The organism is Acinetobacter sp. S4397-1 (genome assembly GCF_024129285.1).
In the GTDB taxonomy this organism is placed as follows: domain Bacteria; phylum Pseudomonadota; class Gammaproteobacteria; order Pseudomonadales; family Moraxellaceae; genus Acinetobacter; species Acinetobacter lwoffii_C.
In genome coordinates, this window is record NZ_JAMXXZ010000004.1 from 115,344 (window position 1) to 171,045 (window position 55,702).

The following is a 55,702-nucleotide window of genomic DNA, read 5'->3' on the forward strand; positions in this document are numbered from 1 at the left end:
GTCTATTAAAATCCAGCTTATGAAGTGTCTTGTTTACCTTTAGTCACGTTTGGGACAAAAGTTTTTTAAAAAAAAGATGGCTTTTGAGTTATGAGAGAAATTTAATCTACAGTCCTTTTTTATTTTTTTAAATATTTTTAGAATAAAAGCTTTAATACACACCAGCCAATAAAAGCCACCTGCGTATTTATACAGATGGCTTTTGATATGCTCTGGCCCTACATGGCTTCTTGCTGTTTAGGGTCTTCTAAATAACTTTCCAATGAGTCATCAAGCGCATATAACCAAGGGGTATGGTGCGGTTGAGCCATTTTTCCTGTCATCACCGAGCGATATACTTTATCTCTGAAGCCCATAATATTTTCTTTTTTATGCTTTTTCCACTGCATGAAAATATTATGTACTGCATCAATATCAAAAGATGGATAATCGGTTTGTGCAATTAACTGTTTGATATAGTCGCCTTGAAACTTCGCAGACTGTTCCTCGGTTATTAATTGCTTCTCTTTCTGATGCAGGGCTTGGGTATGCTGTTGCATTTCTGCAACCTCAGGTAAGGCGATCTTGCCTAAAATAATATCGCGTACATACCAGGCTTGGGCATCAAACATATTAAAGGTATACCACTGATCCTGCATGCCTAGATAAAATAAGCGCGGATTTTTCTCCCATACCACCCCTTGATATAAGCCCAGAGGGTACAAGCAGTTATGGGTTCTTAAGCGCAACTTGTCTTCAATGAAGGGGAAATGGTGCAGATAGCCAGTACATAAAATAATGGCATCAACCTTTGCTGAGCTGTTATCTCCGAAATAGGCTGTATCTTCATCTACGCGAACAAGCTGCTTTTTTTCTGACCAGTTTCTAGGCCATTTAAAGCCCATAGGCTTGGTGCGATAACACGTGTAAATCTGTTTAGCACCATACTTATAACATTGAGAACCAATATCTTCAGCTGAATAACTGCTGCCCACAAGTAAAACAGATTTTCCTTTAAATTCACGAGCATCACGGAAATCGTGAGCATGTAAAACTCGCCCATGGAAGCGGTCGAATCCTTCATATACAGGAACATGTGGGGTAGAGAAATGTCCAGAGGCAACGATGACATAATCAAACTGCTCTGAGTAATGACATTGGTTCTGATAGTCTTCTACAGAAACTGTAAATTGCTGGCTATGTTCATCATAGCTAATCTGTTGTACTGCGGTATTAAACCTCACCTGATCTTTAATATTGGCTTTTTCTGCACGCCCTTTAATGTAATCCCAGAGAACTTCACGGGGGGGATAAGACGCGATTGGCTTTTTGAAATGTTCATCAAAAGTATAATCGGCGAATTCTAAAGCTTCTTTAGGGCCATTCGACCATAAATAACGGTACATACTGCTGTGGACAGGTTCGCCATGCTCATCTATACCTGTACGCCAGGTATAATTCCATTGCCCACCCCAATCACTTTGTTTTTCAAAACATACAATTTCTGGAATTTCTAGACCTTTGGCCTTTGCTGATTGAAATGCTCTTAATTGGGCCATACCACTGGGACCAGCACCTATAATTGCAATTCGGTTCATCGCTATCTCCATTAGTTTTAACTTATGCATTCACCTCCAATTTTGAGTTTGGTCATTCAGGATCATAGATAAAAATAGATACAATCCTAACTGTATAGATGAATAAAAAATCTACTCAAAATAGGACATGAATTAAAAGATGAAGATATGTGCTAAATCACATTGAAAAGTTGAATTTAAGTTGGATTTATAAGAAACACACATCAAAGAAACTGCATATTATCATAATTCCTTATGAACTTTAAGGGTCTCATTAGAATTGTGATTAGGCCTTAGCAGTTAAAATGATTAATAAATGAGGTAAGATATTGGAGAGAGTATTAAAATACATGCTTTAAATTAAAATATTTTAATTGTTTTTCAATGGATTATATTTTTTTTATTACTAGAATAGGAAGGTATTAATATTTGACACTAATGCAGAAATAAACCCCGATTTTTCTGCCAGATTTACTGCTCATTTAGTCCCATCATCATATTAAATTATGCAGATAAATCAAAAAATATAAAAAATCTGATTAAATATATTAAGAGCCTGTTGTCAGGATAAAGAAGTATTAACAGATGATTATCATGAAGCAAGTATTTTAAATTATATGCAAACACTGGCTGAAATAAGAAGGTATCAAATAGTTTATAAACACGAGAAATTATAGCCGAGGTTTAATACTTAAATGATTCCATTGAGCTCAGTTAAAAACCCACTGCAATAGAGTGGGTTTTTTAGAGGTGGATGAGTGATGTTCTCAATAAAAGGTCATCTCAAGATGTCGGAATTTATTGAATAGTCACTTTTACAGGTGCTGCATATAGTGTATAGCTATAATTCGGTGCCATGGTGTAATTGTAGCGAGGCATTACATAGGCGGTACCTTTTTCACTAAATGTCACGGCTTGGCCTGATTGAGTGTATTTAGCGGATTGAGGTAAAACCAGCATTTCTTTAAATATATAGGTGGTTTTTTCTCCCACTTGAGTCGTGGTTTGACCAGAGATCTCTACAGGTTTGCCCACTGTGGCAGTAACTTCTGCAGGGGTCTTTAGCTTGACAATTAAATTAGAGGAATCATGTGCATAGTCAGTGGTTAGGCCATGAGTGCCTTGAACATACATACGATTGAAATCTTCTTTATTCAACCGGAATGTCCATGGCCAGAAGGTCACGCCACGTTGACTGGCAAGCGTCATGAGCTCTTTACTTAATCCCCCGAAAGATGGGTTAAATGTCGAGGAGTACTGTTGGGTGGCATCCAGAATACGACGGGTATTCACAATGTCGCTCTGGGCGGTTGGAGTATTGGTTAAGAAACCGGTGGATACGCCGGGTAACACATTCTTCATATGGAGGATTTGGGCACCACTGAAGCTAATGACGATAGATTGGTCATAGGCATCATGTTGATCTAGTAGTGCTTTAATGGCGGGTACAATTTCAGGTTTTGGACTCTTAATTTCAATAAAATTCACCACATGTGGATATTTCTTCACCTCTGTAAGTACTTCATCCATTGTTGGAATTTGACGCTGTTTGCCTAAAGTGCGTAATTCCCGAACTTCTGCCAAAGTCATTTCTTCAATCTTGCGCGCAACACCGGTGGTACGTGTAGTAGTGTCGTCATGCATTAAGACTACATGACCATCTTTGGTGATATAGACATCGTATTCAACGGCATCTGCACCGACCTCAATTGCTTTTAACATACTTTCTAGCGTGTTTTCGTCATCCAGTGCAGGGATACCACGATGCCCGGTAATTAGCGGCTTACGCAATAAGGTATTAGGTGCCATGCTCTTCATAAGATTCTGGAAAGTATCGGGCTGAGTGGTCAAAATCCCATTCACACCAGTCGTTAAAATTTGTGCGGCTGAAACTGGAGTGGTCGTGTTTGTGCTTGCCCAAGGGGTAATCAGTAAACGCTGTAAATGACTTACGACCTCTTGTTTCACTAAATGCGACGGTAAAATCACAATTTTAGAAAGTGAAGAGTTGGTATTGTGTGCAATTTGTACAATATCTTTACGGCTATGGGTTAATCCAGTGTGACGTGAATAATCCAATGCAGTACGAGAGCTTGGAAGAGCAAGACGAACTTTACGTAATAAATCTGCTTGATCAGACACAAAAGTGAAATCTGTCAAATCATAGTTTGTAGACAGTGCTTTTAATTGCGTGATGGTATTTTCATTTTTGATGGTTAAAAGAGGTAAGGTACGGCGGTTGCTATCATTCAAATAATCACGTAAATGCATAACTTTTTGATTATTTGCATTCAATAAATTGAGTTGCTCATCTAGCTGATATGCAATATGGGTGGCATTGACCGAGGCATTTCCGGTGAGAGGAGCCGGTTGAGCCAGCGTAGGAGCCATTGAAACAGGGAGGCGATGATCGATGATATCGGTCACTTTATTTGATTCAGGTAGCGCATCAAGCTGCTCGGTAATTTTTAGACGCTCTACTCGCATCAGCAGACCTGCTGTAGATAATCCAATGCCGCCTTGATCGAGACTATACGGTAGCGAAGTATCCAGTACCAGCTCATCATTGATATAGTGGCGTACACGTTTACCATGCACAATCACCGTGGCTTTATAAGTCTTGGTCGGGTCTATATTTTCTTTATACGCGGATTTGTGTAGGACATTCCAGGCATTGGTCGGTTGACGTAAAGCAAGTTCTAGACCGCTTGCACCTGTGGCATCGCCACGAATCGCAAATTGGTAATAGGGTGAAAATGCAGGTTCAGCATAGTGATCTGCAGCACGGTAAATAATACTTCCCCAGCGTCCGCCATTATTACGTTCCACATAGGCAAACTCCATATCGATACGATAATTACGCAACTTTTGATATTCTTGTGGCAGCATCACCAAGGTCATTTGCGTGTCGTTGGCACGACCATCTAAAAATAAGCTACCTTCGCTTAAATAGACTGTTCCAGCATTTGATCTTGGCATTGACCAGGTTGCAGGAATCTCCGTCATTTGGTCAAAGTTTTCATCCAGGTAAACTTCAGGAACTGGCACAGGTTGTTCTGGTGTTTCAGGCTCAGGATCTGGAACGGTAGGCTCTTCTGGGTTGACTGGCGGTTGCGTTGATGTATTTTCATCGTCACTTGAACAAGCGCTTAAAGTTAAAGCTAATAAAATAGCTGTTGTTAAGTGTGTAATTTTCATAAAGTACTTTTCTATAGAGAGGCTTCAAAAACGTTTCTCACCTTAAAACAGCTTGGTTACATTTCTGTTGATTTGTCATAAACTAAAAATTTAATTACATATTAAATATTTATGAAATTTATATGATGGTCATAGCGACATGATGAAATGAAAGATTTTATTTTTATACATTTTTGAATGGCGAGATAATTCGACTTGAATTGATCAGGCTCTTTTGGACACGTCACTCTTGAAAGAGCCGTTATGTATAGTTTGGAAGGGTCAGGAGATGAGTATTTTGGCTTGCTCTAAATAGCTCTGCATTTGCGTCATGCTCTTAACCCCGGCAATACGCTGGATAATGTTGCCTTGATAAAAAATTAAAGTCGAAGGTAAGCCATATACTTGATAGCGCAAAGTCAGAATAGGCGATTGATCAATATTGACCTTACCAAACTTGATGTTTGGCTCGGCGTGCATTTGAGTCTTCGCCCATTGTTCAAAGACAGGAGCGTTTTGCACACAGGGCGCACACCAGTCTGCATAAAACCGGATAATTGCAAGGCCGTCATACCACTCAAAGTCAGTATAGTTGTTTTCAGTGTATTCAATAATGTCTGCCATAGTAGGTCTATTATCCTGCGCCTAAATATGGACATGATTATACATAAGTCCATTGCTGTTCAATCTGCTGCATTTATATGTTCAAATAGTTTTAGAGGCTTGAATAGTCAATCATTGAAAAAGGAAGAACATATGACACCCACCACCATGCAGCAGGTCATTATTACCGAGCCGGGCGGTATCGATAAATTGGCTTATGAAACGGTTGCGATCCCCGAAGCCAAAGCAGATGAAGTTCTGGTGAAAGTTCATGCTTTTGGTATTAACCGTCCAGATATCTTGCAGCGTCAAGGTTTGTATCCAATGCCGAAAGGCGTAACACCCGTCCCGGGCCTTGAAGTCGCGGGTGAAGTGATTGCAGTCGGTAGTGAGGTAAGCCAGTTTAAAGTTGGTGATAAAGTCTGTGGCCTGACCAATGGTGGTGGTTATGCGGAGTATTGTGTCGTACCAGAAAGCCAGACCTTGACCATCCCGGAAGGTGTAAGCTTTACACAGGCAGCAGCCATTCCAGAAACCTTTTTCACCGTGTGGGCCAATGTCTTTCAAATGGCACATGCCAAAGCAGGCGAGATGGTACTGGTGCATGGGGGTGCCAGCGGTATAGGTACCACGGCATTGATGCTGTGCAAATCATTAGGTTTGGAATCGTTTGCCACAGTCGGTTCGGATGAAAAAGTTCAGGCAATTTCCCATCTCACTACAGCCATTAACTACAAAACTCAGGACTTTGAACAAGTCATTAATGAGGTGACCGACAATGGTGGTGTAGATGTGGTGCTGGATATGGTGGGTGCGCCGTATCTAGAAAAAAATCTGAACTTGCTGCGCCGTGATGGCCGTTTGGTCTATATCGCATTTCTGGGGGGGGGCAAAGCCAAAGAAGTGAAGCTGGGCCAAATTATGATGAAACGCCTGACCATTACTGGTTCAACCATGCGTGCCCGTAATACTGCAGAAAAAGCTGAAATTGCCAAAGGCTTACGGGATTATGTGGCGCCACTCTGGGCAAAAGGCGAATGTCTGCCGATGATCTACAAAACCTTTAAATTTGACCAGATTCAGGATGCGCATGCAGCTATGGATACGGGAGAGCATGTCGGGAAAGTTGTGGTGAAAATCATTTAAATTTTCTCCCTTTTTAAAGGGAGGAGTTCATCTGTTGTACAGGACTGTTATTGAGGTAGATATATCATTTATCAACACCCTCACATAGGAAGCCGGAATGTATCCGGCTTTTTTTTGAAATAAAATAAGATAAATCACTCAAATTAATTGAAAAAATATAAATAAATTTGCCAAAAAGTAAAAAAACGTTAACTGTCCGACACAACCTGTCAGAAGTGAGGGTTACATTAACTTTAAATTTAACTTGACTAAATTTGTCTAGTTTATGTGAAACATCCTGTAATAAAGGAGATATATAATGAAGATTGTATCGGTGCCATTCACGCATGTGCATAGTTTTCGCGCTTTAAGGCGTCTTCATAAAGCGATTATCCGTAATCAGATATTATATTCGGATGTGCCTAAAATTTATCCTGCATTGCTTCATTTAGAACGTTATGTTGAGCGTCTTAATCATAAAGGTAAAAAAGCTGTGTTGTAGTTTCTGTTAAGTCAGCATATTGAGTGGGTATTAGCCTTAAGTTGAAACAAGTATTTGAAAATAAGTTTATATTTAGCTGTATAATTTAATAATTTTACGCATTTTATGCGCTATATTGCTGATTGCAAAGAGGGTATTTATGAAGGGCAATCCTTCGACACATGAGCGTCTTGCAGAGCGTTTAGCTAGAATTTTAACTAAATTAAATCTTGGTCACCAACTAAATGTACAAGAGCTGGCGCACGAGTTTCAGGTGAGTACACGAACAATTGAACGTGATTTTGACCGGCTCAATTCCTATTTACCCTTAATTCAGGATACACAAAGCAAGCGTTACTATCTTGAACCCTCTTATTTAGGGCGTTTTAAATTACAGGATATTCAAAACTTTGCTCAGTTATCTGGAATCAGTGAATTATATCCTTCTCTGGACATTTCATTTTTAAAAGAACTATTTGATAATCGTGCCAGCCTGGTTTTTTCAGCTAAAGGTTATCATTTTGAAGATGTAAGCCAATATGCTGAACACTTTAAGTTAATAACAGCCCACATTCAAAAATGTATACAAGTGGCTTTTATTTATAAAAGTAAAGTGAGGGTGGTAAAGCCTTACCGGCTGATTCATCATCACGGTAATTGGTATGTAGCAGCGGTACGCAAGCAAAAGTTGCGAGTTTATCGTTTAAGCCGGATTGAACGTATAATTACCAGCCATCAACTGGCTCAGTTTGAACTTGAACCTGATATTTTACAGCAATTGGATAATGAAGACAGTATTTGGTTTGGGTGCGATAAGCAGGAAGTTACCCTATCTGTACATCCAGATGTTGCGCTGTATTTTAAGCAACGTAAGCTTTTTCCCGAGCAAGTTATTTTAACAGAGTCTGCAGCGGGAGAGTTGTTAATCTCTTGCCAGATTCGGCATCAAAAACAACTGCATCCTTTGGTTCGTTACTGGATACCCTATCTAAAAATTATTGAACCTGTTCATTTACAGCAAGAGCTGGATGCTGGTTTGCAAGGATATTTAACATCTTCTCAGTGCAAATGACGGAGAATAAATTAAAATAACAGCCTATTTGAAATTTCAGGCATAAAAAAACCAGCTTAATGCTGGATTCTTTATGTACACCATCTTAAAAGACTTAAGAATGGTGCCCGAGGCCAGACTCGAACTGGCACGCTTTGTGGGCGGGGGATTTTAAATCCCCTGTGTCTACCGATTTCACCACTCGGGCTTTAACAAGATGGAGGCGGAGGTCGGAATCGAACCGGCGTCCACGGAGTTGCAGTCCGCTGCATGACCACTCTGCCACCCCGCCGCGTCTTGTTGATGCGTATATTATCAAGCTCTGAAAAAAAAACAATAGTGCATTCATTTGTATGCGCAGAAAAACAGCATATAGCGGAGAATATTTAAAATATTCATGTAGAATGTGCGAAATTGATTCATATCAACATTTGGGAGAAGTGCCGTGGCATTAGTTCTAGACGGTCGTGCATTGGCAAAGCAAATTGAAGCTGACTTGTTAACTCGCGTGGAAGCGCTGAAAGCAAAAACAGGTCGTACTCCAATTCTTGCAACTATTTTGGTGGGTGACGATGGTGCATCTGCAACTTATGTACGTATGAAAGGCAACGCTTGCCGTCGTGTCGGTATGGATTCACTCAAAGTTGAGCTGCCTAAAGAAACTACAACTGAAGAGTTACTGGCTGAAATTGAAAAACTCAATGCAAATCCAGATGTTCACGGTATTTTGTTACAGCATCCAGTACCGGCGCAAATTGATGAGCGTGCTTGTTTTGATGCAATTTCACTTGCCAAAGATGTAGATGGTGTAACTTGCCTGGGCTTTGGCCGTATGGCAATGGGTGAAGCCGCTTATGGTTCAGCAACACCTGCTGGCATTATGACAATTTTGCAAGAAAACAAGATTGAGATCGCAGGCAAACATGCGGTGGTCGTGGGACGTTCTGCAATTCTGGGTAAACCAATGGCGATGATGTTGCTTCAAGCCAATGCAACCGTCACTATCTGTCATTCACGCACTCAAAACCTGACTGACTTTGTGAAGCAAGCCGATATTGTCGTGGGTGCAGTCGGTAAAGCGGAGTTGATTCAAAAAGACTGGATCAAACCGGGTGCTGTGGTGGTAGATGCCGGTTTCCATCCGCGTGAGGGTGGCGGTGTTGGTGACATTCAATTGGTAGGTATTGAAGAAGTGGCATCTGCTTATACACCAGTTCCAGGTGGTGTAGGTCCAATGACGATTACCACTTTAATTCGTCAAACTGTGGAAGCTGCTGAGAAGGCGCTAGGTTAATAAACAGACCTCTCCCTGACCCTCTCCTGAAAGGAGAGGGAGAAGTTCATTGTGAAAATAATGCATGCTCCTTCTCCCTGTGGGAGAGGGCCGGGATGAGGGTAGTACCTAAAATATAAGAGTTCTTCGACACATATAAAGAATAAAAAACCAATGAGCTGTACTTTTCAACTGCCTAAAGCCCCTGAGCATCTTCTTCATGCTTTGCATGACATCATTCCGCACTGTGAATTGCAAGCACAACAATTGCCCGGTACACCCATTTCTTTATGGCTGATTCCACCCGTATTTCCAACCGATAAACTGGATGATGAAGTGATTCGTCGGATTTGGAATGAGACACCATATTGGATCTTTTGCTGGGCATCAGGCTTGGCAATGGCGCAATGGCTTTTAGTCGAACCGCATCATGTTAAAGACAAGGTCGTGCTGGATTTTGGTGCAGGTTCAGGTGTGGTGGCAATCGCGGCGAAAATGGCAGGGGCAAAACGGGTAATCTGTTGTGATATTGATCAGGTGAGTTTAGATGCCTGTCGTGCCAATGCTGAGCTCAATAATGTAGAGCTGGAATATCTGGATGATCTGTATAAAGCTGAGCAGGTGGATATTCTATTGGCTGCTGATGTGCTCTATGATCAGTGCAACCGCTTTTTTCTAGATGAGTTTTTAAAATTTGCTCCAGAAGTCTGGGTGGCAGACAGTCGGGTGAAAAACTTCAGCCATCCACAATATGTAAAACTTGATGAACGAAGTGCAACGACCTGGCCGGATCTGGATGAGTCACCAGAATTTCGTAATGTCAGTTTTTATCGAACCAGATAAATAACTGGTCAGTTATTCAATAAAAAGGGCCTGTAGCCCTTTTTATGTAAAGATTTTTTTAGGAGCAGCTAAAGCGTATCACTCTCACGGTGGTCGGATGAGCTTCAAGGGCCTGGCGGGTGCCATAATCTTCACTGTTATATAAGCCAGGAGTATTACTTAAACTGATTTGGGCACGGCTGCTGCCAATTTGACGGCCAAAGTCAACTTGTTTGTTTGCTGGATTAACAACTTCATTGGTGCTTAAAACTTGAATATTATAATTTTTACTGGCGCCTAAAACTTGTTTGCAAGCCGCTTGTAATCTATTTTCATCCTGACTAGGTCGTCCCGAAAGGATATAGCTCAAAGTTGCTGTATTGTCCGAACGCTCCAGAACCTTATAACCATTTTGTCCATTGAACTCATGCGGTGTGGTCTGACAGGCGCTCATTATTAAAGCACTTGCAGCCAAAGCTAAAATTGCTGTTGTTCTTCTCATGTTTATATTTCCTGAAGTCTTGGGCTAAGTATGCCATAGATTACTCAAACTGTTGCCTTGAGTAATTATCATCAATTGTTTGGATATCTAATAAGAAGCTGTTTATAAACTGCATCCAGAAATTAGATATTTTTAGTTTAATATAGTTTGCAATGGAGTAGGTACTGCCTTCAACAGGGTGAGATTATGATTATCCTGCCTGATAAAGAAAATAAATCTATACAGCAACAGGATGTTCCCATGGGGGGAACTCAAACAGTAGCTTAAGTTGATTGCATTATGATAACCATGAAGCATGGGTAAGAAATGAAGTCAAAAAAGATGGCTGGACTCATAGATAAGTTACGACGCAAACTTAAAACCGACTATCTTGTGTTCAGGTTTACACAACAACTCTGCAGCATTAATGGTGTTTTTAAGGTGAAATGCTTTATTGACAATATCTAAAATAAAAAGCTTGAATGAAAGCCGGTGATCAAGTGGCCTATGTCGGTCTGAAATTGCATTTATTGCAGTGTGCTATAAAAAATCACAACTCCATAACTTTAAGTTTTTTCATACAGGATCGGGCACTTCTATTGTGCACCAATTAAAGCTTTTCCATCCTATCTATGTATGATTGACTGGGTTAATCAACATCAATTGCTTTTACAAGTATTACATTTTGGTTTGAGCTGGCCGACTAAAAATCATGGCGCTTGGGTCGACTCTACATATTACCCGTATACAAAGCAGCGTGTTCAGCCTCATAAATTTTTAAAACAAGTCACCACACGCAACAAAAGTCATATTGGTATTTATCAAGCATAAAAAAACCACCCGAAAGGGTGGTTTCTTGTCGTTTAACGCTGTCCGAATTAACGGTTAATGTCGCGTTGAACTTCGCCAGTGTAAAGCTGACGAGGACGACCGATTTTGTAAGGTCCGCTGTGCATTTCTAACCAGTGGCTGATCCAGCCTACAGTACGTGCAAGCGCGAAGATTACAGTAAACATTTCAGTCGGGATACCGATCGCTTTAAGGATGATACCTGAGTAGAAGTCTACGTTAGGGTATAAGTTACGCTTGATGAAGTATTCGTCAGAAAGTGCGATACGTTCAAGTTCCATCGCAAGAGCTAGCTGTGGATCGTTGATACCAAGCGCACCAAGAACTTCGTCACAAGTTTCTTTCATAACTTTGGCACGAGGGTCGAAGTTTTTGTACACACGGTGACCGAAGCCCATGAGTTTAACTTCTTTAGTCTTCACTTTTTCCATGAAGCTAGCAACGTTCTCTACCGTGCCGATTTCGTCAAGCATCTTAAGAACGGCTTCGTTTGCACCACCGTGAGCAGGACCCCAAAGTGCAGAGATACCAGCAGCGATACATGCATACGGATTAGCGCCAGTAGAACCCGCTAAACGTACAGTAGACGTAGAAGCATTTTGTTCATGGTCAGCATGAAGCGTGAAGATACGGTCCATTGCTTTTGCAAGAATCGGATTAACCTTGTAGTCACGGTCTGCTGGTGTAGCAAACATCATGTACAGGAAGTTTTCAGCGTAGTTCAAGTCATTACGTGGATAAACGAATGGTTGACCAACGGTGTATTTGTAGCTCCACGCTGCTAAAGTAGGAACTTTGGCAATTAAGCGGATCGCTGTAATTTCACGATGGTTAACATCTTCGATGTCCAGATTGTTGTGATAGAACGCAGAAAGCGCACCCACCACACCTACCATGATCGCCATTGGGTGAGCATCGCGACGGAAACCGTTAAAGAAACGGCTAACTTGGTCGTGAACCATAGTATGGTTACGAACTTTAGCGTCAAACTCTTCTTTTTGCTCAGCTGTTGGAAGCTCACCATTTAAAAGCAGGTAGCACGTTTCAAGGTAATCAGCTTTAGTTGCTAACTGGTCGATTGGATAGCCACGGTGTAAAAGTACACCTTTGTTACCATCAATAAATGTAATCTTAGATTCGCAAGAAGCAGTCGCCATGAAACCAGGATCAAAAGTAAAGTGACCTGCAGCCAACACATCTTTAACGTCGATTACATCTGGGCCCAATGTGCCGCTGTAAATTGGTAATTCAATTTCTTTGCCATCAAGCTGTAAAACGGCTTTCTTGCCAGTTGCTTCAGACATTCAATAGATCTCCTGTCCTGGTGAATGTATATCCGATTTGCTATCAATCTTTTAATGTACAAAACGGACGGGTCAAAAATTTGCTATAAGATTAGTGGCTACTGAAATTTTGTCAATTATACTTATGGATGAAAAAATGACGCTTGCACAGCGGTTTAGTTAATTCACCAAGAGATAAAAAGTCCAATAGAATCACAGTACCAAGGCGCTATAATAAGTCAAATTCAAGAGAAGGTGCAGAAAAAAATCACCTGTAGCAGTTATTTATCAGCATTTTTTTAAAACTTAAAAAGAGCAATTAAAATTACTTGAATTTGCCAGCTTCTCCTGAAACCTATCTAAATCTCATAACTTAGATAATTTTTCAAAATTATTTAAAGGATCAAGAGATTATAAATAAAAGTTCCAGATTGAGACCTGATTCTCAGTTTAATTGGTTAAAAAGTAGCTGATATTTATTTGGCAGAGGTTGGAAACCTTATTTATAGAGATTGAGTAAGTGATTTTTTGAATCTAAAATGCTTAAAAGGGTTGAAAAAACTATCAATAAACCAAGTTGGCTAGGTCTTTCTTTTAATGAGGAGTTTTTGTATATCATTCATTTTGGTCATAATTGTTATTTGTTTTATAAATGCAGATATTTGATTTAACTCAAAAAAGAAGCCCGTACTTTACAATTTAAGACAAGATTCTTCATCTTTAGTCTAAATTCAAACGGTATAAGAATAAATCAGGCAACAGAGCGAATTTATCTACTTAATTATTTAAAAACAATTATATAAGCATAAAACACTAAGCTATATTTTGGTGGGGTCATTGATGAGTTTTTGTTAATGATTCTTATTTAAAGGTTTTTTACCTAAAAAGCCTGAGTGAGCTGTTTGTGTTTTAATAGTTGACGTTTTATAATTCAGTGTCGTTTTACGTTCGGCATGTATTTGCCTGACAATGCCAGCTTTCCTTCGAATTAATTCCAACAAACTCCGGATGGAGTTTTTAACTACAGGATGCCCGCTGTGAAAAGCAACAGACCTGTCAATTTGTCCATGGGTCAAGTTTTAGAAGTAAACTTAAAATCACCCGTGGCTATTGCATCAATTCTACACCGTCTTTCAGGTGTCATCGTATTTTTACTCGTACCGGTCCTTTTGTGGATTTTAGACAAATCATTGTCTTCACCAGAGGGTTTTGCACAAGTACAGGAAATCTTTAACGGTTTTATTGTGCGCTTCATCGTATGGGTATTTGTAGCCGGTTTAATTTTCCACTTTATCGCTGGTGTTAAGCATTTACTTGCTGACGTTGGTGTTGCAGAAGAACTGCAAAGTGGTCGCACAGCAGCTACTATCGCATTAATCTTGTCTGCAATCGGTATCGTTGCGTCATTTGTATGGATCGTACTCTAATGAAAAGTGCTACTGGTTTAACGGGTTCAGGTTCACGCGACTGGTTTATCCAGCGTATAAGTGCCGTTGTTCTTGCTGTTTATACTGTTGTTATTCTAGGTTGGATCCTGTGCAACAGCGGTTTTACTTTTGAACAGTGGTACGGCTTTATGATGACAACTCCAATGAAGGTTTTATCTTTATTGTCTGTCTTATCTCTTGTTGCGCATGCGTGGATTGGTATGTGGCAAGTATTTACTGACTATGTAACTACTCGTCAGATGGGTCCATCAGCTTCAGGTTTACGCCTTGTACTGACTTCAGCAATGATTATTGCTGTATTTGCATATGCGATCTGGGCGATCCAGATTTTTTGGGCGAATTGATAGGAAACAATCATGGGCGCTATAACCCCTAAAGACGATTACACAAATATTCCACATGAAACTTTCGATGCAGTTATCGTTGGTGGTGGTGGTTCTGGTATGCGTGCTTCTTACCAGCTTGCTCAAGCGGGTCTGAAAGTAGCAGTACTGACTAAAGTATTCCCGACACGTTCACATACTGTGGCAGCACAGGGTGGTATTGGTGCATCTCTTGGTAATATGCAAGAAGATAACTGGCACTATCACTTCTATGACACGGTGAAAGGTTCTGACTGGTTGGGTGACCAGGACGCGATCGAGTTCATGACGCGTGAAGCACCTCAAGTGGTATACGAATTAGAACATTTAGGTATGCCATTTGACCGTAACGCGGACGGTACAATTTACCAACGTCCATTCGGTGGTCACTCTGCCAACTACGGTGAAAAAGCAGTTCCACGTGCATGTGCTGCAGCTGACCGTACGGGTCACGCGCTTCTTCACACGCTTTATCAAAGCAACGTGAAAATGGGCACTCAATTCTTCGTAGAGTGGATCGCGCTTGACCTGATCCGTAATGAAGAAGGTGATGTGCTGGGTGTAACAGCAATTGACCAGGAAACTGGTAAAATTGCAGTATTCCAAGCCAAAGCAACCTTGTTTGCAACTGGCGGTGCGGGTCGTGTTTACCGTGCATCTACTAACGCGTATATCAACACTGGTGACGGTCTTGGTATGGCGGCGCGTGCAGGTATTCCATTACAAGATATGGAATTCTGGCAGTTCCACCCAACAGGTGTTGCGGGTGCGGGCGTATTGTTAACAGAAGGTTGTCGTGGTGAAGGTGCAATCCTTCGTAACAAAGACGGCGAACCATTCATGGAACGTTATGCTCCAACTTTGAAGGACTTGGCGCCGCGTGACTTCGTATCACGCTCTATGGACCAGGAAATCAAGGAAGGCCGTGGTTGTGGTCCTAAAGGGGATTATATCCTTCTTGATATGACTCACTTGGGTGCTGATACGATCATGAAGCGTCTGCCATCTGTATTCGAGATTGGTAAGAAATTCGCGAACGTTGACATCACTAAAGAGCCAATTCCTGTAGTGCCAACAATCCATTACCAAATGGGTGGTATTCCAACGAATATTCATGGTCAGGTAGTTATTCCTGAAAGCCGTGAGACTCAAGAGCTGCAAGCGAACTACAACAAAGACACAGATGTTTACTCGACCAATGCGGGTGAGCGTAACTTTGTTAAACCGGTAAAAGGTTTCTATGCCATCGGTGAGTGTTCATGTGTGTCTGTACATGGTGCCAACCGCCTAGGTACTAACTCACTGCTTGACTTGGTTGTATTTGGTAAAGCTGCGGGCGAACATATCATTGATTATGTGACTAAACATCACGGTGATGAATATCAGCCACTTCCACCAAATGTGCTTGAAGAAACAGTTGCGCGTATTCGTAAACTGGATGAATCAACCAGTGGTGAAAATGCTCAAGAAGTTGCCGATGCAATTCGTGACATCGTTCAAGACCACGCGGGTGTGTTCCGTACCACTGCGCTTCTTGAAGAAGGTGTGAAACAGATTCTTGCGATCGAGCCACGTGTTCGCAACATTCACTTGAAAGACAAATCTAAAGTTTTCAACACTGCACGTATTGAAGCGCTAGAAGTTGAAAACTTGTATGAAGTTGCAAAAGCGACATTAATTTCAGCTGCTGCACGTAAAGAATGTCGTGGTGCCCACACCGTAGTGGACTTTGAAGAGTCGCCGGATCACCCAGAGTATCCATATGGCCGTCGTGACGATGAGTGGATGAAACACACTTTGTGGTTCTCTGCGGATAACCGTCTTGAGTATAAGCCAGTACGTTATAAGCCACTTTCGGTAGAGGCTATTCCACCGAAACCACGTACATTCTAATCAGGAGATTTAAGATGAGTAGAGGTACTCGTACATTTCATATCTACCGCTACGATCCTGATAAGGATAAAGCACCGTACATGCAAACTTTTAAGCTTGAATTGACTGATAAGCACCGTATGTTGCTTGATGCGCTTCTTGCATTGAAAGTTCAGGACGAATCTTTGACATTCCGTCGCTCATGCCGTGAAGGGATCTGTGGTTCTGATGGTGTGAATATTAATGGTAAAAACGGTTTGGCGTGTCTTTGGAACCTCAATGATCTGCCAAATGAAATTACTATTCGTCCACTTCCAGGTCTTCCTGTCGTAAAAGACCTGGTGGTAGACATGAATCAGTTCTACGATCAGTACAACAAGATTCACCCGTTCTTGATCAACAACCAGCCTGCGCCACCAAAAGAGCGTTTGCAGTCTCCGGAAGAGCGTGAGCATCTAGATGGTCTGTATGAATGTATTCTTTGTGCATGTTGTTCAACTTCATGCCCATCATTCTGGTGGAACCCGGACAAGTTCCTGGGTCCTTCAGCATTGTTGAATGCATACCGTTTCATTATTGATTCGCGTGATACAGGTACTCAGGAGCGTTTGGCTCGTCTTGACGACCCATTCTCATTGTTCCGTTGTAAAGGTATCATGAACTGTGTATCGGTATGTCCGAAAGGTCTGAACCCAACTAAAGCAATCGGTCACATCCGTAATATGCTTTTAGATATGGCAGGCTAATAGGCTAAGCAATCAGTTCCCAAAAAAAGCACACCTACTGGTGTGCTTTTTTTATATATTTGAGCTAGATGTAAAAATGATAAATAGAAAAACAGGGATGTAATGCTTAAAATACATCATGTGGGTTAGAGAAAAAAGGCGCAAAATATCAGGTGCTGACCTCAACTATGAACATGCATCTGATTATTTTATTCATTTATGGTTTTTAGATGTAAAAGTGACCTGAAAAATAAACAGAAGGATGTTATTATATAACTGCTGGTGTAAAGGGAGTGGATTGAAAGATTTGCTCTCTTTTTATTTATCTTGATTCGTTAGGAAAGTCTTGGACTTAAGTCTACGTTGAATCTGATTTTTAAATACAGCACCATATAGTAGAGTAAAACTTCTACACTGTATTTAGCCAATTTATAGGAGGTATGTGTCAAAAAAATCAATTGAAAACTGATAACATGTTAGCATTTAGCCTAAGTTTAAATCGAAAAAGTGTGCCACTTGGGTACATTTTTTAAACACTGCAACTGAAAGAGAGTGTTATATAAGGTTATATAAAAGTCGCTTTAGCAAAAATATGCGTTAAAACCTTGTTTTTCCTAAGTCGATTTGCAAAAAAATTGCTCGGTCACGATCGGGTATTCAATGAGTGATGATGCCGCTGAGGGGCGTTATTATTCATTAAACATATCAAGGTTTACTTGGTGTGGTGATAACGCCTCATGGCTTATGCCTTATGGGGGACTAATGTCATATTACAAATTTGACATTAAAAATCCTGGGTTTTGCTTAAAAAGCATCCTGAAAATGTTTTTGCAATAGGAAATGGGTCCACAAATGCAAGAAGTTGCTGACGCTCTGCGTCTTGACACTGAACTTTCCGCTGATAGTGCAGCGTATATTGAAGAACTTTATGAGCAGTACCTCACTGCTCCAGACTCAGTAGGTGCTGACTGGAGAGCGTACTTCGATAAATTCCCAAAAGGTGATCAACCACACAGTAATGTACGTGAGCAATTCCTACTTTTAGGTCGCAATTCAAGCCGTATTCAGCCTGTTATCCAATCAGCAGTAAGCTCAGAGCATGAACGTCGTCAAATTGGCGTATTACAGCTGATTGCTGCTTACCGTAATCGTGGTCATCAGAAAGCAAAACTCGATCCATTAGGTTTGGCAAAGCGTGAAATTGTTCCAGATCTGGATCTTGCTGCGCATGGTTTAACCCAGTCTGATCTGGACACTGTGTTCAATACCGGCAATCTCGCTATCGGTAAAGAAGAAGCGACTCTGGGTGAAATGGTTCAGGCGATGGAAGCAATTTATTGCTCTTCAATCGGTGCTGAATACATGCACATCGTGGACACTAAAGAAAAACGCTGGATCCAGCAGCGTCTGGAAAGTGCGCGCGGTCAGTATGGTTTAAATGCAGAACAGAAAAAGCATGTTCTGGAGCGCTTGACTGCTGCTGAAGGCCTGGAAAAATATCTGGGTAATAAATTTGTTGGTGCGAAACGTTTCGGTGTTGAAGGTGGTGAATCTTTCATTCCAATGGTGAATGAGATTATTCAGCGTGCCGGCTCAGTAGGCTGTAAAGAAGTGGTTATTGGTATGCCACACCGTGGCCGTCTGAACCTTCTTGTCAATATCATGGGTAAAAACCCGGCTGACCTGTTTGGTGAGTTTGAAGGTAAATCAATCCACAAGAAAGGTTCTGGTGACGTTAAATATCACCAAGGTTTCTCTTCTAACGTCATGACTCCGGGTGGCGAAGTTCACTTGGCACTGGCATTTAACCCGTCGCATCTTGAGATTGTTGGACCAGTGGTTGAAGGTTCGGTGCGTGCACGCCAAGTCCGTCGTAAAGACATTGGTGGTGATGATGTATTACCGCTTATCGTTCACGGTGATGCGGCATTTGCAGGTCAGGGCGTTAACCAGGAAACCTTCCAGATGTCACAAACGCGTGGCTATACAGTAGGTGGTACGGTTCATATCGTCATCAATAACCAGGTTGGTTTTACAACCTCTGACCCACGTGATGCGCGCTCTACAGAATACTGTACTGACATTGCAAAAATGATTCAGGCACCGATCTTCCATGTCAATGGTGATGATCCTGAAGCGGTGATTTTCGTTTCTCAACTGGCACATGATTTCCGTCATACTTTCCGTAAAGATGTCGTGATTGACATGTTCTGTTACCGTCGTCGTGGTCATAACGAAGCGGATGAGCCGGCTGCAACCCAGCCAATGATGTATCAAGTGATCAACAAGAAGCCGACAACTCGTACGCTTTATGCAGATCAGCTGGTACAACAAGGCGTGCTTGACCGTGCAGAAGCAGACCAGTTAATTGAAAGCTATCGCGCTGATTTGGAAGCGGGCAATCATGTTGCTAACGCTTTGGTTCTTGAGCCGAACAAAAAAATGTTTGTGGACTGGACACCTTATCTGGGTCATGACTACACAGACGAGTGGGACACGACCTGTTCACTTGAGCGCCTAAAAGAACTTGGCAAAAAAATGCGTGAGCTTCCAGAAGGTTTTGTCATGCAACGCCAAGTGTCTAAAGTCATTGATGACCGTCTGAAAATGCAGACTGGTGAAATACCGTTGAACTGGGGTGCTGCTGAAACTTTAGCTTATGCCTCTCTTCTGGATGATGGTTATCTGGTGCGCTTAACTGGTGAAGATGTAGGTCGTGGTACTTTCTCACATCGTCATGCAAAACTGCATAATCAGGTGGATGGTTCAACTTATATTCCATTGTGCCATATCAAAGAGAACCAGCCGCGTGTTGCAATTTATGACTCATTATTGTCTGAAATGGCAGTACTGGCATTTGAATACGGCTATGCAACAACTCTTCCAAAGAGCTTGATTATCTGGGAAGCGCAGTTCGGTGACTTTGCAAACTGTGCACAAGTGGTGATTGACCAGTTTATCTCGTCTGGTGAAACCAAGTGGGAGCGTGTGTGTGGCTTAACTATGCTACTTCCACACGGTTATGAAGGTCAGGGTCCTGAGCATTCCTCTGCACGTCTGGAACGTTTCTTGCAGTTATGTGCTGAAGAAAACATGCAAGTGATGACACCGACTACCCCTGCACAGATTTTCCATGCTTTACGTCGTCAGGCGATCCGCCCGATCCGTAAACCAATGATCATCATGTCACCGAAGTCATTGCTGCGTCATAAGCTGGCGGTTTCTACCCTGGATGAGCTGGCAACTGGCACATTCCAGACAGTGATTGACGAAATCGACAACATCAACAAGGCAGATGTAACTCGTCTCGTGTTATGTGGTGGTAAGGTTTACTACGACTTACTGGAAAAACGTCGTGAAAAAGAATTGAACAATACTGCGATTGTACGTATTGAACAATTGTATCCATATCCTGAAGCACGTCTGGCGGAAGTCCTTGCTGCTTATCCGAACATCAAAGAAATTGTTTGGGCGCAAGAAGAGCCGAAAAACCAGGGCGCTTGGCTGTTCATCGCACCTCGTTTATACGATGATGTAATGAAATCAGGTAAACAAGTACGTATTAGCTACGCAGGCCGTGAAGCTTCTGCTGCACCGGCATGTGGTTCACCATATTTGCATGCAAAACAACAAGCTCAGCTCATCAACGACGCGCTTGCGATCGATGCTGAATAATCAGGAGATTCTAAAGAATGGCAACCGAAATTAAAGCACCGGTATTCCCAGAGTCAGTTGCGGACGGTACGATCGCAACTTGGCACAAACAACCAGGTGAAGCAGTATCACGTGATGAAGTGATTTGCGATATTGAAACAGATAAAGTTGTTTTAGAAGTTGTTGCTCCTGCAGACGGTACTATTGCATCAATCGTGAAAAACGAAGGTGATACAGTACTTTCAGCTGAAGTGATTGCACAGTTTGAAGAAGGCGCTGTTTCTGGCGCTGCTCAAACTCAGGCAGTTCAGTCTGAAGAGAAAGTTGAACAAGCTGCGGCGAATACTGAAGCAGGTAATTCACCAATTGTTGAGCGTCAGCAAGTACAAGACCAAGCGCCTGCAGTACGTAAAGCCTTGACTGAAACTGGTATTGCTGCAAGCGATGTAGAAGGTACAGGCCGTGGTGGTCGTATCACTAAAGAAGACGTGGCAAATCACCAGGCGAAGCCAGCTGCTCCTGCTGCTGCACCATTAAGTGTAGCTGTTGGTGAACGTATTGAAAAACGTGTTCCAATGACGCGTCTACGTAAGCGTGTTGCTGAACGTCTACTTGCTGCAACTCAAGAAACAGCAATGTTGACGACGTTCAACGAAGTAAACATGAAACCAATAATGGACATGCGTGCTCAATATAAAGATGCATTCGAAAAACGCCACGGTGCGCGTCTGGGCTTCATGTCATTCTTTGTTAAGGCAGCAACTGAAGCACTTAAACGTTACCCGGCAGTAAACGCGTCTATTGATGGTGAAGACATCGTTTACCATGGTTACTACGACATCGGTGTAGCAGTATCTTCTGACCGTGGTCTAGTGGTTCCTGTACTTCGTGATACCGATCGCATGAACTATGCTGAAGTTGAAAGTGGTATCCGTGCATATGCTGCTAAGGCACGTGACGGTAAGCTGGGTATCGAAGATATGACTGGCGGTACATTCACCATTACTAATGGTGGTACTTTTGGTTCATTACTTTCTACGCCAATTTTGAACACACCACAAACAGCAATTCTGGGTATGCACAAAATCCAGGAGCGACCAATGGCGGTGAATGGTCAGGTTGAAATTCTACCAATGATGTACTTGGCACTTTCTTATGACCACCGTCTGATTGATGGTAAGGAAGCAGTAGGCTTCTTGGTAACAATCAAAGAATTGTTAGAAGAGCCAGCTAAACTGATCCTTGACCTTTAATTCTAAAAAATAAAGCATGGGCTTAGGGCGATCCTCTAAGCCCATTTTTGGAGATAAAAATGTCTCAACAATTTGATCTTGTTGTTATTGGCGGCGGCCCTGGTGGTTATGAAGCTGCAATCCGTGCAGCGCAACTTGGCTATAAAGTTGCCTGTATCGAAAAACGTATTCATAAAGGCAAGCCATCTCTAGGTGGTACCTGCTTAAACGTGGGTTGTATCCCATCTAAAGCGTTACTTGATTCTTCTCACCGTTATGAAGATACAGTGCATCACTTAGATGATCACGGTATTACGACTGGTGAAGTGAAATTTGACCTTGCAAAACTTCTTGCTCGTAAAGACAAAATTGTTAACCAATTAACCATGGGTATCGACGGTCTTTTGAAAGGCAACGGTATCGAATGGTTAAAAGGTACGGGTAAATTGCTGGCAGGCAAAAAAGTTGAATTTGTGTCGCACGAAGGTGAAACTCAAATTTTAGAACCGAAGTATGTCATTTTGGCAACCGGTTCTGTGCCGGTCAATATTCCGGTAGCGCCTGTTGATCAAGACCTTATTGTTGACTCGACTGGTGCACTTGAGTTCCAGGAAGTACCTCAGCGTTTGGGCGTGATTGGTGCAGGTGTTATCGGTCTGGAGCTTGGCTCTGTCTGGCGTCGTCTGGGTGCTGAAGTTGTTGTATTTGAAGCAATGGATGCCTTTTTACCAATGGCGGATAAAGCCTTGGCAAAAGACTATCAAAAACTGTTAACTAAACAGGGTCTGGATATCCGTGTTGGCGCGAAAGTGTCTGGCACCGAAGTGAATGGCCGTGAAGTTACAGTTAAATACACACAAGGTGGCGAAGAAAAAACTCAAACTTTCGATAAGTTGATCGTGTGTGTAGGGCGTCGTGCTTATGCTGAAGGCCTGTTGGCTGATGACTGTGGGATCAAACTGACTGAACGTGGTTTGGTTGAAGTAAACGATTGGTGTGCAACTTCTATTGAAGGCGTATACGCAATTGGTGACTTGGTACGTGGTCCAATGCTTGCACATAAAGCCATGGAAGAAGGTGTTATGGCAGTTGAACGTATCCACGGTCATGCTGCACAAGTCAACTACGACACTATCATTTCAGTTATCTATACACACCCTGAAGCGGCGTGGGTAGGTTTAACCGAAGAGCAAGCGAAAGAACAAGGCCACGAAGTGAAGACAGGCCAATTTGGCTTCGCTGCGAATGGTCGTGCCATGGCGGCAGGTGAAAATGCTGGTTTCGTCAAATTTGTTGCGGATGCCAAAACCGACCGTTTACTGGGTATGCATGTGATTGGGCCGGCTGCGTCTGATATTGTTCACCAAGGTATGATCGCACTTGAGTTTGTATCGAGTGTTGAAGATCTGCAATTGATGACTTTTGGTCACCCAACCTTCTCTGAAGTTGTACATGAAGCAGCTTTAGCAGTGGATGGACGAGCGATTCACGCGATTCAGCGTAAACGTAAGTAATACCAAAAAGAGCGGCTTAAGCCGCTCTTTTTGCATTTGGTGGTTGTTTTTATATGAATAATCATCTAAGAATAAAGATAAGAAACAACATTGAGTTCTAAAACACCAATCTTGATTGTGAATCAAGAAATATGGGTCGATGTATAACAAGTCAAATAAGTAGTAAAAGGTTAATCAATGAATTTACATGAATATCAAGCCAAAGCGTTATTAAAAAAATATGGTATGCCAGTACAGGAAGGCATACTTGCCACTAATGCTGATGAAACCGTACAGGCATTTGAGCAATTAGGTGGAAAGTTTGCAGTCCTCAAGGCCCAGGTTCATGCGGGTGGTCGTGGTAAGGCAGGTGGTGTTAAAGTGGTAAAGTCGGCAGAAGAAGCAGCCGAATATGCTAATCAGATTATTGGCTCAAGTCTGGTGACTTATCAGACGGATGCTAATGGACAGCCGGTAAACAGTATTCTGGTATCAGAAGATGTATATCCCGTTGAGCGTGAGTTGTACTTAGGGGCTGTGGTGGACCGTTCAAGCCGCCGAGTCACTTTTATGGTATCCACCGAAGGTGGTGTTGATATTGAAAAAGTCGCAGAAGAAACCCCGGAAAAAATTATTAAAGTTGAGGTAGATCCGCTGGTTGGTCTATTGCCATTTCAGGCACGTCAAGCCGCTTTTGCACTAAAACTTAAAGATGGGCAAATCAATCAGTTTGTCAAAATTATGAGTGCAGCTTATGACGCATTCATAGAAAATGATTTTGCCCTGTTTGAAATTAACCCGCTATCTGTGCGTGAAAATGGCGATATTCTTTGTGTGGATGCTAAGATTGGTATTGATTCAAATGCTTTATACCGTCTGCCTGAGATTGCAGCACTACGTGATACCTCACAGGAAAATGAGCGTGAATTAAAAGCTTCTGAATTTGATTTGAACTATGTGGCACTAGAGGGCAATATTGGTTGTATGGTCAATGGGGCCGGTCTTGCGATGGCAACCATGGATATTATCAAGCTCTATGGTGGACAGCCGGCTAATTTCCTTGATGTCGGTGGCGGCGCAACCAAAGATCGCGTGATTGAAGCCTTTAAGATTATTTTGGCAGATAGCTCTGTACAAGGAGTATTGATCAATATTTTTGGTGGAATTGTACGTTGTGACATGATTGCTGAAGCAATTATTGCAGCAGTTCAGGAAGTGAGTGTGACAGTGCCTGTGGTTGTTCGCCTGCAAGGGAACAATGCAGAATTAGGAGCACAATTACTGGATAAATCTGGTTTGAAATTAATTTCTGCAACAGGCCTTGCTGATGCTGCAGAAAAAATCGTTGCTGCTGTGAAAGCTTAAGGGGTATCTAACATGAGCGTATTAGTTAATAAAGACACGAAAGTATTGGTACAGGGCTTCACTGGCAAAAACGGCACATTCCATTCAGAACAAGCGATTGCTTATGGTACCCAAGTGGTGGGCGGGGTAACCCCAGGCAAGGGTGGTCAGACCCATCTGGATCTACCAGTATTTAATACCATGCGTGAGGCGGTTCGTGAAACCAATGCGGATGCTTCTGTCATTTATGTTCCTGCGCCTTTCGTACTGGATTCAATTGTAGAGGCGGTGGATTCTGGTATTGGTTTGATTGTGGTGATCACTGAAGGCGTACCAACACTCGATATGTTAAAGGCTAAGCGTTATCTTGAAACCAATGGCAATGGTACACGCCTGATTGGTCCAAACTGTCCAGGGATTATTACACCTGAAGAATGCAAGATCGGAATTATGCCAGGCCATATTCACCAGAAAGGTAAAATCGGAATTATCTCGCGTTCAGGTACCTTGACCTATGAGGCCGTTGCGCAAACCACGAAGCTAGGCTTGGGGCAGTCAACCTGTATCGGTATTGGAGGTGATCCAATTCCGGGCATGAACCAGATTGATTGCTTAAAACTGTTCCAGGAAGATCCTGAAACTGAAGCCATTATTATGATTGGTGAAATTGGCGGGACTGCTGAGGAAGAAGCAGCAGAATATATCCAGTCGAATGTCACTAAGCCGGTAGTCGGTTATATCGCGGGTGTAACAGCACCAAAAGGCAAGCGTATGGGGCATGCCGGTGCGATCATTTCAGGCGGAAAGGGCACTGCAGAAGAAAAATTTGCAGCTTTTGAACGTGCAGGAATGGCGTATACACGTAGTCCGGCTGAGCTCGGTTCTACTATGTTGGAAGTATTGAAAGAGAAAGGTTTAGCTTAAGTTAAAACTTCTTTAAAAAAATCCCCTAACTGGGGATTTTTTTATCTTCATATAGAAGTATTGTGGTTCTAGGTGAAAAAAATCTTAAATCCGAACCATAATCACTGTAAATATTGTATATTTTGTTTACTTTATGAAATATAGTGTGACATAGTTAACATAATTTTGTTGTGTATTGATACTTACTAAAATAGTGTGAAAGGATATGAATTATAAAAAGTCAATCTGGGTGACTTGTATTATAGCAAGTACTTCTTCGATTACATGTGTAAAGGCAGCAGATAGTATTGATCAACTGAGGGAAGCAAGTGTCATTTTGATTCGGGGAGGTCAGGTTGAAAAGGGACTAAGTCAATTAAGTGCTTTATTGGTTGAACAGCCAAAAAATCAAAACCTTCTCGCAGACTATATAGTAAGTGCACATGCACATCAAAAATTAACATTGGCTGATCTGCATCATTTATCGAACATCCATGTTCAAAGTTTTCCTGAATATGCATGGCTGAGTGTTATTAAAGGGCAACGCGATTTAAAACAATTCCAGTCGGCTGAAAAGTGGGCAGACACCTTTTATCAAAGAAGCCAACAGCAACAATGGTTAGTATGGCAGGGTGTGTTAAATGCAGAATCGGGTCAAACTGTTCAGGCAAAGCAACTGCTGGCGCAAGTCAAACAGGATCAACTGAGTCCTGACTATTTAGCGCAAATGTCATATGCATACCGGCTGCTCGACATGCCGATCGAGGCACTTGCAACGGCGAAGGCTGCGCTAAACAAGCAGGTCGATGGCGATATACAAGAGCAATATATTTTGGCCTTGATGGCGAATAGCGATTATGCAGAAGCTGAACAATATATTCAAAATCATCACTTAAGTGCATTACGTCCAAACCTGCAGCATAGTTTGAAGCTTCATGAGTTTTCTCAGCGCATTCAAAATGCAATTCAGTCGCAGCGTATGCTGACTTATCGTGATCAGGGCATGTTGGCTTACAGCAAGTTAGATCACGTCATTGCAGACATGCAGCATTATGAAGCTGCGCTTCCGGAAGATCAGGCGATTAGGCGCAAGTTTTATTATGACTATAGCTATGCCTTAAATGCTCGACAGGCATCAAAACAAGTTTTGGCTGAATTGCAAAAAGTGAATCTGCCGATTTTGGATATGCCAGCCTATGTGCGCCATGCTGCGGCAGACAGTTATTTGAAATTACGTCAGCCCAAACAGGCTGAAGTCTACTATGGCAGTCTGTTATCAGAAAAAAACTATCCTGATTATGATGTGTATGCGGGCTTGTATTACTCCCTTATTGAACAAGAAAAATTTAAACAAGCAGATCAGCTGATTGTTCAAATGGATCATTTATTGCCAACCTTTAATTATAGTGCGGCAAAAGGTGTAAATCGAACCACACATGATGATCGTTTAGAGTACCTGGGCTTAAAAGGGTTGAACTACGCTTATCGTAATGAACATGCCATGGCTGAACGATATTTTGAACAGTTGGTCGCGCAGGCGCCGAATAATGTGAGCTATCGAAATAACCTGGCGTTAATTCAGCGTTGGCGAGAAAAACCGGAGCTGTCCGAGAGTAATTTAGCTCAATTGCGAGGAGTAGAGCCGGTTGATCAGGCCACACGTATTAACCATATGCAAAATAGCCAGGCCTTAGGCAATATTCAGTGGTGGCGTGCGCAAAATGCAGATTTGATGCAACGCTCACCTTTGGATACTGGCGTACAGCTAAGTCAAAAGGAATTAAATGATCGTAACCGTCCCACTATTCAGCACCAAAGTACCCTTTCAAAAAGTAAATCGGACAGCCGGGATTTACTGGTGCAGTTAAAGGGTGCTCGTGAGCGTGACCATCAGACACGTCTCAACAGCCCGTGGTTGTATGATAACTATCGAACCTACGCCACCCATGACTATCGCTGGTCTGATTTTGATGATGGTGAAGTGGATGATAGCCGTATTGGACTTGGGGTGGAATGGGCTTCAAATCGAAAACACGCCAGCATTGCCCTATCACAGACCACAGATGGCGACCGGTTCGGAGCTGAGCTTGAGTGGTCGCAGTGGCTTAATGATCACTGGAATTATCATATGGCGTATAACAGTCAGGCAGATATTCCTTTGCAAGCCGTCCGACGTGGTTTTGATGGTCAATCTTATAACGTTGGTTTTAACTGGCAACAAAACGAATCTCGCAAGGCTGGAGCAACCTATCAGCTAACGGATATTGATGATGGCAACACACGGCAAGAAGCGGCTGCATACTTTATGCAGCAAGTTTATCAGGCACCCCATCATATTACCCAGGCAAGTCTGCGTGGTTATTATGGGAAAAATGATGATATTGCCGCAGACTATTTTAATCCTGAATCCAATTACAGCTTAGAGCTGGGTTTAGCCCATGACTGGATGACATGGCGGAATTATGATCGTCACTTTAGTCAGCACTTTGAAGCAAGTGCAGGAACCTATAAACAGAAAGATTATTCGGCAGACGCAATTTATAACGTCTATTACCAACATGAATGGCAACTGTCGAGAACATGGAAGCTTCATTACGGCATTGGTTGGGGAGTACATCCATATGATGGTGACTCAGAGGAAAGAACTTATGGTGTGATTGGCTTTGAGGGGCGTTTCTAATGAAAACATTAACCAATATTTTGATAGCCTTGAGTTTAACCAGTACAGTTGTAGTACCAATAAATGCTCATGCAGAATTACAAAAGCCAAAACAAATCAAGTTGCAAGATAATCAGTTTGTGACCCTAACTTTCCATGATGTTCGGGATGATGTAGCAAAGCGCGGTGACCGTGATGTTTATGCCATTAGTACGAAAAATTTAGCGCAATATTTTGAATGGATCAAACGTGAAGGTTGGCAACCGATTTGTTTAGAAGATATTTGGTTGGCGCGGCAAGGCAAAAAAACCTTACCCAATAAAGCGCTACTTTTAACTTTTGATGATGGTGCATTAAGTAGCTATACCCGTGTTTTTCCACTTTTAAAACAATATAAAATGCCAGCGGTATTTGCGATACCGACCAGCTGGATTAATGGAAATACCAAGGATGCCTATGAAGCCTATGGGGCAGGCAACTTAATGACCTGGTCACAGATGCGCGAAATGGTTGCATCGGGCTATGCTGAATTCGTATCGCACTCAGATAATATGCATCACGGTATTTTGGCCAATCCCCAGAAAAATATGCAACCTGCGGCAATTACGCGTGAATATTTGGAAAAGCAAAAGCGTTATGAAACAGATAATGAATATCGCAGTCGTGTTATTGTAGACTTAAAGAAATCAAAACAGGTGTTAGATCGCGAATTAGGTATAAATACCCGCGCGATTTTTTGGCCTTATGGCGCCGTGACGGCAGAAAGTGAAGAGCTGGCAGCTAAAGCTGGTTTCCCAATGTCATTTAGCTTGGGAAGTGTCGCGCCACTCGCTGACTCGGTGAAAACCTACCAACGTGCTTTGATCATGGATAATCCGATGCCTGAAATGATTAATCAGGAAATGTTGGAGTTTTTGAATTATGTGCGTGCACCCTATAAGCAGCGCAAGAGCTTTCTGCGTTTTGACTTGGCTGAAATGCACTCTGGCAATAATGAACAGTTCAATCAGAAACTCGGACAGTTACTGGATAGCATTGATGCTCTAAAAACCAATACGCTTATTCTTAAAGCGGTATCTGATCGCAATGGTGATGGAAAAATCGATGTTGCCTATTTTCCAAACCGCCAATTACACATGCAGCAAGATATGCTTAACCGTGTAGTGTGGCAGTCGCGGACACGGATTGGGAATCGTGTCTATGCCGAATTTCCAGTGAGCTTGGAAACTGAACAGAACTTAGACCTGGCTGCGATGACGGCTGACTTGGTGAAGAACAATACCTCGATAGAAGGCTTAATGCTGGATACCGGTTCTATGCTGGCCTGTGCGCTGCGTCAGAAAAATTGGGAGGCAGAATGCGAGGCGCAGGTGGAACAGGTGTTTCAAATCAAAGAACGCACCAAAGCTCAAGCAAAATACTATGCCAATATTAGTAATAACTATCAGACTGCCTTGAAATTTAAGTTAGATCAAACGCAGCTTGAAGGTTTAAAAGCTCTCCTTGACTACAGCTTGGATTATGCCGATTTTATTTATATTGAATTAGATCCTATTCAGCAACCTGAAGTGTTTAACGCGCTCTTAAAGCAGGTTAAGACTTTTAATGATAAAGAACAGCAGCATTTAATTGCCAGTTTTAACATCCCCGATCAACTGACAAAACAACAAGTGAAACAACTCAAAAAATCTTATCAGCAACTTAGAAGTTTAGCGATCCAAAAAGTCGGTGTGAATAATTACAGTTTTAATCATACCCGGGTAATTCATCAAAACCTTTATCCTGAGCTGAGTTTAAATGACAGCCCATTGAATTACCGTGATCCATTTACTCAAAAAGTTTTGGAGAAAAAGTAATGCAATGGTTATCGAATTTGAGTTTTAATGACTATTATTTTGGTTTTGCATTTTTATATCCACTTTTTATGGCTTGGCTATGGATTGCAGGCGGACTATGGTTTTTTCTAAAACGTGAATATAAACAACAGGAGATTCCTGAACCGAGTGAACATGCCTGTAGTATTTTAATCCCTTGTTTTAATGAAGAAGAACAAGTCCGTGAAACCATTAAATATGCAATGCAAACCCAATATCCCAACTTTGAAGTGATTGCTATCAATGATGGGAGCAGTGATAAAACGGCTGAAATTCTAGATGAATTGCAGCAGACCTATCCACGGTTACGCGTTGTCCATCTGGCTGAGAATCAAGGCAAGGCTTATGCATTAAAGGCCGGTGCCATGGTGAGTCAATATGAATATTTGGTGTGTATCGATGGAGATGCGTTGCTGCATCCACATGCAGTGCTATGGATGATGCATCATTTAACCCATTATCCGCGTGTAGGTGCGGTGACGGGAAATCCAAGAATTATTAATCGTTCAAGTATTTTGGGTAAAATCCAGGTGGGTGAATTCTCATCTATTATTGGTCTCATTAAGCGTGCACAACGTACATATGGTCGTATTTTTACTGTATCCGGAGTGTTGGTTGCATTTCGTAAAACGGCTTTAGACCGTATTGGATATTGGCGTGATGACATGATTACGGAAGATATCGATGTGTCCTGGCGTTTGCAGTTTGATCATTGGGATCTGCAGTATGTGCCGAATGCACTCGGCTATATTTATATGCCTGAAACCTTTAAAGGCTTATGGAAACAACGCCTGCGCTGGGCTCAAGGTGGGATTGAAGTGCTATTGGCGTATACTCCAAAAATGTTTAACTGGCGTTTGCGCCGTATGTGGCCGGTTGTGATCGAGTCCATGATCAGTATCGTTTGGGCCTATGTCATGTTTGGTATTATATTGCTCTACCTGTATGGTCTGTTTTTTCCTTTGCCGGGTGAGTGGGCCATCCAGTCACTGGTTCCACAATGGTATGGAGTAATTCTAGGGGTCACCTGTCTTATTCAGTTTTTTGTCAGTCTGATGATTGATAACCGCTATGACCGTGGCCGTATTTTAAGAAACTATTTTTGGGTCATCTGGTATCCTTTATTTTTCTGGGTTTTGACTATGATGACCACAGTGGTTGCGGTGCCTAAAACATTATTAAAAACTCAAAAACGTGCGCGATGGGTGAGTCCGGATCGTGGCTTTAGAAGGGAGGCCGAAGATGCAAAAAAAGGAAGTATTTAAAGTCGTTACCGACAAAGCATTACTCGATATTCCTGCTTATATTGATCAACCTGAATATGTTCGTAATAAGGCGGTAGGTTATAGCTTATTGGCATTCGGCTGGGTGGTATGGATGTGGTTGTTTATGCCGTTGCTGACCTTGTTCTTTTGGTGGGTGGAAGGCGGTTTGGTCTATGACCAGCTGGTTGTGGCCGAAATGCCCAAAGAATCCTTAAATTTATTTCAGTTGATGGGGCTTATCGCGACGTTCATTTCATGTCTGTTTCTTTGGGCAGGTTATAACTGGTATCGTTTTCATAATAAGGAAAAGCGATTATCTCCGAAGAACGTCACAACCTCGGATCTGGCTCAAAGTTTTAGTGTAAATACTTATGATATCAGGCTTTTACAGCAAGCAAAAAATATTACCTTACACTACAGTGAAGAAGGTGAACTTAGGGCTTATGATCTGAGTGATCAGCTGGAAATACCGACTGCAAAGTGGACGCATGTGGATGTTGCTGCACAAAATCGTCAGGATAATAGCCAAAGTGTTTAACACCATGTTGTTTTAGTAACTCCATGGTTTTAGCGAGTTCTTGAGTGGAGATTTTTTGATTATTTCTCCAGTTGACTGCTTGAAGCTCGAAAATCGTACGATCCAAAGTTGGGTCGTATTTTTTTGCCTGAGCAATAAGGTCTAAATAAAATTGCTGGTGATTCGTGCTTTCTTCCATATAGGGCATGGCCATAATTGCATTATAGTCATAATGCACCAGTGTACTGGCTTGAGATTGACTAAACCATTGTTCACTTTTCGGATTGAGTACAACGGGGGCATACATATTGCGTGCGGTCAGCAGGTGAGGTTGTTGTTTTTTTAAAATCTGGCTAATGCCTGCTGCAAACTGGTCAAGATAAGCGGTCTTGTATTGTGCAAATTTAAACTGTTCAGGATGTTGTGGTTGACCTAAAATAGATAAATCTTTAAATCCCCAAGAGCTATAGGTTTTTTTAGCGATTTGAGAGTTATCTTCATAATCACTGAGGGTAATATCGTCATGATATAAAATGCCGTCGACTGGATTATTCTGAATAAAATCAATAAAAATCTCTGCTACTAAGTTCATATTTTTTGGGTCAAAAGGGCTGATACGAATATAGCCTGAGCCAGCTCCCTGGCTATGAGTCACATACTGAAGAGACTCAGTTTCCGGAAACTCCCAAGCAATCAGCGGAAGCCATGCATAGATCTGTTTAATCTGAGTGTACTGTCTAATTTCGCTAAGAACTGTAGGGAATAAATTATTTCGTGTTGGAATATGCCTGTTTTTAAAATAAACCTGATCTGCCGACCCATTGGCATCCGGATCGGCAAATGCTTGTAAAAATATTGTATTAGGTTGAATTTGCTGGATACGTACAATCAAAGCTTTAATATTGCGTTGTTGCTGTTCTTTATCAGTATCGAAAACATAGTCGAGATCAATATGCATAATACGCATTTGATCAATTTTCATCATTTTAGAAGGTGGAAGGTTTTCTGCTTGGTGTTTCGCAACAAGCGCATTAATTGGATGGTTTTTAATGAAGACCGGCGGCTTGGAGTGAGATAAGGGGTTGCATGCAAATAAAGGCAGAGTTGTTATACACATCAGTAAGGTATTCAATTTTTTTTTATCTAAAAAATAAGACATGAGGCTTACTATAAAAAACAAAATCAGGATAAATACTGTAATAGAAAAAACCTGGCTCCGGGAGAATTTATGTAGTGTTCTGTATTCTTTACTGTTAGAGATGCAGAGAAAAATAAAAATAGCTTGCATAAAGCAAGGGATTAAATAAAAACCGCAAATGAGGGTGCAGAAGGAAACGAGCTACTGCCTTTCGGAACGAGCATATTTTTGCTGCCATCTGGTAATGAATCATCCATTTAGAAGACTGGATTTCCTGCCTCACGCCTTGTCTTAACTAAAAATCTTGCGAAATATATCTTTCTAGTTGCAAACATAGACGAATTGCCAACAGACCCTAATACTCTATGGCCTGGAAGCCATTTTTAGTTTTTTGGGTTAGCACAACTATCTGACCTTGCTGAAGAATATGATTCTGTTCCGGTTCAACCAGTACATAATGCGTATGACCATATGGATCACGCACCTTGGCCTGTGCAGGAGAATTTAGCTTGGCTTCACCTAAAATAATAATGGCTTTGCATCCAAGCAGCTCGTCACTATAGAGGGCTGTGGTTTCCTCCTGAGGAATAACTTTAGTGGCCAGCATTGCCCACCAGCGTACAACAGGCATGCACAGCAACAGACAGGCAGGGGTGATAATCCAAACGTTGAACAACTGATTGCTAAAATATTCAAAAATGCCTTGAATCAAGAAGCCGCTCAAACCAAAACAGGTCAGAAAAATAATCAGCCAGATAAAAAAAGGCAACTGGCGAATATAAAGCCAGTCCAATACTTTAAACAATATTCCCGGATTCTGTTCAACTGCAATATCGGCCTGTACGGCGTCATGAGGCCAGAACTGCTCCAGAATATTCTGCGAGCCACCTCCTAGAATCAATAGCACGCACTCCAAAGCTGCAAACATCAGCATCAGGCTTAAGCTGATACTGAATACGATATTTGAAGGATGAGTGAACAGTTCCCACATTGCTGTTGTCTCAAATATTTATGGTTATGGTCAAATATATAATGGATAAAAGATAACAGTTATCATTCAAATTGTATCCAATGGATTACATAAAATACTAGAATGAAAATTGAAAAAGTCTAGTATTTAATGTTATGCACTTAAGGAGAGTTAAGCATAGAAAAAGATCAAGCGCAAAGTTTTTAATCATAAATTCATTTTTATAATATTTATTAGATGAATGGACATATAAAAGTAAAAACAAGAAAATTCAAGCATGAGGGGGTGTATAAAAGAGAGAGTAGGGAAAGTGAGTATGATGATCCTACTCTGGAGGGGAGAAGCGTTTGTAGAAGCACTTAAAGTAGGGCTGTTTGGATGCGAACTTTCATGTCCAGCGCCTGCTGTAAAAGATAAGATTTCATCCATTTCACCTGCTCACCCATCGGGTTGGTTTTGACTGCGCTTTCCAAAAACTGAAGTTCAGGCTGATTAAATAACTGTTGCTGCAAAGCCTGTTCCAGTGTCTGGGTATTTGCAGAGAGTGGTAAAGCCACCAGATAAAAGGCTTTAGGGTAATTATAAAAAGCATAGAGCAGGTTAAAGGCCTTTTGATCACCTTTCAGATTACCGGCACCAATTTCATAAGCAGCATTCTGGTTACTGTAGGTAATACCGAGCAGATACTCCCAATGTCCGTCCTGTTGGCGCAAACCAAACTGGATACCGATCTGGTCTGCCGTCAGTTCATGCTGCAGATAAATATTTAAAGGGCTGCCATCTTCAGTCAATGGTTCCTGTAATACCAAAATAGAGGATTGATGCTGATAGAGATAGCCAGCAAGCCGTGCTTTTTCCAGAGAGGCTTTTAAGGTTGCAAGATCGAAAGCGTTATAGGGCATATAAAATAATAAAATTCAGCGGGTAAATTCCTGCAACTCTAGTTTTTTTTCTATCGCTTGTGAACCCCACTTTAGTTGATTTTTCTATTATATTTTTTTAAAAAAAACTATAAAAAATATACTAAGGAGGAGGCTGATGGAATGGTGCTAGTTTAGCTTGAAATTTGGATTCACTAAAATTGATAGTGGATATTAGTGAAGTTTTATATGAGCTTTTGAGATATGAATATCATAAAACAAGCAATCGTTATAAAAAGTTACTCTCTATAATAATTATAAATTTCTATAAAGTGTCATTAAGTACACGTGTAATCCGCAGGTTGTCCATGTCATTAAATGAGGAAAGACTTACTCATCTTAAACAGCTTGAAGCTGAGAGTATTCACATCATTCGCGAAGTTGCTGCCGAGTTTGAAAACCCGGTTATGCTTTACTCAATCGGTAAAGATTCAGCTGTTATGCTGCATTTAGCCCTAAAAGCGTTTTACCCTGCAAAACTTCCATTTCCTCTACTGCATGTAGATACGGGCTGGAAATTTAAAGACATGATCACCTTTCGTGACAACATGGCAAAAACCCATGGTTTTGATTTGATCGTTCATCAAAATAAAGAAGGTCGCGACGCAGGCATCAATCCATTCGATCACGGCAGTTCCAAATATACTGACATCATGAAAACTCAGGGTTTGAAACAGGCACTAGATCAGTATGGCTTTGATGCAGCCTTTGGGGGCGCGCGTCGTGATGAAGAAAAATCACGTGCAAAAGAACGGGTATATTCATTCCGTGACAGCAAACACCGTTGGGACCCGAAAAACCAGCGTCCAGAACTGTGGAATCTGTATAACGGTAAAGTCAACAAGGGCGAAAGTATTCGTGTATTCCCATTGTCGAACTGGACAGAGCTCGACATCTGGCAATATATCTATCTGGAGCAGATTCCAATTGTTCCATTGTACTATGCAGCGAAACGCCCGGTAGTTGAACGTGGCGGCACCTGGATCATGGTAGATGATGAACGCATGCCACTGAAACAAGGCGAAGTTCCAGAAATGAAATCGGTACGTTTCCGTACACTGGGCTGTTATCCATTAACCGGGGCAGTCGAGTCAGAAGCCGATAGCTTGCCTGAGATTATCCAGGAGATGTTGCTTGCAACCAGCTCTGAACGTCAGGGACGTATGATTGACCATGATGAAGCGGGCTCGATGGAAAAGAAAAAACAGGAAGGCTACTTCTAATTAATCTCCCACCTAACCCTCTTTTGGTGCAAGAGGGGGAATAACCATTCTTTTTATGAAAGAAAGATGGAGGTGCGTGAAAGATTAAAACTGATTTCTAAAGCATTTGTGGAGTTTGAGCCATGTCTCATCAATCAGAACTGATCAGCCAGGATATTCTGGCTTACTTAAAGCAACATGAAAATAAAGACCTGCTGCGTTTCCTGACTTGCGGTAATGTAGATGATGGCAAGTCGACCCTGATCGGTCGTCTGTTATATGATTCAAAGCTGATCTATGAAGACCATCTGCAAGCGGTAACCCGGGATTCAAAAAAAGTTGGTACGACTGGCGATGCACCTGATCTGGCTTTGCTGGTTGATGGCCTGCAAGCTGAGCGTGAGCAGGGCATTACCATTGATGTGGCCTACCGTTATTTCTCGACTGAAAAGCGTAAGTTCATCATCGCGGATACGCCGGGACATGAGCAATATACCCGTAACATGGCGACTGGTGCGTCGACTGCGGATCTGGCGATTATCCTGATTGATGCCCGTTATGGCGTACAGACCCAGACGCGCCGTCATACCTTTATTGCCAGCCTGCTTGGTATTAAGAACATTATTGTTGCCATTAACAAAATGGATCTGGTGGAGTTTTCTGAAGCACGTTTCAACGAGATTCAGGCCGAATACACCAGCTTTGTGAATCAGTTAGGGGATCGCAAACCGGCGAATATCGTATTTACCCCAATTTCGGCCTTGAATGGCGATAACGTGGTGAACAAGTCTGAACACACACCGTGGTATACCGGGCAGACCTTAATGGGGACGCTTGAGTCGGTGGAGGTTTCTCATCAGGCAGACAAACAGGAATTCCGTTTACCTGTACAGTATGTCAATCGTCCAAATCTGGATTTTCGCGGGTTCTGCGGTACAATCGCGCTCGGTGAAGTCGCAGTAGGGGATGAGATTGTTGCCTTGCCGTCGGGTAAAAAGTCGACGGTAAAAGAAATTGTGACTTTTGATGGTAACTTGCCACGTGCCTTTGCAGGTCAGGCCATTACTTTGACGCTGAATGACGAGATTGATATTTCTCGTGGCAACATGCTGGTCAAAGCAGGGGATACACCTTTGGCATCACGTTCAGTTCGTGCTTCTGTGGTATGGATGAATGATCAGCCTTTGGTAAAGGGCAAGCTTTATAATGTAAAGCTGGGTACACAAATCGTTCCTGCCAAAGTGGAACAGATTAATTACCGTGTGGACGTGAATACGCTGGAAAAAACTCAGGTAGAGCAGCTTAATCTGAATACGATTGCCGATGTCGTCATCGAGTTTGATGCGCCTGTGGTCTTTGACCGTTATCAGGACAGTCGTCATACCGGTTCGTTTATCTTTATTGACCGTTTAAGCAACGTAACTGTCGGTGCCGGCATGGTTGAGGAAGCGGTTGAATGGGTAGTTCATACCAATCCTGTTACTGCTGAAGATCGTGCTGCACGTCTAGGGCAGAAGCCTGCGATAGTATCTGTATCCGCCCAAGCTCTGGAAAGTGCCCAAGCCCTGGAAAGCCTGTTAATTCAACAAGGTGTGGTGGCTATTGCCAAATCAGGTTTAACCGCAGAGCAGGTTGCGCTGCTTCGTGAAACGGGTGTGGTGGTTATCACTGAAGTGAGCGAAGGCGCTGATGTGACTTATGTTCAAGAAGCGGTTGAAGAACTGGCTGAAAAAATTGTGGAATTGGTTCGTCTATAAGACAGGACTGTTTTGAGAAACAACCCGCTAATATATGGCGGGTTTTTTTATGGTTTCAAAGATGACTTTAATGAATTAAAGAAATACTTAAAAGTCAATAATTCACATAAGTATTCACTCTGTATAGAATCTGTCTAAGAGGTGAATATGATGAAAAAAATTCTAGTTTTATTAGGACTATGTTTGGCTTTTGGGGCGGAAGCGAAACAAAATGGACAAAGTACTGAAGCGATTAAGCAAAAAATGATTCAGCAATCGATTGAAAGTTATCCAGGAAATTGTCCTTGTCCATACAATACTGCAAAAAATGGGAGTCGATGCGGTAAGCGTAGTGCTTATAACCGGGCGGGTGGGTATAAGCCGCTTTGTTATCCAGAAGATATCAGCGATCAGATGGTGAGAGCATATAAAGGCCGTGCTTAGAGCCTATAAAAATAGCAATCACAGATTAGGTTAGATGTTTGAGGGGAAACCGATTCTAAAAGTCATTTTATCTGTGCTTAAACTCTTAGTGCCTTGACTATACCTATAATTAAAACCGGCTTTAGTGAGGTGAAAAGACTATACCCAGAATATCATCGTGTTGGTTTGTCATATACATGCATTCTATTCGCGCCGTGTTGTGATGTCAGGCATGGATTTTGGATGGTGCTAAGCATTTTTTAAGTCAGAACACGCCAGGCACTTCTGATGCAGATTATGATAAGAAAAATAAACAGATATAGAAGAAACTCACTGGTTATCGAGGTCGTCTGGTGAAGTCTGTAGTAATGGATAAGAAAGAGCAGAAGTATGATGCTAAGAAGATAAAGCATTAGGCTTTTTAATATTAATTGCTAGAAGCGGCATATTAAGTACGGGCGTGGAAAAATGCAAAAATAGTCTTGCTGATCAGTTTCTCGCTGCTCATCTTCAGAATGAATGTGTACTTCATTATCTCTGCAATTGATCAGACCTAAATCCTGAGCTTTTTCTGATCAGGTATTTAGTCAGACAATGGACTTAATTTAACCATTAAACCATGTGGCTGAGCAGCCTGAAATTCCAGATGGTAATGATATTTTCTTAAGAGCGTTTTAACCAAAGACAGACCTAAGCCATGACCGGGTTGCTGGGAAGATTTACGCCAGAAGCGCTGTCCCAGATTCTCCATTTCAGTTTGATCCAATATACTGCCATTATCTTTAAAAATAATAGACTTATCTTGCATAGATATAGAAATAACATCGGCATGTGCATGCAAAGCCGCATTCTCCATCAGGTTTTTTAAAACCGTATATAAGGCAAAGTCTGGCAGCTGAATGCTGGTCAGGCTTTCCCAGTCGATATTCAGGCTTTTCTGAAGCGCAGGATAAGCTGGTTGCAGGTCTTGAATAACTTGTCTTAATACGCTTGCTACTTCTGTTGAGCCTAATTCTTCTATTTTATTGTGTTCTAGAGAAGAAAGCGTTAAAAGCTGCTCCAGAAGCTCGGCATATCTGCGGATACTGGTATCGGCCTGCTGTAAATTTTGCTGTAACTTGGGCGATGCCTCGTGCTGTGCCATCAACTGGGCCAGCTGGACATGGGTTTTAATGGCAGTTAAAGGACTGCGTAATTCATGGGCGGCATAGGCCGTAAAGACTTTTTCATTTTCCAGACTATGATGCAGCTTTTGAATCAGTTGTGTTGAATTGTCGACGAAAGGCTGTACTTCATGCGGAATATGTCTAGGGTCAAGATCGGTTAAATATTGGGTTGCCGCCGTCAGGGTTAAATTCTTTTGACTTAAATGCTGGGCGATGTCATCTAGGCTTTTAAATTCCCTGCGAATAATCAGTACAATCAGGATGGTACTGATCAATAAGGAAAGCATCAGGGGAATAAGTACGGATCGTAAAATCTGCTGTAACAAGGATTCACGCAGGAACATGCGCTCAGCGGCGACAATCTGTATATCACCTTTACGCAGTACATAGCTGCGCCATTCAATGCCGCCAGATTGCCAGGTGCTGAATCCAGACGGCTGTTGGCTCAGGTTGGCAGGCGCTCCCCGGGTTTTGGCCAAAACCTGCTGGCCCACTGAAATATCCGAGCTGAACAGAGACACTTCACAGGCAATCAGGTTTTCAGCATCTGCCGATTTATTGGGTTGCTGTATCAGTTCATGATGAATGGCTTGTATGGGAAGTTGTTGAATCAGGCGCGCCACCATATGTGCCGATGCAGAAAGGCGTTGATCCAGCGTCTCTTGCAGGCGTTTTTGCAGGTCAATATACAGCCAGGCAAAAACGATACTCCATAAACACAAAAAGACCAGTAATAAGCTGATGACCAGACGCCATTTCAAACTGTAGCTACGCATCAGCTTTCCCCGGGAGCTTTAAACATATAACCCACACCACGGATGGTCTGGATAAAATCAGCATTTAATTTTTGACGCAGATGGTAAATATGCACATTTAAGGCATTGCTCTCAATACTGTCCTGATAACCATAGAGTTTATCCAGTAGCTGCTCATTTTTCAGAATCTGGTTGGGATGACTCATCAGGGTCTCCAGTAAACTGTATTCACGTCTGGACAGCTGAATGGCCTGCTGCTGATAGAACACTTCCTGGGTATCGCGATTCAAGCTGAGGTCTGCAAACTGCAAGATATTCGATGAAAAGCCCCGATGGCGCCGGCTAAGGGCATGGATACGGGCAATCAGTTCATCCAGCTCAAAAGGCTTGGTCAGATAGTCATCAGCGCCCAGGTTTAAGGCTTCTACACATTGCTGAGTATGTAAACGTGCTGTCAGCACGAGCACAGGTAGATGAATCTGGTCTTGGCGCCACTGTTTTAGTAACTCCAGGCCATCCTGATCCGGCAGTCCCAAGTCGAGCAGACACAGATCTACGGCGCTATGGCGGACAAAATAATCCGCTGTACGTGCTGTACTGACGTGCTCTACAGAAATATTTAAAAAATCCAGAGCTGCACAAATACTCTGCGCAATATAGGGATCATCTTCGACCAGGACGACGAACATACTCTTTCCTTCCGATACTGTGTCTATTTTATAAATGATTCTGCCTGTTAATGCTCCCTTAATTTTAGATTCCTGATAATGGCCGTGATGAAATGAAACGAGATAGGGATGATGGCTTGGATTTGCAGCGTATTTTGGATCATGGTGTGCATAGGACTAAATAGTGCCTATGCTGACTATCTGCCGCCTGATCAAGCTTTTCAGTTCCAGGCGGTATCGACCAGCCAGGATAAAGCCGAACTCACCTGGAAGATTGCGGATGGTTATTATCTTTATCATGATCAGTTGAAAGTCAGTCAGGGGCAAACACCGCTCAAATTGGATTTGCCGGCACCTCAAGATAAGGATGATCCCAATTTTGGTCTGACTCCAGTACATTATGGGCAAGTCAAAACGCAGATTAAAGTACAGCCCCAGCAAACGCTGAGTATTCAGTGGCAAGGTTGTGCAGAAAGCGGCTTATGTTATCCGGTACAACGCAGCACGATTCAAACTGATGCTGAAGGGTTGTTGCCGGCCCAGAGAATCACTGAAACCAAAAAGCTGTTAAATCTGGACTCTACTGCTAATGCTGTGTTGCAACCTGAACCAGCCGCTGAACCGGGACTGGCTCAAGAAAAAAAACCAGCGCCAGCAGCAGAAAATTTAAGTAATAAAGATATCGAAGAAATATCTGAAATTCCGGTCTTGCTACCGCAGACTGAACCAGTCACTGATAAAACGCTAACACCGGCCGCAAGTGAAATCAGCCCTCAGACAGAACTTCAGACACCGGCTGATCAGGCCACAAGCCCCATGCAATCTCAATGGAATAATGACCAGTTCTTTTTTAGCCTGCTTTCGAGCCAGAATCTGTTAATTAATTTACTGGTGTTTTTAGGGCTCGGCATCCTGTTGGCTTTTCTACCCTGTTCCTTGCCTCTGATTCCTATTCTTTCGGGAATTCTGGTTCAGCGTAAAACCGGTTACCGGGCGGCATTGATTGCAGGTGCTTTTGTTGTAGGTATGGCAATTGTCTATGCGTTAATGGGACTGGCAGTGGCGCAATTAGGTTATAGCTTCCAGCGGTGGTTCCAAAGTCCGGCATTCATTGGCTTTTTTGCTCTTCTCTTTGTTCTGTTTGCCTTTAACTTGTTCGGGGCATTTCAACTGTCCTTGCCACAGGGGTTGTTACAGCGTCTGGACCAGTGGCAGCAGCGTCAAAAGGGCGGCACATTGTTGGGTGCCTTCTTGATGGGCGTGATCGCGGCCTTGATTGTAGGCCCTTGTATGAGTGCGCCGTTGGCCGGAGCCCTGTTATTTGTTTCTCAGTTGAGTCAGCCTGTGATGGGCGCCAGCTATTTATTTGTGCTTGGCCTGGGTCTTGGCTTGCCGATATTTATTGCTTCAGTATTTGGGTCAAAATATTTACCTAAACCCGGTGTATGGATGGATCGTCTTAAATTCAGCTTTGGTTTTGTGATGCTGGCTCTGGCGATTTATTTTATACGTCCCTTCATTCCGGGAGTGGTGTACTTCAGCCTGTTGGGCTTGACCCTGTTATTACTTGCAGGCTATTGCCTGCTGAAAATGCTGCCTCATTTATCACGGGCAATTCCGAAAACCATAGTGGCGGTGTTAAGTCTTCTGTTTGCTGTCGGAGGTATTTGGCAGTTTAATCAGGCTGTTGCCCAGCTTAATATCACTCAGGCAGAACGCGTACTGGAATGGCAGAAGGTGAGCACGGCAGAGGAGCTGAGCCGCGTACTTGTCCAGTCTCAAGGACAAGCTGTCATCATTGATGTCTATGCCGACTGGTGCGTAGCCTGTCAGCCTATTGAGCATGAAGTGTTACCACGTGAAGATGTACAGAGGGCGCTGCAGGATATTGTGAGGATTAAGTTGGATCTCACTCATTACCATCCAAGTCAGGATGAAATATTAAAACAGTGGCAGATTCTGGGGCCGCCGACCATGATCATGCTGGATGCTTCGCAGCAGGAGCAGCGCAGACTTCGACTGACCGGCACATTTAGTGCAGAGCAGCTACTGACACGATTAAAACAGCTTCAGGCAGGAGGGCAGCCATGATTTCTTCTGAAGCCTTACATCTTGGTCCGTTGATGTTGCCCTGGACACTGATCATTCTTTTAGTCGCCCTACTTGGAGTGTCGATTGTCGCTCATCTGGTTAGCCGGAAACTGAATTGGAACCCAGCGATCTTTCAGGTGTTTCAGGACTCCTTATGGACCAGTGTGTTGATCGGGCTGATCGGAGCACGAATGGTTTTTATCATGCTACATTGGGATGCGTATTCCACCTCCTTGATCGACATCTTTAAAATTCAGGACAAGGGATTTCATTTAATTGGCGGTGCTATCTTCGGATTGGGCTGGTTTTTCTGGAAAAATAAAGGTTTGGCTTATACCTCAAGGCTGAGCTTTATCTTTATTTTTACGCTGCTTTTAGGTACAGGTATAGCGCTGCAAGCCAGTGTGAAACAGGAAACACACTTCCCGGATTTAAGCTTTTCTTCTTTGAATCAAACCGGGGAAACAGCAGAGCCGATCGCACTCCAGCAGTTCGCCGGACAGCCTACGGTGATTAATATGTGGGCCAGTTGGTGTCCGCCGTGTCATCGAGAAATGCCGGTTTTACAGCAGGCCCATGATCAATATCCTGACATTCATTTTATCATGCTGAATCAGGGTGAAGATGGCGTCACAGTCCGTGATTATTTAAAACGTTATCAGCTTGATTTTAAGCATGTATTACTTGATCCATATGGGGAGCTGCCTCAACAGCTGAATATGTTCGGCTTGCCTAGTACCTTGTTCTTTAATGCACAGGGCCAGCTGGTAGAACGGCATATGGGGGAGTTAAGTCCTGCAATGTTGCAGCACTATTTAAGCAAAATTTCTCTACAACCTTAACTTGACCGGGTGAATTTTATGATGAGACTGACACAACGCACGTTTATTTTTATATTGCTCGCAAGCAGTACAGCCTTTGCTTCAGCCGCGACAGATCTTAAAACACAGATTACGCAGGAAGGCTTTCAGTTTGTGAAGCAAATTCCTGCACCCAGCGGTATGACCGGTTGGGTCGGGCATAGCAATCAGCATCCTGGAACGGTATTTATTTCTAATGACCAGAAATATTACATCCAGGGTGATTTATATAATGCCAAAGGAGAAAACCTGTCGATTGAAGCCATGAATCAACATGCCAAACAGGCGGTTCTGGATGATGTGTGGAAGACTCTGGAAAAAGCCACCTGGATTCAGGATGGACAAAAAACAGCGCCACGTATTGTCTATGTATTTTCAGATCCTAATTGTCCTTATTGTTATCAACTTTGGCGAGAGGCACGTCCATGGGTTCAATCCGGCAAAGTCCAGTTACGTCATATCCAGGTCGGGGTGATCCGTGAAGAAAGTCGAGCTCAGATTGCCACCTTGTTGAAGTCCAAAGATCCGGCCGCCGTGTTTGCCAAGATGAATGCGGACAAAGCTAAGAATCGCTTGAAACCGGCGAGCAGCATTCCTAAAGAGATTGCAGAAAAAATTGACTTTAATGAAGGCTTGATGGAGAAATATGGGTTTTTCTCAACGCCGTCTATGGTCTGGCGCGATAGTAAAGGAGAGTTTAAATCTGCCCAAGGCATGCCCCGTGATTTAAAAGAAATCTTTGAGAAATAAAGTCATCAATCGAAACAGTCGGTAGCTGGTTGCTGGATCAGCGTGAGCAAGATAAGGGCTATTTTGGTTTGAAATTTCAGAGCAGGTAAACTACAAAAATCCAGGATTGAGCCTGATCAACCTGGATGATTGACAGGTCTGATGGAGCTTTGAACAGGCAGTGTAAGTCCGCTCCAGAGCTGGCTTGTTTATAATCCAGCAGGTATGAAAATATTCAGCCAATCCGAGTATTTTGGTGAGTTAAGCTACTTACTCTATCTAAATTGAATGGAGTAAAGTCTTGATAGACAGAGGATAGGCTCTATAATGGCAGATGAATCGCTTTATCTGGCTTTCTTATGCGTCTTGCAACATGGATTACAGTCTTGGTTGGATTGTTCATGTTCCAAAGTCTTTGGAATGTGGCAGCAGCCTTTTGTGCCCATGAAGAACAGGCATCGCTACAGCGTTATCATTTCGGTCACCATCAAAATACTTTGTGTACCAGTGATAACCGACAACATTTGTATCATTCGCAGCTAGATCATTTAAAGCAAATCGGGAACGATTTTGAACTGGGTGAAGATCATCAGGATCATTTACCGTCGATGACACATTTATTGGTGCAAGATGCAAAAGTTATGATTGTTTTGCCCGTGTTCGAGACTCAGGTAATTCCCGAGTTTTATTGGAAAAACAGCTATCAGGCACCGGATCTTTTTCAGCAAAGCCCGCCTCCCGAATTTTCCCCGCTAAAGGTGGGGTAGCCTAAAATATTCCCACCACTGTTATTATTTCAATAAGTGGGAAAACTATGTCTTTACAAAAAATGGCATTCTTGAGCCGTTATCTGGTGGTCGCTGTCTGTGCAGTCTGCGTGCAGTATAGTTCTGCTGAAACGGTCAACAGTTTTGAATCGGCTTTAGCAAAAGTACAAAACTATCAGGCTCAGGATCAGTTGTGGCAACAAGGCCAGCAAGTTTCTAAACTGAATATTCAGCAAAGCCGCTTATGGCAAAATCCAAGTTTAAGCCTCGAAAAGTCCGGATTTGGTTCAGATCAGGAGCAGGAGTTCAGTATTGGCATCAGCCAGCCGCTAGACCTTTTTGGCGAGCGTAAGCTGAAGCAGCGTATGGCACAGACCTCAAATCAGCAAATCCAGTTACAGCAGCAATTATGGCAAGCACAAAGCCAGCTGATTGTGAAATTTGCCTGGTCACAATTGCTGCTTGCTCAGGTTGAACAGTCTGTCTATGCCTCACAATTAACCGTAAGTAAAGCTAATCTGGACAGTGCCCAGAAGCGTTATCAGGCGGGCAGTATTGCACTGGTCGATTTTGAACGTGCCCAGATTGAAGCGCTAGATGTAAAACGGCTGTATCAGCAAGCGCTTTTGAATCAGCAGGTGGCTGAGCGTCAGCTCTCTAATTTGTGGGGAGAAACGGCCGCAGCTATTCAGCCGAATAAAAAGGGGGGGCCTTGGCCGGAGCACAGTGAGCAAGTGGTACAGCGTTATATTGCAGAAGGCTGGCTGGAAAAGCTGTATGCCTTGAATCTCCAGCAGTCGAACAATCAGATTGAAAATTTAAAAGTGCAGGCGCGTCCGAACCCGACCTTGAATGTGGGAATGAATCGTAGCAAGTCGCCGGATGAAAATAATGAAACGGTTTTAGTACTGGGCGTTGATGTGCCGCTGAATATTTTTAATCGTCAGCAATATACGATTCCTATGGCCCAGCAGCAACAGATCTTGCTCAATCAACAGCAACAACAGGAGCTGAAGCAGCAAATCCTGGATATTGCCAATGGCATGCATCAGCTGAAAGGCTTGCGCAGTCAGTTTGATGCAACGACTGAACAGATTGCCTTGGCAAGTAAAGTTCACAGCCGTACCTTGCAAGGTTTTCAGGCAGGAAAACTATCTACTACAGATGTCCAGCAGGCGACTACTCAGCTGCAAAACCTCCGTTTAGGACAATTACAGATTCTGCGTCAGGCCTGGCAAAGTGCCCTGACTGCTGAGGCGCTCAGTATCGGCACCAGCTATGAGGAGATCAGCCGTTCAGATGCTCATACCCAGCTGAATAAAAATGCCATTGCCGTATCACAAAATTTAATCAATGCAGGGGCGCGATAAAATGAACATGAAGCAAAATGGAAAATTATCCCAGCCTCTCATGATTGTGATTTTGATTGGGGTGACGATTCTGGTCGGCATCGCGATCTGGTTTAACAGCAAAAATACTCCCTCTGATCCACATGCGCATGAGGAAGATCATGGTCAACATGCGCATGCAGAGGATTCTGATGAAGCGCATGCAGAGGAGGGCGGACATGGGGCAATACAGCTGACCGCCCAGCAAATGGCCGAACAAGGCCTGAAAATTGCGGTGGTATCCACCGGGATAGTTGAAAAGCTGACTACATTGCCGGGCCGGTTGGTGGTCAATACCGACCAGCAGGCACATATTTCTCCGAACTTTAGTGGTCATGTCGAGCAGGTAAATGTAGCTTTAGGACAGAATGTAAAAAAAGGGCAAATACTGGCGGTACTTTCTGTACCTGAGCTGATCGACCAGCAGGCGAATCTGAGAATGGCGGAAGCTACCCTCGAACTGGCCCGTCAGGAATATCAGCGTGAACAACAGCTCTGGTCACAGGGAATATCAGCAAAACAGGATTACCAGCGTGCCGAAAGTGCCTATCGTCAGGCCCAGATTAGTGTGCAATCTGCCAAGGCACGTTTAAATGCCTTGGGCGCAAGTGGCAATAATAATGGCCGTTTTCTGATTCGAGCACCAATCTCGGGCGTGATCAGCCAGAAGGATATTGTGGTCGGTGAAAATGTCCAGCTGGCCGACCAGTTATTTGTGATTGAACAGTTAAAAGACTTATGGCTTGAATTTAATCTGCCAAATCAGTTTCCAGGCCAGTTGCAACCAGGCCAAACGATTGCTTTTAAGAGCAATGGCTCCGAGCAAAGCTATACCGCCGTCATTCAAAGCTTAAGCCCTCAAGCCGATGTGCAAACCGGGCGTCTGGTGGTACGCGCCAAGCTGAATGTCCAAGCTGACGAACTGCGGCCGAATGTCCTGGTGAATGTGCTGATTAGCGAACCATCTGCAAAAACTGCGTTGCGTATTCAAAAATCTGCACTGCAACAGATTGAAGGCGAGGACAGTATTTTCATTGTTGAGTCGCAAGAAAAAGATCAGGTGCATTTAAAGGTCCAGCACGTCGTACTTGGACAAGTTTCCAGTGATGGCGAATGGCTGGAAGTGATTTCGGGTCTGAGTGAAGGGCAAAAGTATATTAGCCAAGGCAGTTTCTTGCTGAAATCTGAACTGGAAAAAGATGAGGCAGGCCATGAACACTAATTCTGATCTGCCCAAAGCAGAAGGACTGTTTGAACGAATCATCCAGTTCTCGATTCAAAATGCCATTTGGGTCATTCTCTTTGCCTGTACCTGGATTGCAGTCGGGATTTACAGCTATCAGAAATTACCAATTGATGCGGTACCTGACATTACCAATACCCAGGTTCAAATCAATACTCAGGCGAATGGGTTTACGGCGCTTGAAGTCGAACAGCGGATTACTTATCCCATTGAAAATGCCATGGCCGGGATTCCTGATCTGGAACTGACCCGTTCCATTTCGCGTTATGGCTTATCGCAGGTTACTGTCGTTTTTAAAGATGGCACCGATATTTATTGGGCCCGTCAGCAGATCAACCAGCGGGTACAGGAAGTCCAGTCTGAACTGCCTGCGCAAATTGCCCCGACCATGTCTCCCGTTTCCACAGGTCTGGGAGAGATTTATCAATGGGTACTTAAAGCCGACCCGAATGCCAGAAAGCCGGATGGAAGTGCATATACGGCGATGGATTTACGCGAGATTCAGGACTGGATTGTGCGTCCTCAATTGCAGCGTGTGCAGGGTGTTGCAGAGATCAACAGCATAGGCGGCTTTGAAAAAACGTATGTGGTGTCGCCTGATCTGAACCGTATGCAGCAGCTGAAAATCTCATTAGACCAGCTTCAGCAAACATTGCAGGAGAATAATGAAAACCGGGGAGCTGGATTCATTGAGGACAATGGGCAGCAGTTGACGGTACGTGTACCGGGTACACTCAACCAACTCTCTGATATTGAAAATACCATGATCGCCAGCCCAAATGGCGATCCGATTCGGGTCGGAGATATTGCCCAGGTAGCTATTGGACATGATTTAAGAACCGGTGGCGCCACTTATAATGGTGAGGAAACGGTGCTGGGCATTGCCATGATGGCAATGGGAGAAAATAGCCGGACGGTTTCTCAGGCGGTGCATGCCAAGATTCAGGAGGTGCAGAGCAGCCTGCCTAAAGGGATCAGTATTGAAACGGTGTATGACCGTACCACACTGGTTGAAAAAGCCATTCAGACCGTACAGAAAAACCTGCTGGAAGGGGCCATTCTGGTCATCATCATCCTGTTTCTGTTCTTGGGAAATATTCGAGCAGCTTTAATTACCGCCTGCGTTATTCCATTGTCGATGCTGTTTACCTTAACCGGGATGGCACAAAAAAATATCAGTGCCAACCTGATGAGTCTGGGCGCTCTTGATTTTGGCATCATTGTCGATGGAGCCGTGGTAATTGTTGAAAACTGTATTCGCCGCTTGGCCCATGCCCAGCAACTGCTCAAACGTCCTCTTAGTCAAAGTGAACGCTTTAAGGAAGTTTTTCTGGCGGCACGACAGGCACGCCGTCCCCTGATCTTTGGCCAGTTAATCATTTTGGTGGTCTATCTGCCGATTTTTGCTTTAAGTGGTGTAGAAGCAAAACTGTTTCATCCTATGGCTTTAACGGTGGTATTGGCGCTGGTGGCTGCCATCATCCTGTCCATTACTTTTGTACCTGCGGCAGTGGCGCTATGGGTAAAGGGAGATATTCAGGAAACAGAAAGCCGCTGGATGATCTGGCTCAAGACCCGCTATCAAAACGTGCTGGATGGTGCTTATCACTATAAGGCCGTGGTGTTGACCTTTGCGATTTGCCTGTTGGTACTGACGGGTTTGCTTGCCACTAAAATTGGCAGCGAGTTTGCACCACAATTAAGCGAAGGGGATTTTGCCGTACAGCAGTTACGCTCACCGAGTACGGGGCTGGAAGAATCCTTGCGCATGCAGGAAAATACCGAAAAACTGTTACTGAAAAATTTTCCGGAAATTAAAACGGTATTTGCCCGTACCGGTACAGCTGAGGTGGCTACCGATGTGATGCCACCGAATATTTCCGATGGCTATATCATGTTGAAACCGCATGAAGAATGGCCTGATCCGAAAGAGACCATTGATGAGCTGAGAACTCGCATGGTCGCTTATCTTGCCACACTACCGGGAAATAACAGCGAGTTTTCTCAGCCGATTGAACTGCGTTTTAATGAGCTGATTTCTGGAGTGCGTAGTGATGTCGGAGTGAAGGTTTTTGGTGATGATATGCAGCTGCTCAATAGCGAAGCTGAAAAAATCGCCAAAATTATTCAGCAGATTGCAGGCAGTAGCGCAGTGCAAGTGGAGCAAACCTCAGGCCTGCCTTTACTCAATATTGAAATTGATAAAGCTCTGGCTGCCCAATATGGACTCAGTGTCAGATCTATTCAGGATGTGGTGGCTGCCAGTATTGGTGGGCGCAGTGTCGGAGAGATTCTGGAAGGAGACCGCCGCTTTGATTTTGTCATCCGCCTGAGTGATCAGGAGCGTAATGTCGCAGCTGTTGCGCAATTGCCCTTACAACTTGCCAATGGGGGCAGTATTGTGCTCTCTGATATTGCACAGGTTTCAACCATTGAAGGCATTAATCAGGTCAGTCGGGAAAATGGTAAACGTCGAATTGTGGTCACAACAAATGTTGAAGGCCGTGATTTAGGTTCTTTTGTCTCTGAGCTGCAAGCCCGGCTCAAAGAATACAATTTGCCCAGCGGTTACTGGATTGAATATGGTGGACAGTTTGAAAATCTGGCTTCAGCCAAGGCCCGAATGCAAATCGTAATTCCATTGGCCTTAATTACGATTTTTATTTTACTTATGGCCGTCTTTCACAACGTCAGGGAAAGTCTGCTGGTGTTTACCGGTGTTCCATTTGCTTTGACAGGCGGCGTACTGTTTTTATGGCTGCGCGATATTCCCCTTTCAATGTCAGCAGGAATTGGCTTTATTGCCCTCTCTGGGGTTGCAGTGTTGAATGGGCTGGTCATGTTGACCTTTATCAAGGAATTAAGGGAACAATATTCCTTGCATGAAGCGGTATGGCAGGGGGCAATTTTAAGGCTCAGACCAGTACTGATGACTGCCTGTGTTGCCTCACTGGGTTTTGTGCCGATGGCACTGGCTACCGGTACAGGGGCCGAAGTACAAAGACCGCTAGCGACAGTGGTGATTGGCGGAATTATTTCCTCTACTTTACTGACATTGGTGTTGTTACCGGTACTGTATCGCTGGATGAATCATTCCAGACAAAATCGTGATGCCTGATGACCAGTCTATGAAAAAATGAAATCACCATACTCAGGATGATTCTAGAATTGTCCTGAGTCTTCTATTTTACTGTGTGCTGCCCTAAGCAGAATGGCTGTTCATGTCCTGTACCTCGTTAGGTAATATATGCATTTGGGGGATGCCTGGATATTTCACTTCAGATGAATAACTTGTTTTATAAAAAGATCAGGCTTGGATTGAGGTTTTCTGTGGCGAATCAGTATGGTCCTTGGGTAAATTTCAGCACATATTTAATATGGATGTAGGGATAACCCTGAATAGGGATTAGTGTGATCATGCGATAGCTGCTGTTTAAAACCGGAGAGATTTTATTAAAACTATCATCCCATTATTTAAAGTGAGAAAAATTCATTGATTTTATATTAAGATGATTTAAATTAAACCAGATTGGAAGGGCTCAGTTATTTCCGGAATGGAATAAGCCATTTTTATATTTTGGGTATTACGCATGCTAGAACTACGACATTTAAAAACACTGACCGCTTTACGAGAGCATGGGTCGCTCGTTGCAGCAGCGGGGGACCTGTGCCTAACCCCATCGGCTCTATCGCATCAGTTGCGTGAGCTTGATCAATGGTTTGGCGTCGAAGTGGTTAACCGCCGTAGTCGCCCTGTGAGTTTTTCTAATGTTGGGCAGCGGTTGCTGAAACTGGCTGATGAAATTCTTCCACAAGTGCAAATTGCTCAGAGTGATATTAGCCGTATTGTGCATGGGCAGACCGGAAGAATCATTTTCTCTTCAGAATGTCATAGCTGTTTTGACTGGTTAATGCCTTTATTGAATCAATACCGTATGCAATATTCTGACGTCGATCTGGATTTTGCTTCAGGTTTTGAGGCGAATCCGCATGAATTATTACAGACCGGGGAGTTTGATCTGCTGATTACCGCCGATCCGATTGCACTCAAAGGGATCGAATATTTTCCAATTTTTGAATATGAATCCCGGCTGGTGCTCTCCAATACGCATCCCTTGGTACGCGCAAAAGAGATTACGGTACAAGAGCTGGCTGAAGAAACTCTGGTGACTTATCCTGTCGATAAGCACCGTCTGGACATCATGTCGCGTCTTTTTATTCCTGCCAATATTTTACCCAAGCAGATTCGTACCACGGATTTGACCCAAATGCTTATTCAGCTGGTGGCCAGCGGCCGGGGTATTGCAGCGTTGCCAGATTGGGTGGTCAATGAATACGAGCAGAAGGGCTGGGTAACTTCACGTCGTTTGGATTGTGTAGCACCTGCAGGTTTGCGTCGTACTTTATATGCGGGTTATCGGAGCGAGGAAAAAGAAAAAGATTATTTTGAAGGCTTCTTAAAGCAGCTCGAACGCTTTTCGAAAAAGAGAGCAACCTACTACTAAGTATTCTATGATCATCAGCATTGTATTGTTCAATGCTGATGATCATATTACAAATATTTGGATATAAATAAATCTTCCATTTATGAAGCAGAAAAGACCAAACATATAAAATCAGAAACATACACAATTGCGTCCCTCATTTTTAGCTTTATATAAATTGTTATCAGCTATTTTAAAAACTTCCTGCATATTATTAGAACTAAGTGGCCAGGACGCAATCCCTATAGAAATCGTTATATTGCCGATATTGTCAATTTTATGCGCTTCGACTTCTTTACGGAAGCGCTCGGCACTTTCATAAACCTGTTGCGGATTACTGTTTGGTATAATAATGATAAACTCTTCACCGCCATATCGACAGCATAGATCATCTTTCCGAAATTTTTGTTGCATCAGACTGGCAACCTGCTTTAAAACAATATCTCCCTGATCATGACCATAGGTATCATTCACTTTTTTAAAATGATCGACATCAATCAGAAGTATCGAGAAAGGGGTAGCGGTATTTATTTTTTGGGTAATGAAGTCATTCATTCCACGGCGGTTCATCAGCCCGGTTAAAGGATCGGTATTAATATGATTATCCATCTGGGTAATTTGCTGGGAAAATTTTCGCATACTGGACAAGAGGGAAAATTTAAATTTGGTGACCTCATAATACCAAGGCTTGATCTCTTTAATTTTGGAGCTTATTTCAGGCTGATTTAATAAACCTGCCATATTGGCCAGTTGATTTAAAGGTGAGGCAATATAATTCGATAATTTCCAGACGATATAAAATATGAGTACATAGAAGAAAAAGAAGGCCGCTGCCAGTTTATAAAGTATCGAATTTGCCTGTTTGAGCAATTCATGAGTAGGCTGTTGCGATACCACAATCCAGTCTGTAACCGGAATATGGGAAAAGCCAGCCAGATTATCTATGCCTTGACTATTGATTAAACGGATCTGACCATTTTTATTGCTATGCATATAGTCTATGCCAGTATTACCTGTTGCCGTCTGCCCGATTCTATTCGCATCAGGATGGAAAATAATTTCATTTTTATGGTTAATCACATAAATATAGCTATTTTTATAATTATGATTCGTTGTTAAAACTTTATTAATAATATTCTTCTCTCTGAGATAAATGGCTGAACCAATAAAGCCCTTATAAGCATTTGAGCCATCAAAAATAGGCTGAGAAATAAATACAATCATATTATTTTTAACAGAATAATAAGGCGAGGAAATATAGGCTGATTTTTTATTTAGGGAATTTAATACCCCAGGAGTATTCTGTATTTTATTTTTATCAATATTAAGTACATTTGGGGAATAGTTAATCAGCCTTCCCTGAGGATCACTAATGACCACGCTATTATAATGATCAGACTGATATTTTAACCGGTTGGTTTCACTCTCTCTCAGTTCATGGTTATCGAAGTTTTGACTTAAAACTTTAGAGCTGTACTCAAGCTCAAGCAGCATGTTTTTAAAGTAGTTGTTGGTATTTAAAGATACTTTATTGGCATAATTCGAGTTTAAGGCCAGTGAGTTACTGATCAGCTGGTTTGTGACAATCTGATAGCTGATAATTAGAGAAATAATAAAAAGTGTAGAGACACTAAAAATCGCTAATAAAAGTATTAACTTTCTTAAATTCAGATCGAGGCGCTTTCTAAATTTATAAATTAGCATGAAAAAAGAATTATATTTAAGTGTAATGATACGTATTGTATTGTATTTTTCTTGCAAGTTTAAAGAAAAACAACAATAAAATTTCTATCGAGCAAAGGGCGGATTATTTAAGGTGACGAGTTTTCCTCATCTTGAGGTTTTTTATAGCAGCGCCTCTAATTTTCCCTACGTTTTACAAATATTGCAATGGTTTTGATTCTGATTGCTCTACCTGCCTTTATATGAAGTACAGAACTTATGCAAAATAGGTGAACAGGCTTAATCCGATATTGTTTGTTTTTTTCAGTGCCCCTTTGAACAACTTGTGCTCACACTCCTGAAAATGAGACACCATAGCATTCAACTCCAATGAAAACCTGTAAAGCAGATCAGACTACACAACGAGCAAGCAAAGAAATTAAGCCAAACAGACATTAAATCAAAGGCATATACTGAAATTGTGCGAATGATTGCCTTGGGTCGGCCAGTGACGATGGATTGTTGCACCAATCGAATTGCTATCGTGATCGATCCTCAAACTAACATTAGTGTAACGATGCTTGTGGCTAAGCTGGTTCATCTTTCTACTTTACAGTTCTCCTTAAATGATTTTTTAGGATGAAGTGTTATCTTTTAGAGTAAGAAACTTTATATAAGCTTACATAAATATTAAAGCTTCTCTATTGAATAACTTTGTTGACTATTTGAGCATGATCTTTTCAACTTTAATAAGGGATGAAAGGCCATGAAAGAAGATGAAAACCCTATAAATGATGAAAATGAAAATATGCCTGTGAATATTCAGCAGGAAGAAAGGCCTTTAAATTTCGAGGATGATGAACAGCCTTTAAATTTTGAAGATGAAGAGTTTATTGATGATAAAAAAGAAGATGAGCTCTACAATACGATTACCAAAGATGGATCAAGTGTTGATCCTGCCGATGATGCGAAGCAGCACAGACGGCCTGAAAATGGTGAACCTATCGAAATTGATGAATAAGCAAAAGCCCAATTGTATATTGGGCTTTTTATTGGCCTTAAAAGTAGTACAAGACTGAAGAGTTTATTCTCGACGTGTAAAGCAAGTATCTAAGCTAAAATGATCAGATGATTTTTTTCCAGAATAAAGGCTCAATTCAGTCTCTTAGGGATAAAAAATGAAACTTTTAAAGAAGCAAAGAATAAGCAAAGAACATGATAGAAAGAGAATCGGTTTTAAAAAATATTTATTTTCAAATAAATAGCTAGTTTTGTAATCAACTACTCAATTGATACTTCTGTGTCTGGCAGCGCGTGAATAAGAGCCAGAAATAGACTTTAAAATAGACCAGAAATATAATAGATTTCTTTCATAAGTCATTTTTTACTCAGCTCCAAGTTATAAATTCCAGCAATTAGATTGAATCTCAAACCGAGTCTTTTAGCTCTAT

At 42.5% G+C, this 55,702-nt stretch carries 41 protein-coding genes and 2 tRNA genes; 30 read left to right on the forward strand and 13 right to left on the reverse strand.

Annotation, left to right across the window (positions count from 1 at the left end; translation table 11 throughout):
* Window positions 1-218 precede the first annotated feature (218 nt).
* The 3 genes from NI467_RS04140 to NI467_RS04150 form a co-directional block, all read right to left on the reverse strand.
* Entirely contained in the window at window positions 219-1,577 is a 1,359-nt protein-coding gene (locus NI467_RS04140) for an NAD(P)-binding domain-containing protein (protein ID WP_151202990.1), read from the reverse strand.
* Between the two features lie 777 nt (window positions 1,578-2,354).
* Complete coding sequence (locus NI467_RS04145) at window positions 2,355-4,754, reverse strand: glycerophosphodiester phosphodiesterase family protein (protein WP_253151102.1); 2,400 nt, start codon at window positions 4,752-4,754, stop codon at window positions 2,355-2,357.
* Between the two features lie 261 nt (window positions 4,755-5,015).
* Window positions 5,016-5,357, reverse strand: a complete 342-nt coding sequence (locus NI467_RS04150) for a co-chaperone YbbN (protein WP_253151104.1) — start codon at window positions 5,355-5,357, stop codon at window positions 5,016-5,018.
* Window positions 5,358-5,489: 132 nt separating this feature from the next.
* Here NI467_RS04150 and NI467_RS04155 point away from each other — a divergent pair, with 132 nt between their 5' ends.
* The 3 genes from NI467_RS04155 to NI467_RS04165 all read left to right on the forward strand — a co-directional run bounded on the left by NI467_RS04155 (window position 5,490) and on the right by NI467_RS04165 (window position 8,014).
* Window positions 5,490-6,482, forward strand: a complete 993-nt coding sequence (locus NI467_RS04155) for an NAD(P)H-quinone oxidoreductase (protein WP_253151106.1) — start codon at window positions 5,490-5,492, stop codon at window positions 6,480-6,482.
* Window positions 6,483-6,780: 298 nt separating this feature from the next.
* The gene (locus NI467_RS04160; protein WP_253151108.1) at window positions 6,781-6,963 is read left to right on the forward strand and encodes a hypothetical protein; all 183 of its coding nucleotides are present in this window, start codon (window positions 6,781-6,783) and stop codon (window positions 6,961-6,963) included.
* Between the two features lie 139 nt (window positions 6,964-7,102).
* Window positions 7,103-8,014 (forward strand): YafY family protein, encoded by a 912-nt coding sequence (locus NI467_RS04165; RefSeq protein WP_253151109.1) that lies wholly within the window; start codon window positions 7,103-7,105, stop codon window positions 8,012-8,014.
* 101 nt (window positions 8,015-8,115) lie between these two features.
* Here NI467_RS04165 and NI467_RS04170 read toward each other — a convergent pair.
* Both NI467_RS04170 and NI467_RS04175 read right to left on the reverse strand, forming a co-directional pair.
* A tRNA-Leu gene (locus tag NI467_RS04170) sits at window positions 8,116-8,201 on the reverse strand.
* A 10-nt stretch (window positions 8,202-8,211) separates the two neighbouring features.
* Window positions 8,212-8,285 (reverse strand) — tRNA-Cys (locus NI467_RS04175).
* 153 nt (window positions 8,286-8,438) lie between these two features.
* Here NI467_RS04175 and folD point away from each other — a divergent pair.
* Together folD and NI467_RS04185 are read left to right on the forward strand one after the other, a co-directional pair.
* On the forward strand, window positions 8,439-9,287 hold the full coding sequence (gene folD / locus NI467_RS04180) for a bifunctional methylenetetrahydrofolate dehydrogenase/methenyltetrahydrofolate cyclohydrolase FolD (protein ID WP_253151111.1): 849 nt from the start codon (window positions 8,439-8,441) through the stop codon (window positions 9,285-9,287).
* A 153-nt stretch (window positions 9,288-9,440) separates the two neighbouring features.
* Window positions 9,441-10,109, forward strand: coding sequence for a methyltransferase (locus NI467_RS04185; RefSeq protein ID WP_253151113.1), 669 nt, complete (start codon window positions 9,441-9,443; stop codon window positions 10,107-10,109).
* A 58-nt stretch (window positions 10,110-10,167) separates the two neighbouring features.
* On the opposite strand, the gene NI467_RS04190 is transcribed toward NI467_RS04185, so the two are convergent.
* Both NI467_RS04190 and gltA read right to left on the reverse strand, forming a co-directional pair.
* The gene (locus tag NI467_RS04190) at window positions 10,168-10,590 is read right to left on the reverse strand and encodes a hypothetical protein (RefSeq protein WP_253151115.1); all 423 of its coding nucleotides are present in this window, start codon (window positions 10,588-10,590) and stop codon (window positions 10,168-10,170) included.
* 857 nt (window positions 10,591-11,447) lie between these two features.
* Window positions 11,448-12,722 carry a citrate synthase gene (gltA, locus tag NI467_RS04195; RefSeq protein WP_151202972.1) on the reverse strand — a complete coding sequence of 425 codons (1,275 nt, stop codon included), beginning with the start codon at window positions 12,720-12,722 and terminating at the stop codon, window positions 11,448-11,450.
* 1,007 nt (window positions 12,723-13,729) lie between these two features.
* Here gltA and sdhC point away from each other — a divergent pair.
* From sdhC to pgaD, 13 genes are all read left to right on the forward strand, one after another.
* Entirely contained in the window at window positions 13,730-14,128 is a 399-nt protein-coding gene (gene sdhC, locus NI467_RS04200; protein WP_151202970.1) for a succinate dehydrogenase, cytochrome b556 subunit, read from the forward strand.
* On the forward strand, window positions 14,128-14,493 hold the full coding sequence (sdhD, locus tag NI467_RS04205) for a succinate dehydrogenase, hydrophobic membrane anchor protein (RefSeq protein WP_151203043.1): 366 nt from the start codon (window positions 14,128-14,130) through the stop codon (window positions 14,491-14,493). Before sdhC ends, sdhD begins: the two co-directional genes overlap by 1 nt.
* Before the next feature lie 12 nt (window positions 14,494-14,505).
* Window positions 14,506-16,404, forward strand: coding sequence for a succinate dehydrogenase flavoprotein subunit (sdhA, locus tag NI467_RS04210; RefSeq protein ID WP_151202968.1), 1,899 nt, complete (start codon window positions 14,506-14,508; stop codon window positions 16,402-16,404).
* Between the two features lie 14 nt (window positions 16,405-16,418).
* Complete coding sequence (locus tag NI467_RS04215) at window positions 16,419-17,129, forward strand: succinate dehydrogenase iron-sulfur subunit (protein ID WP_151202966.1); 711 nt, start codon at window positions 16,419-16,421, stop codon at window positions 17,127-17,129.
* Between the two features lie 831 nt (window positions 17,130-17,960).
* Window positions 17,961-20,783 carry a 2-oxoglutarate dehydrogenase E1 component gene (locus NI467_RS04220; RefSeq protein WP_151202964.1) on the forward strand — a complete coding sequence of 941 codons (2,823 nt, stop codon included), beginning with the start codon at window positions 17,961-17,963 and terminating at the stop codon, window positions 20,781-20,783.
* Window positions 20,784-20,800: 17 nt separating this feature from the next.
* Entirely contained in the window at window positions 20,801-22,015 is a 1,215-nt protein-coding gene (gene odhB / locus NI467_RS04225; protein ID WP_151206428.1) for a 2-oxoglutarate dehydrogenase complex dihydrolipoyllysine-residue succinyltransferase, read from the forward strand.
* 59 nt (window positions 22,016-22,074) lie between these two features.
* Window positions 22,075-23,508, forward strand: a complete 1,434-nt coding sequence (lpdA, locus tag NI467_RS04230; RefSeq protein ID WP_151206427.1) for a dihydrolipoyl dehydrogenase — start codon at window positions 22,075-22,077, stop codon at window positions 23,506-23,508.
* A gap of 177 nt (window positions 23,509-23,685) precedes the next feature.
* Window positions 23,686-24,852 carry an ADP-forming succinate--CoA ligase subunit beta gene (gene sucC / locus NI467_RS04235; protein WP_151206426.1) on the forward strand — a complete coding sequence of 389 codons (1,167 nt, stop codon included), beginning with the start codon at window positions 23,686-23,688 and terminating at the stop codon, window positions 24,850-24,852.
* A 12-nt stretch (window positions 24,853-24,864) separates the two neighbouring features.
* Complete coding sequence (gene sucD / locus NI467_RS04240; protein WP_151202958.1) at window positions 24,865-25,755, forward strand: succinate--CoA ligase subunit alpha; 891 nt, start codon at window positions 24,865-24,867, stop codon at window positions 25,753-25,755.
* 205 nt (window positions 25,756-25,960) lie between these two features.
* Complete coding sequence (gene pgaA / locus NI467_RS04245) at window positions 25,961-28,414, forward strand: poly-beta-1,6 N-acetyl-D-glucosamine export porin PgaA (protein WP_151206425.1); 2,454 nt, start codon at window positions 25,961-25,963, stop codon at window positions 28,412-28,414.
* Complete coding sequence (gene pgaB / locus NI467_RS04250; protein WP_151206424.1) at window positions 28,414-30,249, forward strand: poly-beta-1,6-N-acetyl-D-glucosamine N-deacetylase PgaB; 1,836 nt, start codon at window positions 28,414-28,416, stop codon at window positions 30,247-30,249. The genes pgaA and pgaB (NI467_RS04250) overlap by 1 nt, the downstream gene beginning before the upstream one ends.
* Window positions 30,249-31,532: a poly-beta-1,6-N-acetyl-D-glucosamine synthase gene (gene pgaC / locus NI467_RS04255; protein ID WP_253151117.1), complete on the forward strand. Its 1,284-nt coding sequence runs from the start codon at window positions 30,249-30,251 to the stop codon at window positions 31,530-31,532. Before pgaB (NI467_RS04250) ends, pgaC begins: the two co-directional genes overlap by 1 nt.
* A complete protein-coding gene (gene pgaD, locus NI467_RS04260; protein WP_253151120.1) occupies window positions 31,510-32,070 on the forward strand; it encodes a poly-beta-1,6-N-acetyl-D-glucosamine biosynthesis protein PgaD in 561 nt (186 codons plus the stop codon). The genes pgaC and pgaD overlap by 23 nt, the downstream gene beginning before the upstream one ends.
* Here pgaD and pgaB (NI467_RS04265) read toward each other — a convergent pair.
* The 3 genes from pgaB (NI467_RS04265) to NI467_RS04275 form a co-directional block, all read right to left on the reverse strand.
* Window positions 31,967-33,337, reverse strand: a complete 1,371-nt coding sequence (gene pgaB / locus NI467_RS04265) for a poly-beta-1,6-N-acetyl-D-glucosamine N-deacetylase PgaB (RefSeq protein ID WP_253151129.1) — start codon at window positions 33,335-33,337, stop codon at window positions 31,967-31,969. The genes pgaD and pgaB (NI467_RS04265) overlap by 104 nt on opposite strands.
* A gap of 205 nt (window positions 33,338-33,542) precedes the next feature.
* Window positions 33,543-34,178, reverse strand: coding sequence for a YqiJ family protein (locus tag NI467_RS04270; protein ID WP_253151130.1), 636 nt, complete (start codon window positions 34,176-34,178; stop codon window positions 33,543-33,545).
* Between the two features lie 338 nt (window positions 34,179-34,516).
* Window positions 34,517-35,059 (reverse strand): hypothetical protein, encoded by a 543-nt coding sequence (locus NI467_RS04275; RefSeq protein WP_253151139.1) that lies wholly within the window; start codon window positions 35,057-35,059, stop codon window positions 34,517-34,519.
* A gap of 326 nt (window positions 35,060-35,385) precedes the next feature.
* Between NI467_RS04275 and cysD the strand changes: the two genes are divergently transcribed.
* The 3 genes from cysD (at window position 35,386) to NI467_RS04290 (ending at window position 38,459) form a co-directional block, all read left to right on the forward strand.
* Entirely contained in the window at window positions 35,386-36,300 is a 915-nt protein-coding gene (gene cysD / locus NI467_RS04280; protein WP_151202942.1) for a sulfate adenylyltransferase subunit CysD, read from the forward strand.
* A gap of 122 nt (window positions 36,301-36,422) precedes the next feature.
* The gene (cysN, locus tag NI467_RS04285; protein ID WP_253151141.1) at window positions 36,423-38,036 is read left to right on the forward strand and encodes a sulfate adenylyltransferase subunit CysN; all 1,614 of its coding nucleotides are present in this window, start codon (window positions 36,423-36,425) and stop codon (window positions 38,034-38,036) included.
* Window positions 38,037-38,186: 150 nt separating this feature from the next.
* Window positions 38,187-38,459 (forward strand): hypothetical protein, encoded by a 273-nt coding sequence (locus NI467_RS04290; protein ID WP_151202938.1) that lies wholly within the window; start codon window positions 38,187-38,189, stop codon window positions 38,457-38,459.
* 562 nt (window positions 38,460-39,021) lie between these two features.
* On the opposite strand, the gene NI467_RS04295 is transcribed toward NI467_RS04290, so the two are convergent.
* On the reverse strand, window positions 39,022-40,380 hold the full coding sequence (locus NI467_RS04295; RefSeq protein WP_253151143.1) for an ATP-binding protein: 1,359 nt from the start codon (window positions 40,378-40,380) through the stop codon (window positions 39,022-39,024).
* Window positions 40,380-41,048, reverse strand: coding sequence for a response regulator transcription factor (locus tag NI467_RS04300; RefSeq protein ID WP_151202934.1), 669 nt, complete (start codon window positions 41,046-41,048; stop codon window positions 40,380-40,382). Before NI467_RS04300 ends, NI467_RS04295 begins: the two co-directional genes overlap by 1 nt.
* A 111-nt stretch (window positions 41,049-41,159) precedes the next feature.
* Between NI467_RS04300 and dsbD the strand changes: the two genes are divergently transcribed.
* The 8 genes from dsbD (at window position 41,160) to NI467_RS04340 (ending at window position 52,610) form a co-directional block, all read left to right on the forward strand.
* Entirely contained in the window at window positions 41,160-43,118 is a 1,959-nt protein-coding gene (gene dsbD, locus NI467_RS04305; RefSeq protein ID WP_253151159.1) for a protein-disulfide reductase DsbD, read from the forward strand.
* Window positions 43,115-43,960, forward strand: a complete 846-nt coding sequence (locus NI467_RS04310) for a TlpA disulfide reductase family protein (protein WP_253151145.1) — start codon at window positions 43,115-43,117, stop codon at window positions 43,958-43,960. The genes dsbD and NI467_RS04310 overlap by 4 nt, the downstream gene beginning before the upstream one ends.
* 21 nt (window positions 43,961-43,981) lie before the next feature.
* Entirely contained in the window at window positions 43,982-44,728 is a 747-nt protein-coding gene (gene dsbG / locus NI467_RS04315; RefSeq protein ID WP_253151161.1) for a thiol:disulfide interchange protein DsbG, read from the forward strand.
* Window positions 44,729-45,066: 338 nt separating this feature from the next.
* Window positions 45,067-45,474 carry a cation efflux protein, CzcI-like gene (locus NI467_RS04320; protein ID WP_374982197.1) on the forward strand — a complete coding sequence of 136 codons (408 nt, stop codon included), beginning with the start codon at window positions 45,067-45,069 and terminating at the stop codon, window positions 45,472-45,474.
* Between the two features lie 47 nt (window positions 45,475-45,521).
* Window positions 45,522-46,844: a TolC family protein gene (locus tag NI467_RS04325; protein WP_253151149.1), complete on the forward strand. Its 1,323-nt coding sequence runs from the start codon at window positions 45,522-45,524 to the stop codon at window positions 46,842-46,844.
* Between the two features lies 1 nt (window position 46,845).
* Complete coding sequence (locus NI467_RS04330; RefSeq protein ID WP_253151151.1) at window positions 46,846-48,084, forward strand: efflux RND transporter periplasmic adaptor subunit; 1,239 nt, start codon at window positions 46,846-46,848, stop codon at window positions 48,082-48,084.
* A complete protein-coding gene (locus NI467_RS04335; RefSeq protein WP_253151153.1) occupies window positions 48,074-51,223 on the forward strand; it encodes an efflux RND transporter permease subunit in 3,150 nt (1,049 codons plus the stop codon). Before NI467_RS04330 ends, NI467_RS04335 begins: the two co-directional genes overlap by 11 nt.
* A 472-nt stretch (window positions 51,224-51,695) precedes the next feature.
* Window positions 51,696-52,610: a LysR family transcriptional regulator gene (locus NI467_RS04340; protein WP_253151155.1), complete on the forward strand. Its 915-nt coding sequence runs from the start codon at window positions 51,696-51,698 to the stop codon at window positions 52,608-52,610.
* Between the two features lie 111 nt (window positions 52,611-52,721).
* Here NI467_RS04340 and NI467_RS04345 read toward each other — a convergent pair whose 3' ends face one another.
* The gene (locus tag NI467_RS04345; RefSeq protein ID WP_253151157.1) at window positions 52,722-54,293 is read right to left on the reverse strand and encodes a sensor domain-containing diguanylate cyclase; all 1,572 of its coding nucleotides are present in this window, start codon (window positions 54,291-54,293) and stop codon (window positions 52,722-52,724) included.
* A gap of 778 nt (window positions 54,294-55,071) precedes the next feature.
* Between NI467_RS04345 and NI467_RS04350 the strand changes: the two genes are divergently transcribed.
* Window positions 55,072-55,272 (forward strand): hypothetical protein, encoded by a 201-nt coding sequence (locus NI467_RS04350; protein ID WP_151206600.1) that lies wholly within the window; start codon window positions 55,072-55,074, stop codon window positions 55,270-55,272.
* The last annotated feature ends 430 nt before the right edge of the window (window positions 55,273-55,702 follow it).

Bases quoted from the DNA above. Each gene is read 5' to 3' on its own strand.
- NI467_RS04140 (WP_151202990.1), bottom strand. From the start codon at position 1,577: ATGAACCGAATTGCAATTATAGGTGCTGGTCCCAGTGGTATGGCCCAA.
- NI467_RS04145 (WP_253151102.1), bottom strand. From the start codon at position 4,754: ATGAAAATTACACACTTAACAACAGCTATTTTATTAGCTTTAACTTTA.
- NI467_RS04150 (WP_253151104.1), bottom strand. From the start codon at position 5,357: ATGGCAGACATTATTGAATACACTGAAAACAACTATACTGACTTTGAG.
- NI467_RS04155 (WP_253151106.1), top strand. From the start codon at position 5,490: ATGACACCCACCACCATGCAGCAGGTCATTATTACCGAGCCGGGCGGT.
- NI467_RS04160 (WP_253151108.1), top strand. From the start codon at position 6,781: ATGAAGATTGTATCGGTGCCATTCACGCATGTGCATAGTTTTCGCGCT.
- NI467_RS04165 (WP_253151109.1), top strand. From the start codon at position 7,103: ATGAAGGGCAATCCTTCGACACATGAGCGTCTTGCAGAGCGTTTAGCT.
- NI467_RS04185 (WP_253151113.1), top strand. From the start codon at position 9,441: ATGAGCTGTACTTTTCAACTGCCTAAAGCCCCTGAGCATCTTCTTCAT.
- NI467_RS04190 (WP_253151115.1), bottom strand. From the start codon at position 10,590: ATGAGAAGAACAACAGCAATTTTAGCTTTGGCTGCAAGTGCTTTAATA.
- gltA (WP_151202972.1), bottom strand. From the start codon at position 12,722: ATGTCTGAAGCAACTGGCAAGAAAGCCGTTTTACAGCTTGATGGCAAA.
- sdhC (WP_151202970.1), top strand. From the start codon at position 13,730: ATGCCCGCTGTGAAAAGCAACAGACCTGTCAATTTGTCCATGGGTCAA.
- sdhD (WP_151203043.1), top strand. From the start codon at position 14,128: ATGAAAAGTGCTACTGGTTTAACGGGTTCAGGTTCACGCGACTGGTTT.
- sdhA (WP_151202968.1), top strand. From the start codon at position 14,506: ATGGGCGCTATAACCCCTAAAGACGATTACACAAATATTCCACATGAA.
- NI467_RS04215 (WP_151202966.1), top strand. From the start codon at position 16,419: ATGAGTAGAGGTACTCGTACATTTCATATCTACCGCTACGATCCTGAT.
- NI467_RS04220 (WP_151202964.1), top strand. From the start codon at position 17,961: ATGCAAGAAGTTGCTGACGCTCTGCGTCTTGACACTGAACTTTCCGCT.
- odhB (WP_151206428.1), top strand. From the start codon at position 20,801: ATGGCAACCGAAATTAAAGCACCGGTATTCCCAGAGTCAGTTGCGGAC.
- lpdA (WP_151206427.1), top strand. From the start codon at position 22,075: ATGTCTCAACAATTTGATCTTGTTGTTATTGGCGGCGGCCCTGGTGGT.
- sucC (WP_151206426.1), top strand. From the start codon at position 23,686: ATGAATTTACATGAATATCAAGCCAAAGCGTTATTAAAAAAATATGGT.
- sucD (WP_151202958.1), top strand. From the start codon at position 24,865: ATGAGCGTATTAGTTAATAAAGACACGAAAGTATTGGTACAGGGCTTC.
- pgaA (WP_151206425.1), top strand. From the start codon at position 25,961: ATGAATTATAAAAAGTCAATCTGGGTGACTTGTATTATAGCAAGTACT.
- pgaB (WP_151206424.1), top strand. From the start codon at position 28,414: ATGAAAACATTAACCAATATTTTGATAGCCTTGAGTTTAACCAGTACA.
- pgaC (WP_253151117.1), top strand. From the start codon at position 30,249: ATGCAATGGTTATCGAATTTGAGTTTTAATGACTATTATTTTGGTTTT.
- pgaD (WP_253151120.1), top strand. From the start codon at position 31,510: ATGCAAAAAAAGGAAGTATTTAAAGTCGTTACCGACAAAGCATTACTC.
- pgaB (WP_253151129.1), bottom strand. From the start codon at position 33,337: ATGCAAGCTATTTTTATTTTTCTCTGCATCTCTAACAGTAAAGAATAC.
- NI467_RS04270 (WP_253151130.1), bottom strand. From the start codon at position 34,178: ATGTGGGAACTGTTCACTCATCCTTCAAATATCGTATTCAGTATCAGC.
- NI467_RS04275 (WP_253151139.1), bottom strand. From the start codon at position 35,059: ATGCCCTATAACGCTTTCGATCTTGCAACCTTAAAAGCCTCTCTGGAA.
- cysD (WP_151202942.1), top strand. From the start codon at position 35,386: ATGTCATTAAATGAGGAAAGACTTACTCATCTTAAACAGCTTGAAGCT.
- cysN (WP_253151141.1), top strand. From the start codon at position 36,423: ATGTCTCATCAATCAGAACTGATCAGCCAGGATATTCTGGCTTACTTA.
- NI467_RS04290 (WP_151202938.1), top strand. From the start codon at position 38,187: ATGAAAAAAATTCTAGTTTTATTAGGACTATGTTTGGCTTTTGGGGCG.
- NI467_RS04295 (WP_253151143.1), bottom strand. From the start codon at position 40,380: ATGCGTAGCTACAGTTTGAAATGGCGTCTGGTCATCAGCTTATTACTG.
- NI467_RS04300 (WP_151202934.1), bottom strand. From the start codon at position 41,048: ATGTTCGTCGTCCTGGTCGAAGATGATCCCTATATTGCGCAGAGTATT.
- dsbD (WP_253151159.1), top strand. From the start codon at position 41,160: ATGGCTTGGATTTGCAGCGTATTTTGGATCATGGTGTGCATAGGACTA.
- NI467_RS04310 (WP_253151145.1), top strand. From the start codon at position 43,115: ATGATTTCTTCTGAAGCCTTACATCTTGGTCCGTTGATGTTGCCCTGG.
- dsbG (WP_253151161.1), top strand. From the start codon at position 43,982: ATGAGACTGACACAACGCACGTTTATTTTTATATTGCTCGCAAGCAGT.
- NI467_RS04320 (WP_374982197.1), top strand. From the start codon at position 45,067: ATGCGTCTTGCAACATGGATTACAGTCTTGGTTGGATTGTTCATGTTC.
- NI467_RS04325 (WP_253151149.1), top strand. From the start codon at position 45,522: ATGTCTTTACAAAAAATGGCATTCTTGAGCCGTTATCTGGTGGTCGCT.
- NI467_RS04330 (WP_253151151.1), top strand. From the start codon at position 46,846: ATGAACATGAAGCAAAATGGAAAATTATCCCAGCCTCTCATGATTGTG.
- NI467_RS04335 (WP_253151153.1), top strand. From the start codon at position 48,074: ATGAACACTAATTCTGATCTGCCCAAAGCAGAAGGACTGTTTGAACGA.
- NI467_RS04340 (WP_253151155.1), top strand. From the start codon at position 51,696: ATGCTAGAACTACGACATTTAAAAACACTGACCGCTTTACGAGAGCAT.
- NI467_RS04345 (WP_253151157.1), bottom strand. From the start codon at position 54,293: ATGCTAATTTATAAATTTAGAAAGCGCCTCGATCTGAATTTAAGAAAG.